The sequence below is a fragment of the Selenobaculum gibii genome (assembly GCF_030273445.1).
Classification (GTDB): Bacteria; Bacillota; Negativicutes; order ICN-92133; family ICN-92133; genus Selenobaculum; species Selenobaculum gibii.
Window position 1 is genome coordinate 712,844 of record NZ_CP120678.1, and the last position, 57,671, is coordinate 770,514.

Consider the following 57,671-nt stretch of genomic DNA (forward strand, 5'->3'; position numbering starts at 1 on the left):
TTGTAGCATTATTAGTTACTATTTTGCAGAAGAATTAGTAGGTTTTATTACTGCTCCTGCTGGAAAGCTGTATTACATGCAACCAGCAGAAGCTTTTTTTACTTATATGAAAGTTTCTATATTTGCTGGATTTTTAGTATCAGTTCCAATGATTGTTTATCAAGGTTGGGCTTTTTTAGTGCCGGCTTTAACTATACGTGAGAGGGCAATAGCAGGAGCCTTTATTCCAGCTATAGTATTTTTATTTTTTGTTGGAATTGCATTTTCCTATTTTTTAGTATTGCCGACGGGAATTCAATTTTTCTTAGGTTTTGCGACAAATGAATTACAACCATTATTATCTGTAGGCAATTATTTAGATTTTGTTATTATGTTTATCCTTCCCTTTGGTTTTGTATTTGAATTGCCACTTGTTCTAGTGATTTTAGCTAGATTAGGACTGGTAACTTCGAAAATGTTGATTGCTAAACGAAATATTGTAATTTTTGGGGCTTTTGTTGTTGGTGCAATTATTTCACCACCAGAAGTCTTTTCGCAAGTTATGATTGCGATTCCAATGATTGTATTATATGAGGTTGGAATTTTCATTATAAAATATATCATGAAAAAGTAGGTTTCACTAGGAGGAGAACTGGGTGGCTTTTAAGGATTTACGAGAGTTTATTGATGCGTTAGATGAACGCGGCTGGTTAAAAAGAATTTCCACAGAGGTGGATTGTGAATTAGAAATTACGGAAATTACAGATCGTGTATCAAAAATGAAAGGCGATAAAAATGTCGCATTGTTATTTGAGAATGTAAAAGGCTATGATATGCCTGTATTAATGAATGCTTTTGGTAGTATGGAACGTATGGCTTTGGCATTCGGTGTAGAAAAAGTGGATGATATTGCCCAGGAAATAAGAGAAATATTAAAATTACCTTATATTTCTTTGCAAAATAAATTAGATTTGGTACATATTATTCCAACGGCGAAGCGAGCAATTAATTTTCCTAAGTATGTGAAAAAGGGACCATGCAAAGAAGTTATTATTAAGGATCAGCCATCTATTGATAAATTCCCAATTTTAAAATGTTGGCCAGATGATGGTGGCCGCTTTATTACCTTACCTTTAGTTTTCACAAAGAATCCAAAAACAGGCAAACGCAACGTTGGAATGTATCGTTTGCAAAAATATGATGGACAAACGACGGGAATGCATTGGCATATACATAAAAACGGTGCGGAAAACTTTAGAGATCATAAGGAAATGGGATTAGATAGAATCGAAGTTGCAGTAGCCATTGGTACGGATCCAGTACTTACTTATGCTGCAACAGCACCATTGCCTCGTGATATTGATGAAATGGTTTTTGCTGGAATGCTACGAAAAAAATCTGTGGAAATGATTAAATGTGAAACGGTAGATGTGGAAGTACCAGCGCATAGTGAAATTGTATTAGAAGGCTATGTAATGCTTGATGAATTACGGCGTGAAGGACCGTTTGGTGATCATACTGGGTATTATTCATTAGCAGACATGTATCCTGTTTTTCATATTACTTGTATCACTCATCGTAAAGATGCGATTTATCCATCTACGATTGTGGGGAAGCCGCCGATGGAGGATTGCTATCTGGCAAAAGCGACGGAGAGAATTTTCTTACCATTTCTACAAATGCAAATACCAGAGATTATAGATATTAATTTACCGCTTGAAGGCGTATTTCACAATTGCGCGATGATTTCTATTAAGAAGACTTATCCGCAACAAGCGAAAAAAGTTATGCATGCAATTTGGGGAATGGGACAGATGATGTTTACGAAAATGATTATTATCGTTGATTCTCATGTTAATGTACAAGATACAAACGAAGTATGGTGGCGAGTCTTCAATAATATTGATGCGCGGCGTGATATTGTTATGGTAGATGGACCACTTGATGTATTAGATCATTCTTCACCAATGCCAAATTGGGGAACGAAAGTAGGAATTGATGCAACAAAATCATGGCCAAGTGAAGGACAAACACGTGAATGGCCAGATGAAATCGTAATGAGCCAAGACATTAAAGATTTAGTTGATCAAAAATGGAAGGATCTTGGACTTGAGTAAGTTATCTGCACATATCAACAATATCGCATTACATCATTCAATATTTGCTTTACCTTTTGCATATATGGGAGCATTCTTGGCAGCGAATGGTGTACCGTCTTGGGCAGAGTTTATTTGGATTACAGTCGCTATGGTTGGGGCGCGAAGTGCAGCATTAGCTTTAAATAACTTCATTGATTTAAAATATGATAAGATTCACCCAAGATTTACAAAGCGTCCAATGGTTACAGGAGAAGTGAAACCTTGGGAGGCAATTTCTCTCATCGTGATTAGTTTTGCAATTTTTATTGTGGCAACGTTGCATTTGGCACCGATTTGTGTAAAATTAGTGCCGCTTGCAGTCTTACCATTTGTCATTTATCCGTATATGAAAAGATATACATGGGCTTGCCATTTGGTTTTAGGATGGGCTTTATCTGTAGCACCGATAGGCGGTTGGGTGGCAATACGTGGTGATTTAAATTTGGCGATTATTTTACTAGGCTTAGCAGTAGGAATTTGGATTGCTGCTTTTGATGTAATTTATGGATGCCAAGATGTTGAGTTTGATAAAGCTCATCAATTAAATTCAATGGCGGTTAGATTTACGGTAGAAGGTGCGTTGAAAATTTCTCGCGTCATGCATTTTATCAGTATGTTATGTTTTGTTTTTGTTGGTGTATTATTGAATTTATCATTGATTTATTATGTTGGAGTAATGATTGCTATTTTTGTTCTTATCTATCAACATAAAATTGTTAGCCCAACGGATTTCTCTCGTGTTACCCAAGTGTATTTTATGCGCAATGGATTGGTGGGAATTTCCGTTTTTCTCTTCACTTTTGCAAGTTTAATGATGTGAGTTTATTAAATTAAAGGCAGGGATTCGTAGATGACAGCTAAAATTTTAGAAGGTAAAGTATTTGCAACACAAATAAAAGAAGAAGTAAAGTGTGACGTAGAGTCACTGAAAGCTGAATATGGTGTAACTCCAGGTCTGGCAGTAATTATCGTTGGTGAGAATCCTGCATCTAAAGTATACGTTGCCAATAAGCATCGTTCTTGTGGTGAAGTTGGGATTTATTCTGCGGTAATCGAAATGCCAGAAGATACAACCAAAGAGCAGTTACTAAAAAAAATAGATGAATTAAATAAAGATGAAAAAATTCATGGGATTTTGGTTCAATTACCATTACCGGCGCATATTAGCGCTGATGAAGCGGAAATTCTTGATTTTATTCATCCGGATAAAGATGTCGATGGATTTCATCCAATCAATGTTGGTAAATTATCTGTTGGACAAGAACATTTAGTTCCTTGTACACCGCTTGGCTGCATCAAAATGATGGAGTTGGCAGGGATTGAGATTAAAGGAAAAAATGCAGTTGTGATAGGTAGGAGCAATATTGTTGGTAAGCCGATGTTTAACCTACTGTTATCTCGTCATGCAACTGTTACAGTTTGTCATTCACGTACGAAAAATTTAGCAGAGATAACTCGTTTGGCAGATATTCTTGTTGTAGCGATTGGAAAGCCGAATTTTGTTACTGCGGATATGGTGAAACCAGGAGCAGTGGTTATCGATGTAGGTATAAACCGGATTGCGCCGAAAAAATTAGTCGGTGATGTTGATTTTGAAAGTGTAAAAGAGGTTGCTGGTGCGATTACACCTGTTCCAGGTGGAGTCGGACTGCTTACCATTGCCATGTTGATGCATAATACAGTAAAAGCTGCGCGCATTCAATTTAATAGATAAAGTAGATTTGATTCAGAGGGATTTTTACTCTGCCTGAATCCTAGTCGCCTTTATCTAGAAATTTAGCTACTTGTGTCTTGTGAGTCTTAAAGCAGAGTAGTCATCGGATAATTTAATAAGAAATGTGAGGAGAGGATTCTAGTCATGAAAAGTGATGTTGAAATTGCGCAAGAAGCGCAAATGAAACCAATTGTAGAGATTGCGAAGCAACTTGATATTCCAGAAGAAGAGTTGGAGTTATATGGACGTTATAAAACGAAAGTATCTTTGGAAACTTGGGAAAGAATTAAAGATCGTCCAGATGGTAAGTTGATTTTAGTGAGTGCAATCAATCCTACACCTGCTGGAGAAGGTAAAACGACGACAAGTGTTGGTTTAAGTGATGCACTTCGCAAAATTAATAAAAAAACAATCGTTGCTCTTCGTGAACCATCCCTTGGGCCTTGCTTTGGAATAAAAGGCGGTGCTGCTGGCGGTGGATATGCGCAAGTTGTACCAATGGAAGATATTAACTTGCATTTTACAGGTGATTTCCATGCAATTACTTCGGCTCATAATTTACTTGCTGCGGTGATTGATAATCATATTCAACAAGGAAATGAACTTGGACTTGATGTACGTCGCATTACATGGCGCCGTGTTGTGGATTTAAATGATCGTGCGCTACGCAACATTGTTTGTGGCATGGGTGGCAAAGCACATGGCGTACCGCGTGAAACAGGTTTTGACATTACTGTTGCTTCAGAAATGATGGCAATTTTATGTTTAGCAAAAGATTTGGATGATATGAAAAAACGTATCGGGAAAATTATTATTGGGTATACCTTTGATGGAAGACCAGTTCGTGCGGAAGAGCTTAATGTTACTGGTGCATTAACTTTATTATTTAAAGATGCAATAAAACCTAATCTTGTACAAACGCTCGAAGGAACACCAGCCTTTGTACACGGTGGCCCGTTTGCTAATATTGCACATGGTTGCAATAGTATTATGGCAACGAAGTTTGCTCTCAAATTAGCAGATGTAGTTGTAACGGAAGCAGGATTCGGTGCTGATCTTGGTGCTGAGAAATTCCTTGATATTAAATGTCGTTTTGCAAACATTCGTCCAGATGCAGTAGTTATTGTTGCTACAGTTCGTGCATTAAAGATGCATGGTGGAATGGACAAAAAAGAATTAGCAACTGTTGATATGAAAGCACTTGAGGCTGGTATTACAAATTTAACAAAACATATTGAGAATATGCAAAAATTTGGACTGCCTACAGTTGTTGCAATTAATGCGTTCCCAACGGATACAAAAGAAGAACTTGATTTTGTAGAAGCAAAATGCAATGAAATGGGTGTTGAAGTTGCATTGTCTGAAGTGTGGGCAAAAGGCGGAGACGGTGGCATTGATTTAGCAAATAAAGTAATGGCCGCAACTGAAAAAACAAATAACTTTAAATTTATGTATGATGTAAATGAGTCCATCGAAGCTAAAATTACAGCAGTTGCCAAAGAAATTTATGGTGCTGACGGTGTAGTATTTACTCCTCCTGCACAAAAAGCAATAAAAGAATTAACGGATTTAGGACTTTCAAATATGCCGGTATGTATGGCGAAAACACAATCTTCTTTAAGTGATGATCCTGCTAAATTTGGGCGCCCAACAAACTTTACTGTTACTGTGCGTGAAATTAAAGTTTCTGCAGGAGCTGGCTTTATCGTGGCATTAACAGGAAGTATTCTTACAATGCCAGGCTTGCCAAAACATCCGGCGGCAGAAAGAATGGACATTACAAACGACGGCAAGATTACCGGCTTATTTTAATGAGGAGGTAGGTAAATGACTCGAGTTTCCGTTGAATTAGTTCCTCGTGACAAGGCTTCGATTAAAGAAGAATTAGAACTTTTAAAAGAGAATTTTTCTGGTATTGATGTAATTAATATCCCTGAACTATTGCGTTATGATATTAGAAGCTGGGAAGGGGCAAAGATTGCGCAAAATTATTATGAAAATACAATGCCGCATATTCGCGCCATCGATATTGATTTAGATAAACCGCTGCCAATGACGGAGTTCCTCCTTGAAAATAAAATTAATGAAGTGCTTGTCATTACGGGCGATCCGCCACAAGATATGTCACGAAAAATCTATCCGACAGTGAGTACGGATGTAATTAGAAAGTTTCGCGATGAATTGCCACATATTAAAGTTTATGCTGGAATAGATCAGTATCGCAGCAGTATGCGTCAAGAAGAGTACAACATTAGGCGAAAAATTCAAGCTGGTGCGGCAGGCTTTTTTACGCAACCTTTTTTCGATTTGCGGTATATGGAAATGTATGCGGAAATGCTAGATGGTAGAGAAGTATATTGGGGCGTATCGCCAGTGATGTCGGAGCGTTCGGTAAATTATTGGGAGACAAAAAACAATGTAATTTTCCCAAAAAACTTCGTTCCAACATTGGAGTGGAACATTGATTTTGCACAAAAGACTTTTGATTTTGTGCGTAAAAATAATACAAATATTTATTTTATGCCGATTAAGACGAATTTGTTGCCCTATTTAACAGGCGCATTTAGTAAATAAAAAGAGTTCTTAATGGCTAAGTTGTTAGATTTTATTTAAAATATCGTTGGTATTATTTTTGGTTAATTTAATTATTGTAATCAGTGGATTTTCCAACTGAAATAGATTTGATTATGACTAAGTGATAAGGAGAGTGCATGGATGTATAAAATTCTTACAAAAAAAGAATTATCACAAGGTGTTCAATTGTTTGAAATTGAAGCGCCGTTAATTGCAAAAAAAGCACAACCGGGGCAGTTTGTCATTGTTCGTATTGATGAAGATGGAGAACGTATTCCATTAACAATTGCGGATTTTAATCGTGACAAAGGAACAATCACAATAATTTTCCAAGAAGTTGGCGGCTCAACAAAACAATTGGGCGATTTAAATGAAGGGGACAGTATTCTTGACTTTGTAGGTCCGCTCGGAAAAGCTACACATATTGAAAAAATAGGTAATGTAGTTTGCATTGGTGGTGGTATTGGAGTAGCACCTGTATATCCAATCGCAAGAGGAATGAAGCAAGCCGGAAATCATGTTGTTTCCATTATGGGCGCTAGAAATGAAAGCATCTTAATTCTTGAAGAGGAAATGAATGCAGTAAGTGATAAAGTTTATATCACAACAGATGATGGCTCAAAAGGGCATAAAGGATTTGTTACAGATCAATTGAAAATGTTAATTGATTCTGGTCTTGAGATTAGCTTGGTGATTGCAATTGGGCCTGTAGTCATGATGCGTAGCGTAGCAGAAACAACACGTCAATATGGAATAAAGACAATTGTTAGCTTGAATCCTATCATGGTAGATGGAACAGGCATGTGCGGTGGCTGTCGTGTTCAAGTTGGCAATGAAAGTAAGTTCGCCTGCGTAGATGGCCCTGAATTTGATGCACATCAAGTTGATTTTAATGGACTAATGTCGCGTCAACGTATGTATAAAACGCAAGAAGCTGCGCATGAATGCCAATGCGAAAAACAAGGAAAAGCTAAAGGAGGCGACGGTTGCCAATGTCACTCTCACTAAAAAAACATGCAATGCCGGAACAAGATGCGAAAGCTCGGGCAAAGAATTTTGATGAAGTTGCATTAGGATATGATGCTCAAACGGCAATAGAAGAAGCAAAACGTTGCCTTGGTTGTAAGGTTCCATTATGTCGCAAAGGCTGCCCAGTTCAAGTAAATATTCCTGAATTTATTGGACATATCAAAGAAGGTAAATTCGCGGATGCTGCAGCTGAAATAAAAATGGTGAATAGTTTACCAGCGATTTGTGGACGTGTTTGCCCACAAGAAGAACAATGTGAAAAACATTGTATTTTAGCCAAAAAAGGTGAATCCGTTGCAATTGGACGTTTAGAGCGTTTTGTTGCTGATTATAGTATGGAAAAAGGCGAGAAACTACAGACGATTGAGTATGCTGATGATGCGAAAAAAGTTGCGATTATTGGCTCTGGCCCTGCTGGACTTGCGGCTGCTGGAGATTTGGCAAAAATGGGTTATAAAGTAACGATTTTTGAAGCACTTCATACTGCTGGTGGTGTATTGTCTTACGGTATTCCTGAATTTAGATTACCAAAAGAAAAAATCGTAAAAGCGGAAATTGATATGTTGCGCCAACTTGGTGTAGAGATTGTTGTCAATGCAGTTGCAGGCAAATTATTTACAGTTGATGAATTATTAGAAGAAGAATTCGATGCAGTATTTATTGCAACTGGTGCGGGATTACCACATTTTATGGGGATTCCTGGAGAAAATTTAAATGGTGTATATGCTGCAAATGAATTTTTGACGCGGTGTAACTTAATGAAAGCCTACCAATTCCCGAATCACGCGACTCCAATTCATGTTGGTAAAAATGTTGCTGTTGTTGGCGGTGGTAATGTTGCAATGGATGCAGCTCGCACAGCATTACGCCTTGGTGCTGAACATGTTTATATAGTATATCGTCGCGGTGAAGCGGAACTTCCAGCACGCTTAGAAGAAGTACATCACGCAAAAGAAGAAGGAATCGATTTCAAATTACTGAACAATCCAGTCGCTGTTATTGGCAATGAACAAGGCTGGGTAACAGGATTAAAGTGCATTCGCATGGAACTTGGCGAACCTGACGCATCTGGGCGTCGTCGTCCGGTGGCAGTGGAAGGTTCTGAGTTTGAATTAGCTGTAGATACAGTAATTATTGCAATTGGTCAAGGTCCAAATCCATTAATTCAATCCACGACAACAGGGCTTGATACAAATAAACGTGGGAATATCCTTGCTGACGAAGAAACTTGTGCAACGAGTAAACCGGGCGTATTTGCTGGCGGTGATATCGTAACAGGTGCGGCAACAGTAATTCTTGCAATGGGTGCAGGGAAAAAAGCGGCAAAAGCTATTGATGAATATTTAAAAAATAAATAATTAAAGTTATGTTAGTAAAAGGAATGTTGCTAAATTTGATTTGGTCAACATTCCTTTTTTTTATAAAAAATAAAAATAATAGATAATCTTGTCAAATCAGAAAAAAAGGAGTATACTCTATTTTTGTAAAGGATAACAAATTTTATCTTAGAATTACATAGGAGAAATAGGTGTCGAAAGACTTAATAGGGAAGTCCGGTGAAAAACCGGTGCGGTCCCGCCGCTGTAACAGGGAGTAAGGCTACATGAATGTCACTGGGAGAAATCTTGGGAAGGCGTAGCTAAGCAATGATCTGGAGCCAGAAGAACTGCCTATTTAACAATCACCGTTAGACCTGCGAGCGATGGGGAGGAGATTTCTGAATTTTATTGACATGTTTTTATGTTAAGATTATTTTGAATTTGTAGTCTTCTGTCTATCATAGGCAGAGGACTTTTTTATTTTTTAGATTAGAATTTATATGATAATGAATGAAAGATTTGACAATTAAATATAAACGGGAAACAGGTGAATATTTATTGCTAATTTATTAAAGCAAGTGCAATAAATAAACTTTATGGGAAAGTTCGGTGAGAGTCAAACTCAATTCCAACGCTGTCGCGCAACTGTAAAAGTGAGCTATCGTATCGAAAACCTCTTGCAAAGGGATAGGATAGCAATGAACTTAAGTCAGAGCACCAACTGTTTCTAGCATCCAAGGAGTGTCTGCGCAGTACAGATCTGGGTTATAAAATGAGTCTGAATAAAGTATTTTATTCGGAAAATTTTCGCTGATGAAAATGCGTTGAAAGGAAGAAAGCATTTCTTTATTCTTCAACAGTTATTTTTTCGTTGAAAAGTGAATTTTTCATTTTGTAAATCCAGAAAAGTTAAAATTCAAGCATGGTGGCTTCATATAGGGATTCTAACAGGATTAAAAATGTGAAATTTTGTCTCGTAAAATGAAAAGAAAATTTTTATTGGCGATAGAAAGTTTCACATTTTTTATTCTAATTTATATAAATAAAAATTAATTTATCATTATTTTAATTTATAGCTAAGTTGATTGTTCTTGTATTAAGCATAAGGTAGAAGAGTTATCTTCGAGCAATAGGTGTAAAGAAAGGAAGGTTTTTGACTATAAAAGTCAACGATGTAACGTGAAGAAGATAAAATATATGATTGAGGAAATTGAAAACAATATAAAAAATAATGACAAAGAAGAAATGATTACCATTTCAGCTCGTCATTATGTTGCATTGCTAAAAGAGTTAAACAAACTGCGTTTTAAATATGCACAACGGGGTAAAAAAACGCAGAATAAGAAGTTAAGAAAATCAATCTAAAGCAAAGTTAATAAAAAATAAATAGTGAAGAAATAGGTGTCGAAAGACTTAATAGGGAAGTCCGGTGAAAAACCGGTGCGGTCCCGCCGCTGTAACAGGGAGCGAGGTTACATTTATGTCACTGGGAGAAATCTTGGGAAGGCGTAGCCAAGCGATGATCTGAAGCCAGAAGAACTGCCTATTAGACAATCACCGTTAGACCTGCGAGCGATGGGAAGGGGATTATGATGCTAGGAGTATTTCCTATGCAACCATATCAACTTCTGTCAAACGTGGCAGAAGTTTTTTTATTTATTGAATTTTATAAGTAAGGATGAGAATGAGTAAGATGAAAAGCAAAAGGTTATATCAAGGCAAAATAAAAAACACACATCGTTATCAAAAAATTGCGGCATGTGTGGTTTGTACGTTGGCTTTAGGTTTTGCTATGCCAAATGGAATCGTGTGGGCAGATGAAGCAAAGCAAGAGGCTGATCAGATGAATGAAGAAGTAACAGAAGCAAAAGAACCAGTAGTATTGGCAAGTACAGATAGTGAGCTAGATAGTTATACGTTAGATACGGTTACCGTTGAAGCAAAACGCCCTGACTGGGAATCAAAATTATCGCCAGGCACAGTGACGGTTATTCGCCCGGATGATTATAAGGGCGAGCAGAAAACACTGCCGGAACTTCTCAAAATGGTACCGGGGGTACATGTAAGAGAAGTAAATGGGAAAGGGCAATATACGACAGTCACGGTTCGTGGGTCAACCTCGGCGCAGGTTGGTGTCTTTGTCGATGGCGTATTATTCAATCTCGGTGGCGATGCGGCGGCGGATATCTCGACTATTCCTGTCCAAAATGTCGAACGAATTGAAGTATATCGTGGCTATGTACCGGCAAGGTTTGGTGGCACCTATATGGGAGGCGTAATCAATATCGTAACGAAACGCCCAACGAAAGCCAATATCGATGCATCCGTTGGTAAAAGTTCCTACGATGGGTTCCAAGGTGCTTTACAGATCGATGCTCCACTAGGTTCTGGCAGTATTATGTTTGGACTCAATCGCGACCAAAGTGATGGTGATTTTAAATATACGAATAAATCGGTAGATACTAGCCTTTATGACGGATATGTTAAAAAATTAAAAGATTATACGCATCAAACCGATGGGAACGGAAAAATACGATTAGATCGGATGGTTTCGACTTTACAAGCGAATGGATATGATACTCTAAATGCTTATTCTGGGCTGACCCAAGATAACCTTCGAATAACGCTTGCAACCGATCCTAATTTTTATGCAGCGTTAAATAAAGCGTCGGAACAATTGCGCCCAATTAATAATGCCCATGCAAATTATATCGGATATTTTAAAAGTTATATTGATAATATAAGGCTTTACCAGAAAGACATAGATTCAACGAGTACAACAGATCGTTGGCGTAAAACGAATGATTACAAAAATACGGATGCAATTTTAAAATGGCAGGATGATCATTGGCTGGCAAAATACACTTGGAAGAAAATTGACCGTCATTATCCTTTCCCGCTGAATGCGAATTATGGAAATATACCTAATATAGATTTGCCAGGATATCTTGACCCAATCTATAACTACCGTCATCAGGACATTACCAGCAAAGAAACGTTAATTGGACGGCGTGATACAGTTGGCAATTTAGAATGGGGGTGGAGTGTAAACTATCTCGACCAGACTAAACGCTATGCAGTAGACGATTGGCAGGAAAAAGAAAAGGTCGATACGACGGTGAATTGGCGTTCGCCAAACTATTACTGGAGCCAATATGACATGGATAAATTAGGCTTTAAAATTGATGGAACTTATAAAATCGGCGATAAGCATCTGTTCGAGTTTTTAATTGATACTTCAAAAGAAAAGATGGATATGGATGGTTGGCGGTTAAAACAATATCAACAAGCTACGATAAGTGTCTTTAAACGGTGGCGTACCTATTATGAACAGAAGCTGTTCAATGCCCAGATTCAAGATACGATTACTTTAAACGAGAAAGGTGATTTTTGGTTGACGCCAAGTATTCGCTATAATCGATCAAATATCTATGGGCTGAGCAATGGTTACGATCAAAACTCCGATCCGCAGAATATTAAATGGCTGCATCAGGCGGATGACCAGACGGATAGTAAAACAACTTGGCAGCTAGCGCTGAAAAAGCAGGTCAATGACAATTTAACACTTCGTGCAACGGGAGGTACATATTTTAGACTACTGAATATGTATGAAATCGCCGGTGATGGTGCAGGCATTTTACCCATGCCAAATATTGGAGGGAGTGATAGCATTTTTCCTCGCCCGGAAGAGGGGTCACAATGGGATTTTTCCGCCATTTGGGATGGACAAATTTTCGGCACGGAAAGCAGCAAAATTCAACTGACGTATTTTGGTCGTGATTCCAAGCGGATGCTGCAGCTAGGCACCTGGAATAATTTCTTTTTCGTTTATACCAATGCGGCATCGGCAAAAGTGAATGGCTTAGAGATTCAAGCGGATTTATCCTGGAAGAAATGGGACTTAAACTTGCAAGGAACTTATACGAAGCCGAAAGATGTTATCTATGATTTGAGTAAATTGCCGGGGGCTGGTTATTGGGGAAATAATGGTGTATTCCCTGGTTATCTGACTTATCAACCGGAATGGGAAGGAACGATGCGGCTGACTTATCGTCCGAGTACCCAGTGGGGGATTTTTGGTCAACTTCGGTATGTAGATAGAATGCGTACTTCTCTCTATAATGATGGAGCTGCTGGAGAACAGTCCTCGTTGACGACTTTGGATTTAGGTGTGAAGTATAAGCCGAATACGAATACACAAATTATCATCGGGGTCAATGATCTCCTTAATAAAGCGAATGATATGTATCAAACGAATCCATTTTATCCGAATTGGGAAGCGTCAAATATCCAGTATCCAATCCAAGGGCGTACTTACTACGCAACTTTGCAATACAATTTTTAACTAATTTTACTTGAAGGGAGGTGGTGCCGTTGAGCTAGGATAAGGTGTGTTAAAAGGAAAATAAAAGAACAAAAGGGAGAGGTTTATCATGAGTGAAAATTTATTTGCGTATACAGCGACAAATGCAGGATATTCTACAGGAACCGCCGGAGCAATTCACGGTGACAGAACTGCAGCTTCATCAACGGTGTTTACGGCAGTAAAGAATAAAATTGGGTCAGGTTTAAATGGTGATCCAGCATTCTTTAATTTTTTTGAAGGAAATAGCAGTCGGTTGGTTTTACGTCAATATACGTATAGCACTACGGACTTAAGAGCAAATCAAATTATTGCACCACAGGGCAATTGGCAAGCTCCTTTAGCTACGCCAACTTGGTCAGCGGTGGCAAATTTGCACGGTGTAGCAAATTATAGCAGTAGTTGGCTATATGCAACAGGATATGATTTATCAAAAATCGCGGTTGTGAACATGGGGACCGACTATAGTCAAGACTTTGAATATAGTTTCCCAACAAGTTTTACGAATTTTACGAATCCCTATGCGGATGGTGTTTTTCATGGTGAAGCTATGGTTGTAGTTGGTACTTCGCTGTATGCATTGTTTTATGTCAATAAAGGCAGTGGATACGGAACTTATTATGACAGCATTGTAGCAAAGTTTAACATTGATACCGATTTGGGGGAACTAACTTTTGATAGCTATGTCACAGCAGGAAAAAATTCCTTTACACTGGATTTATATAATAATAAGCTCTATGTTTGTTCATTGGGTGGTATGCAGAATGCAGGTAGCGGCAATGCGGAAACGAAGCTCAGTATTATTGATTTGAGTAACTTTACCCAAGCTGGAGTTACCCATGTGACGATTGACAATCCAACGACGAATGGTGATTTTCGTGATATTTCTATTGTGAATGATAACCATGTGTACTTATTCCTTGGTCACTATGATGTAAGTTTTGGTAATTTAGTTGGTGGTGTTTATCATACAACATTGGCTAATTTAACAACACCAAGCAATTGGACAAAGATTATTGATGTGAATTCTATGGGGTATCTATGGGGGATTCATGCGGATGGTTATCGCTTATGGTTTGTTAAAGGAACGCCAATTGATGTTTTTGATGGAACGCCAACTGCAACAGTTACAGCAAGCAAATCATTCAGTATTACCGACATGAGCGATTTTAATGGTGGTAATTTGAACTCAGCTTGCTTTATTGCACCGGATGTGGTTACCGGAGCAGGTAAACTGAAAGCTGCAGGCGTTTCTGCACCGTCAGCATCCAAATCCCTTGCTTCACATATTCGCTTAGCACGTGAAGCCCGTGAATTAGCAGAAAAGTGTAAAAAATAAAGAGCGTATGCGGTTGATATAGAGTGTTGAAGAGCATTAGGAAAAAGTTAGACCTAGGCTTTTTATTTTCTAGGTCTAACTTTATATTTAAATGAGAAAGCCAAGAGGAATAGTGATGAAAAAATGGTTTCTAGTGGGTGCTTTTATTTTGTTGTGTAACATGTTTTTTTCTGTATGTTTAGCAATGGAAGCAAATAAAGATTCAGCAATAGATTGGGAAATTAGTGTGAAGGAAAAACTTACACCAGAGGAGCTAGAAGCAATGCGCTGGACGGAGGTATTTCAAAATGAATTGGCGCAATATTTTTTCGAAGTGAAGTCGATTCAACCAGACAGCGCAGATAAAGATCAAATACATGTTACTGTAAAAGCAATCTATAAGGATAAAGCGGTGATTAACAATCTAAATGAATATTATCGAAAAGATTTGGAGGAGGAAGATATCATAGCTTGTAGTGAGATGCAGATGATTTTTCAGCTTCATAAAAGAATGTATGCAGTAAAAAATTTAAAATTGTATAGCTCCAAAAGAGTGCTTATTGTGGAGCAAACGAAAGATGTAAGTTTTGTTCCGGTGCCAGTGAAAACTTTTGCTGATACGATGTACGAATTTGTTCGAAAGTGTGTACAAAATTAATAGGTATATGTTAACGATGAAATATTTAGAAATTTATAATAAATAAAAATAAAAGGAGTATACTCTTATTTTGTAATAAGTTGACTAATGATACAAAAATATATAACGAAGAAATAGGTGTCGAAAGACTTAATAGGGAAGTCCGGTGGAAAACCGGTGCGGTCCCGCCGCTGTAATAGGGAGCGAGGCTACATTATGTCACTGGGAGAAATCTTGGGAAGGCGTAGCCAAGCGATGATCTGGAGCCAGAAGAACTGCCTATTTAACAATCACTGTTAGACCTGCGAACGATGGGAAGGGGATTATGAAGTATAGGTTTGTTTCCTATGCCCTCATACGACTTCTGTCAAACATGGCAGAGGTTTTTTTATTGAATTTTATAAATAGGGATGAGATTGAGGAAGATGGATAATAAATGGTTATATCAAATCAAAACGAAAAAAAAGCGCCGCTATCAAAATATAGCAGCGTGCGTAGTTTGTACGTTAGCTTTGGGAGTTGTTACACCAGCTGGGATGGTTTGGGCTGATGAAGCACAGCAGGATATTGAAAAAATATCAAATACAGAGAATGAACTGGACGAGTATACGTTAGATACTGTTACTGTTGAAGCAAAACGCCCAGATTGGGAATCAAAATTGTCGCCAGGCACAGTAACTGTGATTCGTCCTGACGATTACAAAGGTGAGCAGAAAACATTGCCGGAACTCTTGAAAAAAGTTCCGGGAGTACATGTACGTGAAGTAAATGGGAAAGGACAATATACAACTGTAACGGTTAGAGGTTCAACAGCAGCGCAGGTTGGGGTTTTTATAGATGGGGTTTTATCAAATTTAGGTGGAGATGCAGCTGTTGATATATCTACAATTCCTGTTGATAATGTTGAGCGGATAGAAGTTTATCGAGGCTATATACCAACTCGTTTTGCTGGAACTTTTATGGGTGGTGTTATCAATATAGTAACGAAGAAACCCACCAAGGCTAATATATCGGCAGAAGTTGGCAAATCCTCTTATGGTGGTACAAGGGCAGCTTTGGAAATAATGAATCCATTAGGTAGTGGTAGTTTGCTGATTGGAATTAATCATGATGGCAGTGATCAAAATTTTAAATATGAAAATTATGCAGCTGGAAGAAATATATCGGATGTTCAGTTAAGCATAAATTCGTTGCAAGAAGACGTTGATGATTTTAATCCGAAAATGATAGATATGTTAACAAGCGGAGGCAAACCGCTTATTTCTATGAGTGATTCAGATAAAGATTATTACAAAGCTAATTTTGATGCGTGGATAGAATTTATTAGAAGCACAGGCGATAAAAGCTTAAGTCATGCGATAGAAGATAATGCAAAAAATGTAGCACAAAAGTCTTCCATGAGTACTTTTAGACAAACGATGATTGACATGGGGATTAAAGATCAATATATTGCTGCTGGATATCCTGAAACTGGATGGACTAATTGGTGGGATTTTGCAGGTGAGGATTGGAACTACCATGGTAGTGAAACGGGGATTATAGATGATAATGTTAAGAATCAAATTATTGATACATATGTGCAAAATACAACACCTAAAATTATTGATGAATGGACAACTATTGTTGATCCGGATAAAAGTACGTCATTAGCAAGTTCGAAAGAAGAATTAGAAGCGGCTAAAAAGAAACTTAAGGCGTTGCAGGATAAAGAAAGATACCGCAGATATAACGATTATAAAAAAGATAGCGCTATGATCAAATGGCAGGATGATAATTTTGTGATTAAAGGAAGTTGGAACAAAATTCAAAGGCATTTACCTGATAGTTTATGGGGAGATAGTGTTAGCGATGCAGCCACGAATGCATTAGTAGATACAAAAGATATTTTTTATGCATCAAGTCGTAAACAGGAGCTTGAGAATAGTGAAATTCTTTTACAAAATAGGGCGCAATATAAAAAGTTGGAATGGGGCTGGATGATCGACTATCTTCATCAAGATAAAAAATATAGAACGGAACATATGTTAGATTATCCTAATAATTTTAGATGGAATAATATTCCGCTAAGAGAGTGGAGTCATTACCAATCTGATAAATATAATGTACAGCTTGATGGGAATTATCAAATTAATGATAATCAGATGTTAGAATATCAATTTAACTTTTCTCATGAAAAGTTAAACATTAAAGGTTCGTTACTGGATAAAGTTCTTGGTGATGATGTTATAGGAAATATATTAGGACAAACTCGCAATAGATATGAGCAAGATTTATTTAATATGCAGATTCAAGATGCGATTACATTGGATAAAGAAGGTACATGTATATTGACTCCAAGTATTCGCTATAATCAATCAAAAATTACAGGCTTTAGTGATGGAAAACGTTTCCCAGTGAATCAAAGTAATAAATTTCATTGGTTACATCAAGAAGACAGTCAGACGGATGGCAAAGCTACTTGGCAATTAGCGCTGAAAAAAGAATTTAATGATAGCTTTAGTCTTCGCATGACAGGTGGTACTTATTATAGACTGCTTAATATGTATGAAATTGCCGGTGATGGTGCCGGAATTTTGCCGGCGTCACGAGATGGAAGTAGTTCAAGTTTTCCATTGCCGGAAGAAGGGATGCAGTTCGATATTAGTGCTTTGTGGAACGGCAAAACCTTGGGGGCAGATAATAATACTACTTTAACTTATTTTTGGCGTGATTCAGATAATATGCTTCAATTAGTGCGTGCAGGTCTTGATTATTGGTCTTATTTTAATGATAGCCGAGCTAAAGTGCATGGTATTGAGTTAGAAAGCCAATTTAAGTGGAATAAATATTCTTTAGATTTACGCACGACTTACACTAAAGTAAATGCGCAGAAAAAAAATACAGCAGTTAATTATCCGTATACCGATATATGGATGACTTATCAGCCAGAATGGGAAAGCAGCTTGCGTTTAACTTATACACCGAATAATAAAATATCTATTTTTGGTGAATTACATTATACAGATGAATATTTTACTAGTACCAGTCGGGATTCTCGTGGTGGCAATTATGCTTATTTGTCGGGGAAACCGGTGAGCTCTTTAACTGTAATCAATACAGGCGTTAAATGGAAACCAGAGAAGGATTGGCAAATTAATATCGGTTGTAATGACATCTTTAATAAAGGACCTAAACAAAAAATCTATAGTCCTATTGCCTTTACTGAAGATGGGTATATCAATGCAGAGTTTCCCTTACAAGGAAGAACTTACTATGCAACCGTTAGATATGAATTTTAAATGAGAGGAGTGTTTTAGGGTTTATGAAAAAAATAATATCAAGCAAAAAGAAAAATCCTATAGCGAAAAAGAAGTATGCTAGACTTTTAGCAATGGTTTTAGGTGGATGCTTAATGACTGGGAATGTTTTTGCTGCAGATTTAGCGGCAGTTGCTTCTTCGGATTACACAAATAGTCAAGTAGGAAAAGTTACAGGATCAAGAGTAACTACGCATGTCGATGCGGATCCATCAGCAGGCGTTATTAAAGAGTTAAATGGGGATGCTGGGCTATATGCAATCAATGAAAATGGTGAAAGTAAACTAGTCTTGAGACAATATACTTACAGCACGACTGAATTAAAACCCAATCGTGTATTGGATGTAAATGGGGATTGGAATAACCCTGATCAGACTGGAGTGATAAAAGCAGTTGCTAATATGCATGCAGCCGCTTCTAATGGAAAATATTTATTTGCAACAGGATATGATTTAGGTCAAATTGGTGTAGCAGAAATTGCAGGAGGCTCTTTAAAAGATCAACCGAGTTTAACTGTTAATTTGAAGAATTGCATTAATGACAATTGTAGTGCTGGTTATGGCGCAAAGACTACGGTACATGGTGAAGGTATTGCAGTACGTGGGGATAAACTTTACTTAGTTGCAAGTGTTAATTTGGAAGGGGGCTATGACAATTATGACAATGGATATTTATTGCAATTTAATATTAAAGATAATGGCAGTTTAGAGTTTAATAGTTATACTAGAGTAGGTAAAAATGCAGATCAGGTTCGATTGAGTTTTTATAATGATTCAGTGTTTATCCCGTTTATTGGTGGGATGCAAAATTATGGGGCAGGTAATGCAGAGTCAAGAATTGATGTCGTCAAAATTTCTAATGGGCAGCTAAATACAACATCCCAGGCTATAAAAAAACCGGAAAATGTTAAGTGTGATTTTAGAAACCTGAAAATTTTGCCGAATGGGACAGCCTATGTAATGACTTATAATTTAGCTGCGACAGGTAGTGGAATGGATGCGCATGTTTATAAGACAACTGTATCTAATTTGATGTCAGAAAATCCAAAAAATTGGGAAGAAATTGTTAGTGGTCAGTATGAAGGCTGGTTTGGTAAGCTGGATGCGGAGTACTATACTAAACGGCTATGGCTGGAAGCCGGCGATAAATTACAGGTATATACTGATGGCAGTACGAAGCCGATTGTTTGGAATGCGAAAGATTTTTCTACCGATGAGCAATATTCTTTGTTTAACGCAGTTGAAATCATACCTACAGATACTGTAAACGGCGAGCTTGCTCAATTAAAATTCATGGCAGATGAAGGATTGACCCAATCGTCACAAACATTGAATAAAAGAGTAAATTTAAATGCAACAAGTAATAGTGGTGACTATAAAAGTAGCATTACAGGAACGGCATCCGATGTACAGTATAACGCAGTAACAAATGATAATAGCCATTATCATTTTGATGCGGATAAAACAATAAACTTGGGGCTCGAAAAATCAGGGGGGAATTTAGATAACAATATATTAGCAGATATCTATGCAAATGATGGCAACGATATTGTAATTGACGCTAGTGCGAATACATTGCAATTGCAAGCTAAAAACTATATCGGGACTCCGGTAGGGATTTTTGCGGGAAACGGTAAAAATGTAAGTATTGATGCCGGAAAATTAAATATTATTACGAGTGGATATCAAGGGGGAAATAGTTTAACAAATGCTATTTGGAATGATGCCGGTAAAGATAAAACGAGTACGATTGAAATCAATGCTCCGGTAAATATTTCTATGAGTGACGGTTTAGGTGGAAATGGAATTGCGATACAAAAAACGGATCGCTGGGGCGAGAAAAGTAATGAAGCAAATGATAGTTCAAAAGTTATCATTCATGGAGATGTAAGTATTTTAGGTGCAGATAATACGGTGTGGGGAATCCCAATAAACGGTGAAAACGTTTATTCAAGATTTAATAATGCAGGCATTTTAACGGCTGTTGACAAAAGTGAAGTCGTGATTGATGGGAATGTAGATTTCGCGGTATACGGAAATGGTGTTACGACAAATGCCAAAGATAGTAAGGTTAGTATCAATGGAGGAAAGATTGTAGCTCCGTCATCCACGCAATATGGATATTACGCATTATCATCTTATCTTGGTGCAATCAATATGAATACGGGGATAGATGGAAAAACAGTAGGGAGTAATACGGTAAAACTTGATGGTGATTTATTTGCACTAAATACCGGTACGATAAATCTTGCACTAATAAATAATAATTCTTATTTAAATGGAATCATTGATAATGGTGGCACAGCAAATCTATATTTGCAAAATGGTGCTACTTGGTATAATGCAAAACAGAATAATCGCTATGCAGATGATAATGAAGATATAGGTGCAGGACAGATTAGTCATGTAAGTCGTCTTACAGGTGGAAACACACCACAAAATCGAGGTGTGATTTATCAAAAAGACAGCAACCCGATTACGATCGATAGGTATAGCGGAAATACTTTGGCTTGGTATGATCATAATACATCATCGCCAGCTGAAATAATTGGTGGGGCTATTCATATAAAATCGGCAGATTTAGATTCTACGATGACTTTATGGACAGGAAATAATGGGATTAATACAGCAGATAGTGCTACAGATAGTGAAAAGGCAACTTTAAATACCGTATTGGATAATCTTGCAAAAAAACTGGTTTATGAAGGGTATAAAGGTAAGGTTGAAAATAATTTAAAAGGAACAGTTGGTATCGCGGAAGGAATGACATCTTCATCGGCGTTAAAAAGTGGGGATATCACATTTAGTCAAATAACAGGAGAAGGGAGTTATCAAAGTACAAGTAATCCACCAATACCTACAGAACAGATTACTACATCATTTACTACAACTTTGACCGGACTTAAGGATAATGATATCCAATATGTAAATGGCGGCGTGGTTCAAAAAAATGCGACGGGACAAGAGGGATATCGTCTTACGAAAGATAGTACGATTACCGTGAATGATCAGAATGTAACGGCGAGCAATATTGGCTATTATCCGGCAGTCGTTGGAATTTTAGGCAATGGAAATGACATTACCGTTGTTGCGGATGGGAAATCGCTGGATTTGGATTGTGTAAGCACAACGGGAACCAGTCAGGCAATTGGTGTATATGCGAATAAAAACGTAAATGTACAAGCCAATAATTTGAATATTAAAGCGACAGCTCCAGGAAAAACGGCTGCAGGGATTTTTGTCCAAAATGGCGGTCAAGCTGTAATCAATGGAAATGTTGATATGTCAGTCAAAAACTCTACTGATGGTGATGCGGATGGAATTTATCTTTATAACGGCGGCTCTAAGCTCACAATCAATGGTGACCTTAATATGAAAGGAAACGGTGAAGGCGATTTAGCCTATGGTGTTTTAGCTGCTGAAAAAGGTGGGTATGGAACAAAGGTATATCAAGCTAAAGGCATTTATATGTACGATAACAGTACTGACGGTGGGGAAGTAAAGATTACCGGAAAAGCTGATATTGCCGTTAAAGGTACCGGAATCGATATGCGAGGGAGCAAGAACAATAAAATAACGATTGACAGTGGAAGTATTATCACACCTGAAAGTACGACTGATGAATTTAAAGCGATTGGCATTGCAGCGGGTACATTCAATATGGGAATGACGGATCAAGGAATTGTAAATGGGAAGGATGTAACTGTCAAAGGGCAAATTTATGCTTTAGAAAAAGGGACGATTAACCTTGGATTAGGTAGTAGTAACTCCTTGTTTGCAGGCGTTGTTAGTAATACGAACGGTGGCGCTATTAATTTATTTTTAGAAAAGGGTGCTACATGGGAAAATACGCTTAATTCAAAATCAGCTACTTTTAATGGCAGTCATGTCAATACAGTATCGGGTGGAAAAACAAAACAAAATCAGGGTGTAATTTCTCAAAAAGACAGCAACCCGATTACAATCGATAAGTATAGCGGATATACTACTGTTTTATATGGGCATGACAAGACAACACCGACCAATATCATTGGTGGAATTTTGACGATAAATAGTGCGTTAGGCGATAGCTTTATCACATTGCGCACGGATAATGTAGGATTAAATACTGATTCTGATAAAGCGAATGATAAAAATCTGGTAAGTGAAACGTTAAATGCTTTAGCAAATAAATTGTACTATACTGCCCATACAAATGGAGAAAAAAATCTTAGCGGTATGGTAGAGATTGCTGAAGGGTTAACGGCTGCTTCCGCAAGTAAAAAATCTGGGTCTATAACGTATAAAACAGATGGTCAAGGACAATATGAATATACGCAAGCTGTAGATGCACCTAAAACTGATCCTATTACGAAAAGTATGACATTAACTGATGATTATGAAGCTATAGCCACAGTGGCAAACGCGTATGGTGATAAATATGTAAGTGCATTGTTTAATGGTAGTGAAAGTACATCAAAACAAAATCCAATGGTTATTGATATGGCAGGACATAATTTAACGTTGAAATCAGAAAGCCCTGACAAGATTGCAGCTGGTATGTTTGTTAGTGCCAATGATTATATCAATGTAAAAAACAATGATGCTACTAAAAAATTATCTATCAGTTCGACGATTAATGATACCCGCGGTGCAATGGGGATTCAGTTAGATGGGAATTCTCATTTAGCTATTTCAGGTGCGGTAGATATCGATGGCGTATCAACGAATGGGGATAGTGTAACAGGAATTCATATCCAGGGGCAAAATAGTGATATCAAGATTGATGGTCCATTAACGATGAAAAATATAACAGCAAAACGAGAACGAGGGAATGGGATCAATGCTGCGGGAATTCGAGTGACGGGGGACAATTCAACTGTTACGGTAAATGATATCGTTGATATTACTGGGATAAGAGGAAATGGTCTTAATACTGTTGGCGCAGATTCATCAATTTCCGTTAAGGGTGGAACGATTACTGCGGCAGAGGATGCTGATAAATCAAAACTGTTTTATGCAATTCGCGTAGATAAAGGTACTGTTAGCGTGAATATGAACGGTCAAAATGCCGGAAATACAACGACTAAAATAAATGGTGATGTCTTTGTCAACAAAGAATACGGTAAAAGAGTAGTAGAATACAGTGGTGGAGAACTTGTTGATTTTACGAAGAACGGTAATCTAAATTTAGCACTTACTGATAACCAATCTTTTTGGACAGGTGTTGCAGGGTATTCTATTGATAAAAGTGATTATGGTACTGGCGGATTTACTGCACATGATGCAGGAGATTTCAACTTATACCTTCAAAATGGCGCTACATGGACAAATCAGCAACAATCAAGTGTTAAACAACAAACAAACAATGAGGCTACTTTCAGTGGTAGTAAGGTAACAAAGTTAACGGGCGGTACTGATAAAGATCATGCAGGTTTGATATTCCAAAAAGATAATCGTGATATTACGGTTGACAATTATAGCGGTAATATGAAAGTCTTTTATGAACATGAGTTGAGTACGCCGACAACGATGATTGGTGGGAACATAAAAATTAATCATGCAGCAACGGATAGTGGAATTATTTTTAGTACCGATAATGCAGGAGTAACGAATGAAAATAGTAACGCAGTATTAAATGCATTGGCGAATAAGCTATATTATAACGCATATATAAGCGGAGAAAGAAATCTTATTGGTCAAGCTGAAATCACGGAAGGGCTTACTTCATCGGCAAAAGCACTCAAGTTAGTTGATATGACATTTAACGAAACGACGGGGCAAGGGGAATATAAAGTACCTGTGATTCCTGATAATCAGACTGAAACAGAATTTACGAGGGCGATTACCGGAAATAAAGAAACAAATAGCGAATATGTGGATAGTGGTGTTTTAAAAGAAAACGGAACGTATAGTTTTACTAAAGATACAACAATCAATGCGGAGAAAAACCTCATTGCTGCCGGAGCTTGGATGCCTAAGATTAGTTCGGCAATATCCGGAAGTACTGAAGCTACATCAGTGCTACTTGACATGAATAATAAAGATTTAATAATTAATGCAACTACTGATACACATACGACGGGGATAACGGCAATTGGCGATGGAAAAGTAGAAATTGATCATGCCGGTAAAATAACAATAAATACCGAAAGTACGGGTGGTGGGCAGACTGCTGCATTATATACCAATGGCGGTGGTCATATAGTCATACATAATGGGGGAGAAAACCTAGAAGATAAAGTATTGACGGTAAGAGCAAATACTACAAGTATCGCGAACGGTGCAGTAATTAAATCTATGAATGGAGTCGGCGGCAAAGAATCAAGTATTATTATTGATGGGCTTGTAGATGTAGTGGCAGACGGTAATGGTGATGCGAAAAATGGAAAAGGGGCAAATGAAGGCATCAGTGCAGTTGCATCGACGATTGAAATTGGTGGAGGTAGTATCAAAGCCGTTAACGGTGCTTGGTGTGCAATTCGTGCTTATGGAGAATTTGTTTCGAATAATTACGGCACTGTAAACATCAATGTAGCGAAAGATGAACAGGGAAATATCATTGGAGCAGGCAAGAACAAGACTACGATTGAAGGTGCGATTGTAACAAATGGTGGAATGGGAACGAAAGGTAGAGTGAGCATTGGATTAAGTACGCCAGACTCCTATTGGAAAGGTGATTACACAGATGTAACGGGATATGGTGTAACACAGGGACAGTTGGGGAATGTGAATTTGTTTATGACCAATGGTGCAAACTGGACAGGATATACGAAAGGAACGATGAATGTTGATATGTCTAGCGGAGCAACTTGGGAAGGATATAACGTTGGTGATAACTTCAATTTAAGTCTAAGCGATCAAGCTATTTGGAAAAATAATAATAAGACAGAAAATCCTAGCAAAGTCCAATATTTAACTGGTGCTAAAGACAAAAATAAGATTGGCTATATTCAAATGACACAAGATGCTACGGCTAATTTGGTAATAGATAATTATAGTGGAAATACCTTAGCTTGGTATGATCATAATACAGCATCTCCGACAGAGCTAATTGGTGGTTCGATTACTGTAAAATCGGCAGCACCTGATTCGACAATGACGTTGTGGACAGGAAACAACGGTGTTAATACAGCAACGAGTGCAACCGATGCAGAAAAAGAAACGCTGAATACAGTATTAGATAATTTGGCAAAGAAATTAATTTATACGGGCTATATAGGCAAAGCAGAAGAAAATTTGAAAGGGTATGTCGGTATTGCAGAAGGCATGACTTCATCTTCGGCGATAAAGAATAGTGAAATTAAATTCAGTAAAACAACCGGTGAGGGAAGTTATGAACATCAAATTACGCCACCGACTCCGCCTATTCCACCGGTAATACCAAGTGAATTTAATACGCCAATTGGGAAGGATAACGCTAATGATGAGTACAAGGATGTAATGGATGATACCGGAAGGACATATACGTTTACGAAAGATACTAAAGTCGATGTTGACGATACTAAACAAGTGGCTGACGGTGTTACTGCAGCAGTATATAGTAATAATAAAGACACTATAATTAATGCTGAAGGTAAAAATATTGTATTAGATGCGAATGGAACAGCAAATAAATCTTATGGTATAGCTGCTACGGCTGAAAATAGCAATATAAATGTAAATGCGAGCAACGTGACAATTCATACATCCGGTAGCAATGAAAGTAGTGGGATCTATAGCGACCAGGGAAATGTAAGTATCATAAATAATATTTCAGTTCATGCGAAAAATGGGAATGGAATTTTAGCAAAGGATAATGGGAAAGTTACAATTAATGGTGATGCTGATATTACTGTAGATGAAAATAATGCACAAGCAGTTTGGGCTTCTGCCGGCACGGTTGAAATAAAAGGTGATACCACGATTAATGCAGTTAATAAAACAGCACTGCTAGCCGAGGCAGGTGGTCAAATAAAACTTGATACAACGAATAAACGTGTGAATATCACAGGCGACATTGAAAATCATGGTGGAAGTATAGCGATTGTTCCAGGGGAAGATTCTGTAATTAAAGGCGCGATAAGAAATACAAGTGGTAATGTAGAAATTAGTTTAGGCAAGGGATCGGTCTTAGAAGGTGGCATTGAAACCGGATCTACTCAGAAAACTTTTTCGATGATGCGTAATGTATCAGCAGAGCCAATAACTAAACTTTCTTTAGTAGATGGTGCAATATGGAGGTTTAATGCAGATAAAGATGCTAATGTAAGTGACCTTGTTGGAGGAAGTAAAGGTCATGAAGGAATCATTGAACAAAAGTCTGCTCATGAGATTACTGCTCATACCTTTAGTGGTAATATGAATGTAAAATATGCTAGTACATATGCTGATGGAAATTTAATGATTAATGATAATCAGGGTAATTTTGTAATTAATGGACTAAAAGCAGGTTCGAGTAATAACAGTATTACGATTTCTACTGATAATAATAATGTAAATGCATTGGATAATACTTCATGGGAAAAAACGTTAAACAGCTTGGCTAACAAAGTGCAATATAATGGCGTAATTAATGAAGATGGACGAGTAAGTAATTTGACTGGTATGGCAACTGTTAATGAAAGCATTACTGCACCATCAGCAAAAGCAGAGATATTATTTAAAAATGGGACTGATAGCAATATAATAGATAAAATTACGTTTAATAATGGTTCAAGTGGAACTATCACTTATGGTGATTATGAAACTGCGGTGATGAGTGGAGTAAAATCTGCGATGACATCAGCTGCTATGGGATGGCGCACTGAAAATAACAATCTCATGAAACGTATGGGGGATTTACGGTTATCATCCGGAGATGTTGGAGCATGGGCACGTATTTATAGAGGAAAATCTAGTAGTGATAAAAATAAAACCGATTATAAAGCAAATTATAATACTGTTCAAGTTGGCTACGATAAAGAAGTCGATGGAAATTGGCGTGTTGGTACTGCGATAAGCATTATGGAAGGTGACAGCAGCTATCAATATGGAGGTAGCGGTGATGACAAGTCTAAGAGTATTGCACTTTATGGAACATGGAATGGAGAAAAAGGACATTATGCCGATTTGATCTTGAAAGGAACGAAACTGACTAATGATTATACGGTATTCAATGCTGATGGACATCAGGTAGAAGGAGATTATGATACTTGGGGAACCTCTATTAGTGCAGAGTACGGTCGTCGAATTAAGCAAGATAATGGTTTTTATTATGAACCACAGTTAGAATTTACGTATGGGCATCTTAATGGAAGTGATTATGATGCGACGAGTGACTTCATGGATGTCAATGGCAAGTATAAGACGATGAATGTAAATCAAAGTAGTATGAATAGTTTGATAGGACGTATTGGGATAGCATTTGGTAGAGAAATGGAGAAAAACAGTGTTTACGCACAATTATCATATAGTCATGAATTCTGTGGTGATATGAATACGTATTATGATGCTGATAATATGCCAAAAAGTACAAAGCAAGATTTTAAAGACAGCTGGGTAACATTCATGTTAGGCGGAACTTCTCAACTCAATGATAAACTTTATGCCTATGGTAATTTCGAGAAATCAATAGGTGGCGACATAAAAACTGACTGGCGTATTGATGCTGGTTTACGTTGGAGTTTCTAATTTGCAATAAATATAGACAGGGGCTATATTTAGCCTCTGTCAAAATAAAATTTAGGAGTGATATTCATGGTAGAAGCAGTACAAGAAGAAATCAAAAAAACGAGTGACCAAATGAATGAGAAAGCAGAAAACTTTCAAAAATTTTTAGAAAAAAATGAAATTCATGTGTTCAATGTAGAAGTGATGAACGATGAATTGAAGAGTGTTGTTTTCAGATCGCGCATAGAAGTGAATAGTCAGATGTTACCAATGGGTATTATTATTGACGAAAGTATTTTTACGCTTATTCGAACACAAATATTTACCGGTATTGATGAGAAAAAACAAGGGGAAATAGTTGAGTTTATAAATGAAATCAATAGAGACTTTAAAATTTTTAAATACTATATAGGCACAGATTATAATTTATATCTTGATGTTTGCCTCCCATTTGTTGAGGAAACATTTGATAGTAATATGGTTCATCTGATGCTAGATATGATAGTAAAACATTTAAAGGATGCTTATCCTAAGATTATGCAGAAAATTTGGGCAGAATAATAATAGTTTACATAAAAAATAGAATTTATAATGTATATTAAGGAGCGTTTTAAAATGAAAAAAATATTTTTAGCGGTTATGGTTTCTGTAGTTTGTTTATTTGGACTTGCAAATGGTGGGATTTCTAAAGCAGAAGCAGCGGAAAGTCTTGGATATGTTAACTTGCAGGCGGTTTTTGCTGCATATCCTAATATAAATAAAGCAGAGATGACGCTACAGCAAGAACAGCAAAAATCGCAGCAAGAATATCATTCTAGGGCGGCAACGTTAAATGATGCGGAAAAGATGGCATTAGAAAAAGAATTGAACCAAGCTTTGGCGAAAAAACAATTGGAAGTCATGGAACCGATTCAAACGAAGATAAATCAAGCAATTGCTAAAGCGGCACAAGCAAAAGGAATCCATCAAGTTGTTAAAGCAGAAGAAATGCTGTATGGTGGTACAGACTTGACGAAAGACGTTATTGAGATGATTAAGTAAAAATAAGAATATAATTATAATAGGTTAAATAAAATGGGTCTCCAGCCATAGAGATATTCTCTATGGCTGGAGACTTTTTCTATGTGAAAAAATTCGTAGAAAAATGTTGACTATATGACCACTATATAGTTTATAATGACAATCGTTGTTTAAAATAGCATATTTGCACAAGGGGTGCCGCAAGGCTTAATAGGGAAATCGGTAGAATCCGATACGGTCCCGCCGCTGTAAGGGGAGCAACTTCTATAATGTCACTGGAGAATTTCTGGGAAGGCAGAAGAAGCGATGAACCTAAGTCAGAAGAACTGCCCATTGTAAGATCACCGTTAGACCTGCGACAGACAGGAAGGGGATATTGCGCTATATACTTAGTATATAGCGCAATATTTTGCCCTTTCCCAATCATGGGAAAGGGTTTTTTATTTTGTTTCAGAGGAAGCTGTAGGACCATGAAAGATTGGCTATAGATTATCCTTTGTATAGATGATGAAAGATAAAAGGGGAAGAGTAAATGTTAAGAAGTGAAAGAAATTTGTACAAGAAGATTTTTCTTACGATGTTAATGGGGACAAGTTTTGTGCTTAGTGGTGCGGTAGGACATGCGGAGGAAGCTGGGGATGTTGCGGTTAAGGAAGAAAAACCAGCAGCAGAAATGAAAACAGCAACGCTTGATGAGTTTACATTAGATGAAGTAATCGTTACGGCGCAACGTATTGAAACAAAAGATTTAGACACACCGGCAACGACGACGGTAATTACCGCACAAAAGTTAAAAGATAGTGGTGCAGCGACTGTTTTTGAAGCAATTGAGCGCATTCCTGGGATTAATAGCTATTCATATGGAAATGGTGGCGGTGATTATGGCGCAATGTATTCGCGTATTAATATCCGTGGGATGGATAAGGGTACGCTTATTTTAGTGAATGGCAGTCCTGTAAACTTAATGAATTATAATAGTATGATGAGCTCTATTCCAGTAGAAGCAGTAGATCGAGTTGAAATTGTAAAAGGTTCAAATGCCGTTTTATATGGTGCAGAAGCTATGGGCGGCGTCATTAATATTATTACGAAAAAATCTGGTACAGTTGGCGGAAGTGTAACAGCGCAAACGGGCAATTATAATAAAAACTACTCCGTGGGCGTAAATGCGGATGATGTTAGTATTTTTTATAAACGCGAATTCTATAATTCTATCGATGATTATAATCCACTATTTGCTACAACAACGAAAAAGACTTCAAAAGATAAAGGGACGAGAGACTCTATCTTTATGAATTATAATATTAATGATAAATTAACAATGACTTACGCATATTCAGATACAGATAGTACTTATAAACAGTTTTCCTATGATAATGCTACAAAAGATTGGACGAAGCTTACTAAAGAAAATTTATATTATGATAATAGACAAAATGTAAATTTGAGCTATGATGACACGGAGAATCAATTAAAATCTACGATTACTTATAATAAGAATAAGCTAAGAGGCTATAAAGGTGCTACAACGAATACGGATTTAAGCAGCATTGATTTTAATACGCAAAAAGCATGGGATATTAATGATGGAAAAGATACCTTGGTAGGCGGCATTAATGTACATCGCGAAAGCTATACGCAAAACAAGGGTGCTCATACAGGTGACTTTGATAGAGACAGTTATGCATTATACCTTTCTTATACCAATCAAATCAATGATAGATTTTCAACGACGATTGGTGCAAGAGAGCATTTTGTGAAGGGAAATGAGTATGATGATGCACAAAATATCTTTTTACCACAAATACAAACGCTTTATAAAATCAACGATAATACTTCCTGGTATGTGAATATTGGTAAATCGTTTGAGCTTCCGGCATCGAATTCACCTTTTTATGGATCGGCTGCTGTATCTACAGCAATTCCATTAAAGCCACAAGAGGGATGGAATTATGAAACTGGTTTAAAAGTGATTCATGATACGGAGTCTTTTAAGCTAGCAGTTTTCAAAATGGATGTAAAAAATAAATTTAAATGGGTAAAAGAAAACACAGTAATTCCAGGTGGTGATGAAAATACAAGCATTCAAATTAATCGTGATAAATTTAGAAATACGGGTGTAGAAATGGAATATACGAAAAAGTTGAATGATAATTTGCAACTTAATCTAGGTGCTTATTATGGAAATCCGGAAGCAAAAGATGGTGATGGTGATTGGATGCAAGATGAAGCCAGATTACAATTTTCTGCGGGAGCTACCTATAAAAAAGATAAATTGACGCTTGATATGGAGTGGTTTGTGACAGCAAAACGCGAAATGGCATATTATAATTACGCAGGTAATACGAAATACCAAGATCATAGAGTTCCTGACAAAATTGATTTGAATTTAACGATGCAATATGCTATTAATCCTGAGGATACAATTACCTTGGGCGGATATAATTTACTAAATCGTGAAAACCCGATAAATAATTCGGAAAATTGGTCTACTCCTCGTAATTATAGATTAGCTTATACACATAGGTTCTAATTTTATATAAAATGGCAGATATTAAATGATATCTGCCATTTTAGTATCAGTTTTGGCTATAGAAGAGGTATTGTGAGGATGTGAAAATTGAGAAAACAAAAATATAGTATATGTTTTACTGCTTTTTTAGTCATAATTATTTTTTGTATGACTGCATGTGGAAAGAGTGAAAAAATAGCTGTTACTAATAATTTAGATACTGCCTATGAAGCTGTTGATTCTCAGGGCAGTGTAATAAAAATGTTTGAAAAACCCAAAAAAATCATGACAACACATTTCTATTTAGATGCAATTGTTTTAGGGATTGTTCCTCCTGAGAGAATGATTGCTATTTTTAAAACTGCTTCTGATCCAGCTGTATCTTATATGGTAAAAAAAGCTGAAAAAATTCAAAATAATACCAGTGAAATATCTTTGGAAACAGTCGTTGCTTTAAGCCCGGATTTAATTATTACGCGGGAAGGGGCAGGGGAAGAAATGATACAAAGCTATCGTGATTTGGAAACCCCTGTTTTTGTGGTATAAAGGCTTACGAATGATTTTTTGATTGCACTGATTGGGGTTATGCTGTACAATATTCTAAGTAATTTTGTCTTGTGGAAGGTAATGGATGATGAATTTTGTTGCAATAGATTTTGAAACGGCGAATCAATATCGTAATAGTGCATGCAGTGTTGCTGTTGTTGAAGTGAAAAATGGAGAAATATATGATTCTTACTATGCATTGATTCGTCCACCGATTATGCAGTTTAATCGAATTAATATAGATATTCATGGGATTACACCGGCTGATGTGAGAGATAAACCTAATTTTTCAACAATATGGAGCGATTTGAAGCCATGTTTGGAAGGCAGGAATGTCATTGCCCATAATGCGAGCTTCGATATGAGTGTGTTAAAAAGTTGTTTGACTTATTATCAGCTTACGATGCCAAATTTTTCGCATTTTTGTACAGTCAGTATGGCAAAAAAGGTTTGGCCGGAATTAGAAAATCATAAACTAGGGACTTTAGGCGATTATTTTCATATTGATTTTCAGCATCATAATGCATTAGATGATGCTAGGACCTGTGCTTGTGTTGCACTTCTTGCTGCGAAAAAATTACAGGTAACAAGTTTTCGGGAACTTATTACTAAGTTAGGGCTGCCGAATAAAAAGTTTTGTTGACACCCATAGGGCAATCTAATAGAGGATAACTTAGATAAGGGGGAAGCGAAATGATATTGGTAAGTGCGTGTTTATTAGGTCATAATACAAAGTATAATGGTGGGTCAAATGATCATCCTCTGCTGATAAAATATAATGAGTTAGGAAAATTTGTTGCAGTCTGTCCAGAGTGCTTAGGAAAACTGCCAATTCCGCATCCACCTTCGGAAATTATTGGCGGCAGTGGAAAAGATGTTTGGACAGAAAAAGCGAAAGTGATTAGCAATCAGCATCATGTGGTAACGGCAAATTTTATTCATGGAGCAGAAAGAGTTTTAGAAATTGCCAAGCAATATAAGATAAAAGCGGCGATCTTAAAAGAGCGTAGTCCATCTTGTGGGGTACATCAAATTTATGATGGAACTTTTTCTGATAAAAGAGTTTCTGGTGAAGGGGTTGCGACAGCGTTACTTAGAAAAAATGAGATTGCTGTTTATTCAGAAGAAGAGATAACCGAAAAGTTATTGCAAAAGTTGCTAGATGAAAATCATGCTTAAATAGGCTGATTTCTTGACAAGTGTGTTATGAAAGCAGTATAGTAATAACATATATAAAAAACGATGAAGAGGAGAGTACATTACTGTCGATTGTTTAAGAGAGGAAACTCATGGCTGGAAAGTTTCTCAATCGTGATAATGGAAAGTAGCCTTGGAGTTGCTGGGCTGAAATAATAGTAGGTTCAGTCGCGAGTGCGGCGTTATTGCAGGATGAGTTTTACAGGATGCCTGTAAAAAAAGTAAGGTGGTACCACGAAAGTATGCTCTTTCGTCCTTTGAGGACGGAAGAGCTTTTTATTTTTGCAAAATCTTGGAGGTTTAATATTATGGAAGAAAAAAATATTCCGACTGTATATGATCCACAGTCCTTTGAAAAGAAATGGTATAAATTTTGGGAAGAAAATCAGTTGTTTCATGCGGAAGTAGAACGTGATAAGAAACCGTTTAGCATTGTTATTCCACCACCAAATGTTACGGGTCAGCTGCATATGGGACATGCACTTGATAACACTTTGCAAGATATTCAAATTCGTTGGCGCAGAATGCAAGGTTACAATACGCTTTGGATGCCGGGATCAGATCATGCAGGGATTGCTACGCAGATTAAAGTTGAAGAAATGCTCCGTAACGAACAAGGGCTATCGCGCCATGATATTGGTCGTGAAAAATTCATTGAGCATGTTTGGGAGTGGAAACATCAATATGGCAGTAAGATTACAAAGCAATTGCGCAGTCTTGGTGCATCTTGTGATTGGCAGCGTGAACGTTTTACGATGGATGAAGGATGCTCTGAGGCAGTACGTGAAGTTTTTGTTTCTTTATATGAAAAAGGTTTGATTTATCAAGGACATCGAATTACAAATTGGTGTCCGCGTTGTAGTACGGCTTTAAGTGATATTGAAGTTGAGCATGAGGATAAGCCGGGGCATCTTTATCATTTACGCTATCAAGTTGAAGGTTCAGATGAGTTTGTTGAAATTGCGACGACCCGTCCGGAAACAATGCTTGGGGATACTGGTGTAGCGGTACATCCAGAGGATGAACGCTATACGCATCTTATCGGAAAAAAATTGATTTTACCAATCGTTGGGCGTAAGATTCCTGTGTTTGCTGATGAATATGTAGATCCGAAATTTGGTACAGGCGTAGTAAAGGTTACACCAGCTCATGATCCGAATGACTTTGAAATGGGGCAGCGTCATGGGTTAGAACAAATCGTTGTGTTAAATGATGATGCGACTATGGCAGATAATACAGGAAAATATAAAGGCATGGATCGTTATGAATGCCGAAAAGTATTGCTTGAAGATTTAAAAGCTTTAGGTAATTTGGTGAGCATTGAAGAACACAATCATGCTGTTGGTCATTGCCAACGTTGTCATACAGTAGTTGAACCAATGATTTCTAAACAATGGTTTGTCAAAATGGAATCGTTAGCAAAACCTGCAATGGAAGCCGTAACGAGTGGAAAAATTCAATTTGTACCTGAACGTTTTACGAAAATTTATTTAAATTGGCTAGAGAGTATTCGTGATTGGTGTATTTCTCGTCAATTATGGTGGGGGCATCGAATTCCGGCTTGGTACTGCGATGAATGTGGTGAAACGTTTGTTTCTCGCGAAGATCTTTCGGTATGTTCGAAATGCGGTAAAGCCCTTCGCCAAGATGAGGACGTGCTTGATACTTGGTTTAGTTCTGCTTTATGGCCATTTTCTACAATGGGGTGGCCGAAAGATACAGAAGAACTAAAGCAATTCTATCCTACAAGTGTACTTGTTACAGGCTATGATATTATTTTCTTCTGGGTTGCGAGAATGATCATGATGGGCTTGGAATTTAAACAAGAAATTCCATTTAAACATGTATTCATTCATGGGTTAGTTCGTGATTCTCAAGGTCGTAAAATGAGTAAATCTCTTGGTAATGGGATTGATCCAGTAGAAGTAATTGAGAAATATGGCGCAGATACGTTAAGATTTATGTTGATTACAGGAAATACACCTGGAAATGATATGCGTTTTTATTGGGAACGCGTAGAAGCAACGCGTAATTTTGCGAATAAATTGTGGAATGCATCTCGCTTTGTCTTAATGAACTTAGAGGGTTTTGATGCTGCGTTTAGACCAAAACAAGAAGATTATACTTTAGCTGATCGTTGGATACTAAGTCGTTATGCAAAAACAGTTGCTGATGTCACAAACAATTTGGAACGGTTTGAATTAGGAGAAGCAGGACGCGCTTTATACGATTTTATTTGGAATGAATTCTGCGATTGGTATATCGAAATGGCAAAAGCACGTCTGTATAATAAAGACGCAGTTACAGCTCGTCAAACAGCGCAATATGTACTTTGTTATGTGCTTGAAAATACACTGAAATTATTGCATCCGTTTATGCCATATATTACAGAAGAAATTTGGCAACATATTCCGCATGAAGGAATTAGCATTATGGTGGCGAAATATCCATGTGGCGAAGAAGAAAAGATTGATGAATTAGCGGAAACTTCAATGAATGCAATTATGGATACGATAAAATCAATTCGCAATATGCGTGCAGAAGTGAATGTAGCACCTGGAAAAAAGAGCGAAGTGATTTTGACTTTTGCAACGGATGAATTAAAAGAAGTGTTTATTCAAAATGAGGGGTATTTAAAAGTGTTAGCTGGTGCTGAGCCGGTTGCTATCCTTGAGGCTGATGCACAAAAACCGGAAAATGCAATGACCGCAGTAGTAAATGGTGTGGAAGTTTATCTACCATTAAAGGGCCTGATTGATGTAGAAAAAGAAACGGCTAGGTTGAATAAAGAACTTGCTACGCTTGATAAAGAATTAGCTAGAGTAAGTGGAAAATTATCTAATGCTGGATTTGTGGCAAAAGCACCAGCAGAAGTGATTGCCAAAGAAAAAGAAAAGCAAAAAGGTTTTGAAGAAAAACGTATTGCAATTAATGAACGCTTGACTTATTTAGCAAGCTTATAAAAGGACTGAAAAAAGTGAATTATCAAGAAGCTTTAGCGTATTTAGATAGTTTGAATACTTTCGGGATTAAATTAGGTTTAGTAAGAATCACGCGTTTATTGAAACTATTAGAGAATCCGCAGAATAAGTATAAAACGATTCACGTCACCGGTACGAATGGAAAAGGTTCTACAACGGCAATGCTTACTTCTATTTTAACGAATGCGAAAATTAAGACGGGGATGTATACATCTCCGCATCTTGTTTCGTATACTGAACGCATGCAAATAGATGGAAGCTATATCAGTGAAAATGAATTTGCTGATTGCATTAGGATTGTGAAAGAAAAAGTTGAAGAAATGATTGCAGAAGGAGAAGAAAATCCAACGCAGTTTGAAGTCATTACAGCGGCGGCTTTCTTTTACTTTGCCAAAATGCAGGTAGAATATGCAGTGATTGAAGTTGGATTAGGAGGACTTTTAGATTCAACGAATGTGATTATTCCAGAAGTATCTGTAATTACAAATGTTACTTTAGAACATGCGGAGCGGTGTGGTGGAACTTTAGAAGGTGTAGCAGAGCATAAAGCTGGAATTATCAAAGATGGAGTTCCTGTGGTAACTGCTGCAAAGGGAATTGCACTAGAAATCATTCAAGAAAAAGCAAGGGAAAAAAATGCGGATGTATTTGTTGCAGGCGAAGATTTTACGAGTGAGTTTAAAAGTTTTGCAACGAATAAGCAATGCCTTACTTTTAACTCTGGAATGGTAGGTGTATCGTCTACGTATTGTTTGGGTGTACTCGGCGAACATCAAATTGAAAATAGTTCGATTGCAATTATGACAGCTTTAATTTTAGCGACAAATGAAAAGCGAATTACGAGCGAAGGGATGCAAAAGTCTTTATCAGAGGTAAGTTGGGCTGGACGTTTTGAAGTTATGCAGCAAGAGAATGAACAAATTATGATTATTGATGGCGCGCATAACAACGCAGGGGCAGAAGTTTTAAGAAGAAATTTAGATAAATATTTTCCTCATGCAGAAATAGTGTTTCTATTAGGTATTCTTGAAGATAAAGATGTTAGCGGGATTATTCATCATCTTATTCATGAAGAGAATGTAGTCGTTGTGACAAAGCCGGATTCAAATCGTGCGGCTGCACCAAAGAAAGTTGCGGAGATGATTTTTGCCAAACAGGTAGAAGCAATTGAAGATATTGACGACGCTTTAAAAAGAGCAAAAGAGCTTGCCGCAAATGGAAAGATATTGTGCGTAGCAGGATCGTTGTATTTAATTGGTGTGGTTAGATCTCTTTTAATACAACAAGAATAATTTTTGTTTTTCTTCCTATGTGAATTTGGATTCTTTTCAATTTGCATAGGAAGAAAAATTATCTAAATAAAATCATAAATAGGTGAGTTTGTGCAAAATATAAGTGTTGAAAATAAAAAAGAAATGTATCTTGATTGGATGATACAAAAATCTATTTTAGCATTAGGGTTCTTTTTGGTATTATCCCCAATGCTGACTACAATTTTTTTGCTTATCGGTTCAAGTGCGTGGCTTATCAAACTTTTTTTGATAAAAGAGTGTAATTTTAAGCGCACTATTTTTGATATTCCTATTGCGTGCTTTGCTGGGTTTGGAGCGATTTCTGTTTTTGCATCGTTAGATACAGGGTTTAGTTTTTATAATTTTTATAATTTAATGGGACAATATGTATTAGTGTATTATTTATTTGTTCAAAATATTTCTACGATGAAGCAGATAAAACAATTAATTATAGCTATGTTAATCGCTGGTATAGGAGCAGTTGGTTATGGATTTTATCAATATATACATGGAATAGACATTACGAGTATGTTATGGGTGGATGGAGATCAATTCCCAGAGTTAAAAACGAGAGTGTTTTCAACGATGCAGAATCCTAATATTTTTGCGGGGTATCTGCTTGTTATGCTATCCATGTTTTTTGGTGTGTTTACAAAAGTGAGCTCACAAAAAATTAAGAGCAGTATGGCTATTTTATTTATTTTATTTTTTGCTTGTCTTACACTGACTTATTGTCGTGGAGCTATTTTAAGTTTGGCACTTGTACTGGCTTTTTACGGTATCATAAAAAACAAAAGGTTATTTTTCATGATGATAGTTGCGGGTTTAATAGTAGCCGTCTTTGATACAAGCATTACTGAACGAATTATGTCTGCTTTTAATGCAGACGACAGTTCCTCGCAAATGCGGATGGCGATGTGGGAAAGTACGGTCGCGATGATTATTGAGCATCCGATTTTTGGTGTTGGTTGGGGTTCCTACTTTATGGTGTATCCATATTATGATTTTTTTATTAATAATCCCGATGTTTTAATTGTTCACGCGCATAATATGTACCTTAATATTGCGGCTGAAATAGGATTACTTGGTTTTATGGCTTTTTGCTCTGTTTTATTTGGTGCAATGCATATGGCTTTTTCTAAACCGCAAATAAGGGAAAGTCAATTATTAAATGGCCTTATGCTGGGCTTTGGGTTAGCTTTAGCCTGTATTGCAGTGAATGGATTTACAGATTATGTTTTATTTAATATTGAATTATCAATGCTATTTTGGATAATTAATGCGTTTATTGTGATTATTCAGCGTGAACGACTGGATTAATATTTTTTATTTATTGCAGGTTTTTATTTTAGAATTTAAAATAGTAGTGGAGATAGAATCGATTATTGTAAGGAGGCTTGGCAGTTGAGACAGAAAGTTGTAATTTCAAAGGCTACAATTGACCGCCTGCCATTGTATTTTAGAACGTTAAGGGTAACGAAAGAAGAAGGACGAGAAATTATTTCTTCTGAGGAGCTCGGAAGACGATTAGGAATTACGCCGGAACAGATACGGAAAGATTTGGCTTCTTTTGGACAGTTCGGAAAAAAAGGTGTGGGATATTATGTGCATGAATTAATGCGCAATATTGGTGAAATACTAGGATTAGATAACAATTGGAATATTGCTGTCGTTGGTATTGGACATCTAGGTGCAGCATTAGCTAATTATCAAAATTTTATTACTTTGGGATTTAACCTAATGGCGTTGTTTGATGCAGATGAAGATGTTGTAGGAACAATTGTAAATAAGGTAAAAGTCGATCATATCAACGATGTCAACCAAGTAGTAAAAGAACGCAATATTCATATTGGGGTAATTGCTGTTCCAGCACCATTTGCACAAGAGGTAGCAGATAAGCTAGTGACTGCTGGCGTGACTGGGATATGGAATTTTGCACCGAGAAAAATTGTTGTTCCAGAACATATTTGTATAGTGAATGAAGATTTATCTGTGGGTCTTAGTAATCTCTCTTATCATATAACAAGAAAATTACTGTAAATGAAGGATTTTTGATAAATTTTTTGCAGGATTTTGTAGGATGATAGAGAAATAATATTATTACAGTTAGTTTGAACAAAATTTCACAAGATAATCGGGAATTTAAGAGAAATACCGTCAAGAATAAGCTATATCTATCTTGACGGTATTGTTGCTTAGTGGTATGCTTGTGTTTGGAATTATAACTAACTGATATTGCTGGATTAGTATTTTTTATGCTAGTGGTAGCAAAATCTCATATGCGTACGATTTAAAGAGGTGAATCTATAGCTTTATTTCTTAAAATGTAGCAGGAGAATCAGATTTTTATAAGTAATGAAATGGCCAATTTTTTTTGTTGACCTACCAAGGAGGAAATTTTTCGATGATTGATATTCGCGATCGCGTGCGTAACCAAGCACTTCAAGCAAAGATCGTTAGTGCAGAAGAAGCGGCAGCTTTTATTAAGCCTGACATGAACATTGGTGTTAGTGGTTTTACGCCTGCAGGATATCCAAAAGCAGTTCCTTTAGCTTTAGCTAAAAGAATGGAAACAGAACCTTTTAGTGTTAACTTATGGACAGGTGCATCCGTTGGGAAAGAATTAGACGGTGCATTGGCAAAAGTCGGCGGTATTAAAAGACGTATGCCTTATCAATCCAACAAGGATTTACGTGCTGGTATTAACGGCGGCAAAATTGAATATTGTGATCTTCACTTGAGTGAATCAGCACAGTTTGCTCGTTATGGTTTTATGGGTGGTAAAATTGACGTAGCTATCGTTGAAGTTTGTGCAATTACCGAAGAAGGACATCTTATTCCTACCACTTCAATGGGGAATACTGCTTCTTATGTTCAAAGTGCTGATGTAGTTATTGTTGAAGTAAATACAACTCAACCATTAGAATTGGAAGGTATGCATGATGTATATGTTCCACTTGATCCACCACATCGTTTACCAATTCCAGTTGTAAAAGTAAACGACCGCATTGGTACTACATATATTCCGTGTGGTGTGGATAAAATAAAATACATTGTTCCTTGTGACATTCCAGATGACGTTCGTCCATTTGCGCCATTAGATGAAAATTCACATAGAATGTCTGAACATATTTTAAAATTCTTCAAAGACGAAATTAAAGCTGGTCGTATGCCGAAAAACTTATTACCTCTTCAATCTGGTGTAGGTAATGTGGCCAATGCGGTAATCAGTGGTTTTGTTGATTCTGATTTTACTGATCTTGAAGTTTATACAGAAGTAATCCAAGATGGTATGTTTGACTTAGCGGATGCGGGGAAATTAAAATTTGCTTCCGGTACATCTTTCTCTCCATCTCCAGACGGATTGAGACGCTTCTATGAAAATATAAAAGACTATCGTCAAAAAATGATGCTTAGACCACAAGAAATTGCTAATAGTCCAGAAGTGGCTCGTCGCATTGGAATCATTGCGATGAATACGGCAATTGAATTTGATATATATGGTAACGTAAATTCTACACATATCATGGGTTCTAAAATGATGAATGGTATTGGTGGTTCCGGAGATTTTGCACGTAATGCTTACTTGACTTGCTTCTTTAGCACATCAACAGCAAAAGACGGTGCTATTTCTGCAATCGTTCCTATGTGCTCTCATGTTGATCATACTGAACATGATACAGATATTTTCGTTACTGAAATCGGTCTTGCTGACGTTCGTGGATTAAGTCCTAGAGAACGTGCACGCAAAATTATCAACAATTGTGCTCATCCTGACTACCGTCCAATGTTGCTTGATTATTTAGAGAGAGCTGAAAAAGCCACAAAACAAGCACATACGCCACATATTATCAATGAAGCGTTATCTTGGCACAGTAGATTTATGGAAACAGGTACAATGAAGAAATAAAGCAAGGAGGAATTATTAATAATGAGCAATGAAAATTTAAAAGCTAAACTGGCTGAATATGATGCCAAAGTAGAAAAAGCGACTGCAAAATTCCCAGAACGTGCAAACTTACCGGAGCAACGTTTATACACTCCACTTGATGTAGAAGGTACTGACTATACAAGTGAAATCGGGTTCCCTGGATCCTATCCTTTCACACGTGGTGTACAACCTACAATGTATCGTGGCCGTTTCTGGACAATGCGTATGTATGCTGGTTTCTCAACTGCTGAAGAATCCAACAAACGTTACCGTTACTTAATCGAATCAGGTGCTACAGGACTTTCTTGTGCATTTGACTTACCAACACAAATTGGTTATGATTCCGATGATGAAATCTCTACAGGTGAAGTTGGTAAAGTAGGGGTTGCGATCGACTCCTTAGCTGATATGGAAATCCTTTTCGATCAAATCGACTTAGGAAAAGTTTCCACTTCTATGACAATCAATGCACCAGCTTCAGTATTACTTGCAATGTATATTGCGGTAGCTGAAAAACAAGGTGTATCTGCTGATAAATTAAAAGGTACAATCCAAAATGATATTCTTAAAGAATATGCAGCACGTGGAACTTATATTTTCCCACCAAAACCTTCCATGCGTTTAATTACAAATATTTTTGAATACTGCTCTAAAAATGTTCCTAACTGGAATACAATTTCTATTTCCGGTTACCACATTCGTGAAGCTGGTTCAACTGCATCTCAAGAAATCGCATTTACAATTGCTGATGGTATTGCATATGCAGAAGCTGCAATCAAAGCTGGCTTAGACGTTGATGCATTTGCAGGTCGTTTATCCTTCTTCTGGAATGCACATAACAATGTATTAGAAGAAGTTGCAAAATTCCGTGCTTCCCGTCGCGTATGGGCAAAAGTGATGAAAGAACGTTTTGGTGCGAAAAATCCAAAATCTTGGATGCTTCGTGTGCATACACAAACAGCTGGTTCTATGTTAACTGCACAACAACCAAACAATAATATCGTTCGTGTTGCTCTTCAAACAGCTGCTGCTGTTATGGGTGGTACGCAATCTCTTCATACAAATTCCCGTGATGAAGCATTAGCTCTTCCTACAGAAGATTCCGTAATGGTTGCACTTCGTACACAACAAATCGTTGCTTATGAAAGTGGTCTTGCTGACGTTATCGATCCATTAGCAGGTTCTTACTATGTAGAAGCTTTAACCAACAAAATTGAAAAAGAAGCTTGGGAATACATCAACAAAATCGATGAAATTGGTGGCGCTGTTGAAGCAATTGAAAAAGGTTATATCCAAAAAGAAATTCAAGACAGTGCTTACAAATGGCAAATGGATGTTGAATCCGGTGCAAAAGTTATCGTTGGTGTTAATAAATTCCAAGTGGAAGAAAAACCAGTTGAAGGCTTACTTCGCGTAGATGCTTCTGTTGGTGAAAAGCAAAAAGCTAAATTAACAAAAATGAAAGCTGAACGTGATAATGCGGCAGTACAAGCTGCTCTTGCTGATCTTGAAAAAGCTTGTCAAGATGAACATGAAAATCTTATGCCATATATCTTAGCAGCTGTTAAAACATATGCTACACTTGGTGAAATTTGTGGAGTTATGCGTAAAGTATTCGGTGAATATGAAGCGCATGTAAACCTATAATAGCGAGAGTTGGAGGGATAAATACAATGGAAAAACGTATTAGAGTATTAGTAGCAAAACCAGGTCTTGACGGCCATGACCGTGGAGCTAAAGTTGTAGCCCGCGCTCTTCGCGACGCTGGTTTCGAAGTAGTATATACAGGTCTTCGTCAAACACCTGAACAAATAGCAGAAGCAGCACTTCAAGAGGACGTAAATGTAGTTGCAATGAGCATTCTTTCAGGAGCTCATCCTCATTTATTCCCTAAAGTTGTTAATTTAGTAAAAGAAAAAGGCATGGAAGACGTACTAGTTATCGGTGGTGGCGTTATTCCTGATGCTGATATTCCAGCACTTAAAGAAGCTGGAGTTGCTGAAGTATTCACTCCAGGAACTCCAACAAGTGCAATTGTTGACTTTATCAAAGCTAATGTAAAATAAATTGCAGTGGATGATGTGCCTCATTTTATATGAGGCACATATACCATAAGGTGGTGCGATTCAATGGATATAGCTAAGGAAGTAATCAAGGGTTCTCGGCTCGCGTTATCACGAGCAATTACTGCAGTGGAAAATGAATACGACAATGCAGTAAGTATTATGCAGGAGTTATATCCGCATACAGGCAGAGCTTTAGTCATTGGTATTACAGGTCCGCCAGGTGCCGGCAAAAGTACATTGACTGATAAACTTGCAAAAGCATGTCGTCGTCAAGGAAAAACTGTCGGGATTATCGCTGTAGATCCAACCAGTCCGTTTTCGGGTGGCGCGATTTTAGGCGATCGTATCCGTATGAATGAATTAACTTTAGATCAAGGTGTGTTTATTCGTAGTATGGGTACACGTGGAAGCCTTGGTGGCTTATCACGCAAAACTGCTGATGCAGTAAAAATTATGGATGCTTCGGGAAAAGATGTAATCTTTATTGAAACTGTTGGTGTTGGACAGTCTGAAGTAGATATTGTAAGTGCAGCTGATACAACGTTAGTTGTTTTAGTACCGGGTTTAGGCGACGATATTCAAGCCATTAAAGCTGGTATTTTAGAGATTGGTGATGTATTTGCAATTAATAAAGCAGACCGTGAAGGTGCAGATCGTTTAAACATTGAAATCAACATGATGCTTGACTTAGATTCGGATAAAAAACCAGATTGGCGTCCGCCAATAAAACAAACCGTAGCTAGCCAAGATAAAGGAATTGAGGAACTTTTAGCAACGATTTATGAGCATTTTGAACATCTAAAATCAACGGGGAAACTAACCGAGCGTCGTAGAGAACGTACGAAAAATGAGCTTTTATCAATGTTAAAAGCGGATATAGGTCGTTATGTATTACACAAAATTGCTGAAAATGGTCAATTTGATCAATTAATCGGTGAGGTAGAAAGTCGAAAAAATGACCCTTACACTATTGTAGCAAATTTATTAAAAGATATGTTAAAATAGAACTAGGAACATGACTTTTGTCGTGTAATATGTAGATGAAGGAGGATATATATATGTTTGAAGTTAACAGAGTTGATCATATTGGTATTGCAGTAACTAATTTAGAAGAAGCAAAAAAATTCTATACTGAAATGCTTGGCATGAAAGCCACTGGTGAAGAAGTAGTTGAAGAACAAAAAGTAAAAGTTTGCTTTATCCCTACTGGTGATAGCGAATTAGAACTTTTAGAATCAACTTCCCCAGATGGTCCTATTGCAAAATACATTGAAAAAAATGGTGGCAGAAACGGTATTCAACACGTTGCTTTACGTGTTGATAATATCGAACAAGCGATTGCCGATTTAATGGCAAAAGGTGTTCGCATGATTGATGAAAAACCTCGTTATGGTGCTGGCGGATCTAGCATTGCGTTTGTTCATCCAAAAGCTACTGGCGGCGTTTTAGTAGAATTATGCCAACGCAAATAGTTTACAAACAGCAGATTTTGTAGGAGGTACAAAATGTCTACAGTTCAAGAAAAAATTGAGCTTATGAAAGCTAAACAAGAAAAGATTAAACTTGGTGGCGGCGAAGCTCGTATTGCAAAACAACATGAAAAAGGTAAATTGACAGCACGTGAACGTATTGAATTATTTTTTGATGAAGGTACTTTCGTTGAATTAGATCAATTCGTTACACATCGTTGCACAAACTTTGGCATGGAGAAAAAATCTCTTCCTGGTGAAGGTGTTGTTACAGGTTACGGTACAGTAAATGGCCGTCTTGTATATGCATTTGCACAGGATTTCACTGTTGAGGGTGGATCTCTTGGTGAAATGCATGCAGCAAAAATTTGTAAAGTGTTAGACTTGTCACTTAAAATGGGTGCTCCAGTTATTGGTATCAATGATTCCGGCGGAGCCCGTATTCAAGAAGCCGTTGATGCATTAGGCGGTTACGGTAAAATCTTCTTGAAAAATACATTAGCTTCTGGTGTTGTTCCACAAATTTCTGTAATTATGGGACCTTGCGCTGGTGGTGCAGTATATTCTCCAGCTTTAACTGATTTTATCTACATGGTTAAAAATACAAGTCAAATGTTTATCACTGGTCCAGCAGTTATTAAATCTGTTACGGCAGAAGAAGTTACAGCTGAACAACTTGGTGGTGCAATGACTCATAACTCTACTTCTGGTGTAGCTCATTTTGCTGCTGAAAATGAAGAAGACTGTATCGAACAAATTCGTTACTTATTAAGCTTCTTACCAAGCAATAACCTTGAAGATGCTCCAATTGTAGAAACAAATGACGATCCATCCCGCATGGATGAAAGCTTAAATACATTGCTTCCTGATAACCCTAACATGCCTTATGACATGAAAGATGTTATTACTTCACTTGTTGATAATGGTGAGTTCTACGAAGTACATGAACATTATGCGAAAAACATCATTACATGTTTTGCTCGTTTTGGTGGTAAATCCGTTGGTATTATCGCTAACCAACCAGCTGTAATGGCAGGTTGCTTAGACGTTAATGCTTCCGATAAATCAGCACGTTTTATTCGTTTCTGTGATGCGTTTAATATTCCTATCGTAAATCTTGTTGACGTACCAGGCTTCTTGCCAGGGACAGACCAAGAATACGGCGGTATTATTCGTCACGGTGCAAAAATGCTTTATGCTTATTCCGAAGCTACCGTACCAAAAATTACAGTAATTACTCGTAAAGCGTATGGCGGTTCTTATTTAGCAATGTGTTCACAAGATTTAGGTGCTGACCAAGTATTTGCTTGGCCTACTGCTGAAATTGCGGTTATGGGACCTGCTGGTGCTGCAAACATTATTTTCCGTAAAGATCCTGATGTTGCAGCAAAAACTGCTGAATACATTGAAGAATTTGCAACTCCTTATAAAGCTGCTGAACGCGGTTTTGTTGATATGGTTATTGAGCCTATGGAGACTAGACCTCGTATTATCACTGCTTTAAATATGTTGGCTAGTAAACGTGAAGCACGTCCTGCTAAAAAACATGGTAACATTCCACTATAAGGAGAAGTTGACTAATGAAAATTGATGCTAAAAATATTAGTCCTGAAGTTGTCGCTGCTATTTCCGCAGCGGTAAATATGATGGTTGGTAATAAAGTTGTCGCTATTAGCATAAAACGTAGCGATGCTTGGGTTATGGCTGGCCGTCAAAAATTAATGAACTAAGTGTCATTAATGAAAGTTTCTCGTACTGGAGGAATATCAATGCGTAATTTTAAAGTTAGAGTTGAAGGTACAGAGTTTGAACTTGAGGTGGAAGAGGAAAAATCCGTTCCGTTAGTGATTCTTCATGGAGATCATCATGCTTGGGTTGAAGCCGGACACAAAAATTTAATGAATTCGCATTAAAATTAAGATTTTATCGTTGTGGAGGAATAAAAAAGTGAAAAAGTTTAATATTAAAGTTAATGGTAACGCATACGAAGTTGAAATCGAAGAAGTAAAAGCTGCTCCAGCTGTGAAAGTTGCTGCAAAACCTGCTGCTGCACCTGCAAAACCTGCTGCAAAACCTGCTGCTGCACCTGCACCTGCTGTTGTTGGTGCTGGCGATACAGCTATCAATGCACCAATGCCTGGTAAAATTGTAAAATTAGTGGCTGAAGCTGGTAAAGCTGTAAAAAAAGGCGATGTAGTTTTAATTCTTGAAGCTATGAAAATGCAAAATGAAATCTCCGCTCCAGTTGATGGTACTTTAAAATCTATTAATGTAGCTGCTGGTCAATCTGTAAAACCAGGTGAAGTTTTAGCTGTTATCGGTTAATTCGCTTGAATTTGAAAGAAGCCTGCACATGTGTTGTGTAGGCTTCTTTAATAGAATAAGAAAAATTTTTGGAGGAGCCTGTTCATTACAGGCTCCTTTTTAGTATTTTGATAGTAAATTTTTAGAAGTTTTGTATATAATAAAGAGTAGATGCAGATTAGGGGGCGTATAAATCATTTTCATTAATGTAGGCAGGGAAATGATTTATTCTTGTCGGAAAAGTTTCATTTTATTGTATCTTTTTCTACTTATATTCTCTATTGAAATATTTCTGTGTATTTAGAGATAAATTAAAATATATGTATATAACCACGTAGTTAATCCTGTTTAAGAATGGAGAAAATTCTGATGAGGAGTTTTGAGTTAGTATAGCTAAAGTGATTATTTTAAATTATAAAATGAAATTTATTAATGAATGAATTGTGATTTTGAAGAAAGAGGTGTATTTTTTGAGCGAAAAAAGAAAAAATTCAACTAAGTTTAAAAATGTGAAACGGGTGCTGGTATATCCACTTAAAAAGTTTGTACAAACGAATTCTCTAAGTGGAAACTTACTACTATTAGCGTTAGTTATGGGGTTAGTGTGGGCTAACTCTGACTATCAACATCAATATCATATATTATGGCATGAAACATACGCAGGAATAACCCTAGGAGAATATTCTTTAAATATGAATCTTCATCATTGGATAAATGATGGATTGATGACAATATTCTTTTTCTTAGTAGGTCTTGAAATTAAACGTGAGTTATTAGTTGGAGAATTGTCTGTAGCACGTAAGGCACTTTTTCCAGTAGCTGCTGCTTTTGGTGGCATGATGGCCCCAGCAATTGTATTTTTACTTTTTCAAAGTGCTGGTTCCGAAACCATCCGTGGTTGGGCGATTCCTACCGCTACGGATATTGCGTTTGCAATAGGAATATTATCTTTATTAGGGAATAGAGTTCCTATTGCATTAAAAGTTTTTTTGACTGCCTTGGCAATTGTTGATGATATAGGTGCTATTTTACTTATTGGAATATTTTATTCAGCTGCTCCAAGCTGGGGGTATTTATCACTTGCGATAATTATAGTAGCTATTATGTTTTGTTTAAACCGTGCAGGTGTTAGAAATTTACTTTTTTATCAAATTTTATCGGTTATATTATGGTTTGTCGTTCTGTCTTCTGGTGTACATGCAACTTTAGCCGGTGTCGTGGCGGCATTTACGATACCAGTACAAGGAAAAATTTCAAAAAAATCGGCAGCGAAAAAGAGTTCGAAGTTAGCTGACCAATTAAACGATTTAAGTACTTCCTCAAAAGAGGTTCTGGGTGATGCTATGTATCATTCAGTTTTATCTCAAATGTCAAACTTATACAAACAGGCGGGGACACCTTTGCAAAGAATGGAGCACAGGATTCATTCTTTAGTTTCCTATTTTATTTTACCTTTATTTGCTTTAGCTAATAGTGGTATCACGATAGATCCAAAAATGATAGGTGGCGTGTTGGATGCTTTATCTTTAGGAATTATTTTTGGACTGTGTATCGGAAAGCCAATAGGTATTGTGACTATATGTTGGGTATTAGAAAAGTTGAATTTTGCTGAGAGACCAGATAATATATCTTGGCAGCAATTATGGGCAAGCGGATGCTTTGCTGGAATAGGTTTTACAATGTCTATTTTTATAGCTGGACTAGCTTTTGACAACGCTTTTTTCTTAAATCAATCTAAATTATCAATTATAATTGCATCGTTCTTTTCGACAATTTTAGGAACAGTTTTATTATTGAGTTCAAAAGATAAAGTGGAGAGTTGATAAGGAAAACAAAAGATAGATTTAGAAAAATTAAAATAAATTGATGAATGATAAAAACGATTTAAAACAATCGATGGATAAGAGAATCACTCCTGCTATTATGTTAATTCTATACATAATAGCAGGAGTGATTCTTTTATTTTTATATATTTCTGGTACTTGTCGACAATGGATTCAGATGAAGTCTAATAAATATAAACTGGTCACTATAATTTAAATGGAGGCAAAGATGAAAAATAATAAAAAAGAATTATTTTTCAAAACCATATCTAAGTTCTTTCTTTATTAATGCTCCTTAATGAGATTGTTCCTATTTTAAGTCCTGTTCTTGGTGGGCAATTGCTAAAAGTTACGGATTGGTCAGGAATATTTGTTGTTTTAAGTGCGATGAGTATATTCATTTTTATCCTTGTTTGGGTTGGAGTCAAAGCGTGTATAGGAATCACAACTACGACAAGCTTTTCTTTAGCTATACAAACACAACGAGATGCCGCAGGGAGCGCAGCTGGTTTACTTGGAGTTGTTGCATCTCCATTGATTGGGCTTGGTGGTGAAATGAATGCTATGCCGATGGGAATTATTCTGCTTGGTATAAATTTTATTGCATTAGATGAACAGATTAAACATTGGATAAAATAGTATTTTATTATAATGATGTGGAGAATTAGGAAAATGAAATAGATAAATGTCAGAGAAAGTTTTCCTCTGCATTTATCTATTTGCATTTTGTATTTTGTATACATTTTTTAAATTTATGACGAATTATTTATTTTAAGATATAATAAAAACATTACTATGCAACAGGGGGAAAGTAATGGAAAACACAACACTTTTAGCAGGAATTATATTTATCGTCATGTATATGTTTATTGTCTCAGAGAAAGTTCATCGTACTATTGTATCCATGCTTGGTGCGATATTGATGATTTTAACTGGTGTAATTTCGCAGGAAGCAGCTTTACATCATATTGATTTTAATACGCTTGGATTATTGATTGGTATGATGATTATCGTTGCGATTACTGGGCAGACAGGACTTTTTAATTATATCGCAATTTGGTCAGCGAAAAAGGCGGAAGCGAATCCAATGCGAATCCTAATTTACTTAGCAGTGATTACTGCACTTTTTTCCGCGTTTTTAGATAACGTAACAACCGTGTTACTTATGGTTCCCGTCACTATTGGAATTACGAATAAATTACATGTAAATCCCATTCCTTATTTAATTGTGCAAATTATTGCATCAAATATTGGCGGAACCGCTACTTTGATTGGGGATCCTCCTAATATTATGATTGGGAGTGCGGTAAAGGAATTAACCTTTATTTCATTTATTAATAACTTAGCATTGATATCAGCCATTAATTTAGGAGTTGTTTTGGTGATTTTAACTTTTTTGTATCGCAAACAATTGCGCACAACAGATGAATTAAAGGCTGATTTAATGTCATTGAATGAAAAAGCTGAATTAAAAAATAAGTTGTTATTAAAAAAATGCTTGTCGGTTTTATCACTGACAATTTTAGGATTCTTTTTCCATCAGTTGGTTCATGTAGAATCTTCAACAGTCGCTTTAACAGGGGCATTTTTACTTTTATTAATTGCAAGTCGTGATCATAGTTTTATTGAACATGCAATGGAAAAGGTAGAGTGGACGACAATATTTTTTTTCGTGGGTTTATTTGTTGCAGTTGGCGGATTGATTGAGGTTGGTATTATCAAACAAATTGCTGTATATGGCATAGAAATTACAGGGGGAGACGTAGCAAAGACGTCAATGTTGGTTTTATGGTTAAGTGCAATTGTATCGTCCTTTCTTGATAATATTCCATTTGTTGCAACAATGATTCCGTTAATTCAAGATATGGGGAATATGGGTGTAAGTAATTTGGAACCATTGTGGTGGAGTTTGGCTCTTGGTGCATGTCTTGGTGGTAACGGAACAATTGTTGGAGCAAGTGCGAATTTGATTGTTGCGGGAATGGCTGCAGAGGCGGGACATAATATTTCATTTATGCGATATTTGAAGATAGGATTTCCAATCATGACTTTAACGATTCTTTTATCGACTTTATATATTTATATGCGTTATTTAATATAATCCTAAAAAAGAGTGTGCAAATCAATTTTGCACACTCTTTTTTAGAATTATATTAGAAAATATTTAAAATTACGTAGAGAAGAGGCTATTTTTCCTATTTATTTATTTTTTTGGTGATGATATTATAAGAAAATAATTTATCTGATAACTAAGGCTAAGACTCCTGCCTTCGATAAGAGGGAGTTATGCCATGGGTACAGGCGATTGGTTAAATTATTAGATAAAGTAAAAATGAGTTTTTATTGGTTTCAAAGGGGAGGGGTTATTTTGTTTGCGAAAACATTAAAGGGAAAGTTAATATCAACTACATTGTTGTTATTTTTTATTGTATTGTTTATTAGTACTTTGATTATTGGAAATGTAGTAAAAGATCAAATGGAGTCTGTCTTGTTGGATAAATCTATGGAAACAGCACAAGAGATTGCTTCAAATCTTGATAATATGCTGTTGAACACTACTATTCAAAGTGATGAGTTACAAAAATTTCTTGATGAAAAGGTAAGACAAGAAAACATTGTATATGCGGCAATTATTGATAAAAATGCAAAAGCTATTGCGCATAGTGATCATCAAAAAATTGGTAAAGTTTATGATGATGAATATACAATAGATGGTGCAGTTAAAGGAAATACAAAAACAAGTAGATTTTACGCTGATGTTCAACAAGTTTGGACTTATGATATTATGGTACCAATTTATCAAAATGGAGTACAAATTGGTGCTTTAGATATTGGAATACCTGAAAGAGGCGTTAGTGAAATTATTAATGAAATTATTATGATTCAGAGTATCTTAATTATTGTCTCTTTCATTGTTATAACGATTTTATTATTTGCTATTTTTAATAAATTGTTTATTCCTTTAAATGAAATTGTATTAATTATTAATAAGATTGGAAAATTGAACCTTATAAAAGATGAAAAGATAGATACTTTTGCAAATCAAAATGATGAAATCGGCAGCATTGCAAAATCTTTAGAGAATATGCGTGTGAGTGTTGCAGAACTAGTGAAGGATATAATAGAAAACTCGAATAATCTTAGCAATTCAGTTGAAGATTTATCTAATACGGTATATGATGTGTCTGGAAAGGTAAATGTAATTACAACTTCAGTGCATGATATAGCAAATCAAATGCAGGAATCTAGTGCTGCTACAGAAGAAATTACAGCATCCATTGAAGAGGTTGAAGCTAATATTAGCATGCTTTCTAATAAAGCATCTGCCGGTAGTGATATGGCGGAAGAATGTAAGGAACGTGCAATTAAAGCACAGGAAAATAGTCAAATTGCTATTAATGAATCTCAAGATATTATTTCTAATAAGACTGAAAATATGGAAAAAGCAATTGAAGCAGGGAAAATTGTAGATAGTATAAAAGTAATGGCGGATACGATTGCAAGTATTGCCCAGCAAACGAATTTACTTGCACTAAATGCTGCAATTGAAGCTGCAAGAGCAGGCGAACAGGGAAGAGGCTTTGCAGTTGTTGCTGAAGAGGTACGGAAACTTGCAGAGCAATCGTCTAAATCGGTACTTAGTATTCAAGAAACGATTGAAAGAGTACAACATGCATTTAAAAGTAGTATTGATACAGGAAATGGAATATTAGAATTTCTGAATATTAATGTTCATAAGCAGTTTGATGCTTATGGCGAAACAGGTAAGCTTTATGCTGATGATGCTGAATTTGTAAGTAAAATGTCAGAAGAAATTGCTATGATGTCAGAAGATATTACGAATACTGTTAGCGAGGTTAGTAAGGCAATTCAAGTGATGACGGAAAATACACAAATTTCAAATAGTCATACGAAAACAATTAATGAAAATATGAATGAAACAACAGTTGCACTAGAGAAAGTATCTAATACGGCATCTAAACAATTAGATTTGGCTAAAAAGTTAAATGATATGGTAAGAAAATTTAAAGTATAAGCATATTATAATTGGCAAGTCACATTATAAAATTCTTTCAGTAAAATTTTATTCGATGATTAGGATTCAGATGGAGTAAAAACTTCATCTGAATCAAGTCTACTTTATTTTATAAAAGTGTTCCAAGGCTCGGATTATCATCGGATAAATTTTTATAATGTGACTTGTTTTTATTATCTATAAAATTTTTGTAAAAAGAAGCGGTTTCCAAACTTTTGCGACTTTTTTTAATTGGATAAAGATGATATAATGATACAAGTTATTGGAATCTAGAGGTGATTAAAAAAATAAAAGCTATTTTTCGCTTGAATAAAAGCGAGATTTTTTATTTAACAGAAATTTTTTAGTCGGAGTTTTATAGTCTAGTTTTAACTTTCCTTTGATTTTGTAATGTTAAATAGTAATTAGAAATAAAGTTTTGCAGTAAAACAAGCTGAATAGAGGAGGCTTTGAAAGTGAAGGGGAAATCTTACTTAGCGATGTTTCTTTTTATGGCAGTAGGTGCTGTATGTGGGGGATTATTTGGCGATTTCTTAATCACAATTCCACAACTTGCTGAGATGGTAACTCCATTGAGCAGGCAATATACAGTATTTGATTTTGCACCTGCTACGATGAACTTATATATAATTAAATTATCTTTAAGTTTTTGTTTCCAGCCTAGCTTTTTTAGTCTTATAGGTGCTGGATTGGGCATTTATTTATATAAAAGATTTTAATGAGAAAAAAGTAAAGTAGGAGGTTTCTAAATGATTTTGGCATCTTCATCACCACGCAGGCAAGAACTATTGCAGCAGATTGGTATTAAGTTTGAAGTTATACCTAGTGATTGCGAAGAAATTATGGATGCAGATATTTCCCCAGAGGACTTAGTTATGGGAAACGCATTGAAAAAAGCACGTGATGTAGCGTGTAAATCCTTTTATCGTGATGTTGTTCTAGGGGCAGATACTGTTGTGGCGATTGATAAAAAAATTTTTGGTAAGCCTGCCAGCGAGGAAGAAGCAAAAGAAATGTTATTAACTATCGCTGGACGTTCTCATGATGTTTATACTGGAATTTCTTTAGTTATAAATAACAAAGAGTATTGTGATTACTCCAAAACAACTGTAAAATTTACAAAGATGTCAGAGAAAGAGATTCTTGATTATATTGCAACTGGGGAACCTTTAGATAAAGCCGGTGCGTATGGAATTCAGGGAAAAGCTGCTCAGTATGTTGAAGAAATTCGAGGTTGTTATTTTAATATTGTTGGATTGCCGTTGGCTCTTTTGAAGAGAATGGTCAATGAGGCAGGGATAGAGCTAAAATGAAAGAACTTATGGTAAGAGACTTACCAGATATGGAACGACCTCGAGAAAAATTGTTATTAAAAGGGGCGCAGTCGCTTAGCGATGCTGAATTACTGGCTATTTTACTACGTACAGGGACAAAAGAAGATTCAGTTATTCGGGTTGCTGAAAAATTATTATCTGTTTATAAAAATGAATCATTAGGTGAGTTTGCAAATTTATCAGTCAATGATTTTTCTAAAATCAAAGGGATTGGTAAAGTAAAGGCAATCACTGTGCTCGCAGCTTTAGAACTTGGGAAGAGGTTAGCTGAAGCGCCATCGATAGAGCGCAAAAAGATTACGTCACCTCAAGATGTTGTTAATTATTTTATGCCGAGATTTCGTTATGAAAAGAAAGAACATTTTATTGTGGTTCTTTTAGATACGAAAAATCATATTTTAGCAACACCTGTTATTTCAGTAGGATGTTTAAACTCATCTATTGTACACCCTCGGGAAGTTTTTCGGGAGGCGATTGTTCATTTTGCAGCGGCGATGATTTTAGTACATAATCATCCAAGCGGTGATCCTACGCCGAGTAAAGAGGATATTCATGTTACTCATAAATTGATAGAAGCAGGCGGATTAATGGATATAAAGGTGATTGATCATATAATTATTGGAGATAACTGTTATATCAGCCTAAAAGAAGAGAGAGTTATAGATTGATACTAGGGTTAATTTTATTGGTTAAATAGTGAAGGGAGCTAATTTGATTATGTGGGATTTGTTTGGTAGTTTTTCAAAGGATATGGGTATCGATCTAGGTACAGCGAATACATTAGTTCATATTAAGGGAAAAGGAATTGTTCTTAGAGAACCATCCGTGGTGGCTATTCAACGTGATACAGGAGAGGTTTTAGCAGTAGGTGAAGAAGCAAAGCAAATGATTGGACGTACTCCTGGAAATATTATTGCAGTGAGACCGTTAAAAGATGGTGTTATTGCAGATTTTGATGTTACGCAAGCAATGCTAAAGTATTTCATTAATAAGTCTATGGATACTAGATCTTTGGTTCGGCCACGTGTTGTAGTAGGTGTTCCTTCTGGGGTGACAGAAGTGGAGAAACGTGCGGTTATTGATGCGACAATGCAAGCTGGAGCGCGTGAAGCTTACTTGATTGAGGAACCAATGGCAGCTGCAATTGGGGCAGGGCTTCCCGTACATGAACCTACTGGAAATATGGTTGTAGATATTGGTGGTGGAACTACGGAAATTGCAGTGATTTCTTTGGGCGGGATTGTAACAAGCCGCTCCATTCGCATTGGCGGTGATGAAATGGATGCGTCTATTGTCCGCTATATTAAGAAACAGTATAATTTAATGATTGGTGAAAGAACTGCGGAGGAAATTAAAATTAATGTTGGAACAGCGATTGTGCCAATGACGGAAGTTAATATGGATATTCGTGGTCGTGATTTGGTAAGCGGATTGCCAAAAACATTAAATATTAAATCTAGTGAAATTCAATTTGCTCTTAGTGAACCAGTACAAAAAATTATTGATGCGGTAAAAAGTACATTGGAAAAAACTCCTCCGGAACTTGCTGCTGATATTATGGATAGAGGCATTATGATGACAGGTGGCGGCGCTTTACTTCGTAAATTAGATCTTTTACTTAGTAAAGAGACAGGGATGCCTGTCCATGTATCAGAGGAAGCTTTATCTTGTGTTGGGGAAGGAACAGGCAGATCACTAGAAAGTATTGAGCTTTTAAAACGTATTGTGATGATGTCTAAAAAATTAAGATGAGTAGAGCAAGAAAAGATTCATATTCTAATAAAAAGATAATTGTTTTATTGACGGTTTTTGTTATTGTCTTTTTATTGATCTTTTCTTCTGCCACAGGAAAGTATCAATTTTTGGCGAGTGAAAAATTAGTAAATACAGTGCTTGCACCATTTCAAAATGTGATGATGCGCATTTCGACATCTCTACATGGAGCAGGTGCTTCGATATGGGAAATTGCTACTGTATATAAACAAAATAAAATGCTAATGTCAGAAAATGAACAGTTAAGGTCTAAGCAAATTGATGCGGATGAAATTTTGGCGGAAAATTATCGTTTACGCAATATGCTTGCTTATAAACAAGCAACACCACAATTTGATTTGTTACCAGCCAAAATAATTGCACGTGACTCCAGCACATGGACGAAGAGTGTAACAATTAACTGTGGGTCTGCAGATGGTATTGCAAAAGATATGACTGTTATTACAGAGCGTGGATTAGTTGGCAATATCGCAAGTGTGACGAGTAATTCTGCTATTGTACAGTTAATTTTGGATCCTCGCAGTGCTGTTGGAGGTCTGGTACAACGTCCGGAGTCAAGAGTTGCAGGAATTATTGAAGGTAATAATAATCAAGCCATGGCGAAAATGATAAATATTCCGCGTGATGCGGATATCCAACCTTCAGATGTGATTGTTACTTCCGGCTTTGGTGGAGTGTATCCTAAAGGGGTTTGTATTGGGACTGTAGAGCAAGTCATCAATGAAGAGGGTGGTCTGCTTAAATATGCTGTACTATCAACGGCTGTTGATTTTAATAAGTTAGAAGAGGTTTTTGTTATTACAAAAGCACGTGAAATTGTGCCGCTGCCTAGTACAGTTATGTTGACCAATCAACAACCTGTGGCTGGAGGGGCAAAATGAAACGATTTTTAACTTGGTCAGGAATTATAATAACAGCGTTAATTTTACAATCTACATTTTTTGCAGTTTTTGCTTATAATGGAATAAAGCCGGATTTGTTATTAATTATTGTTATTAGTTCTGCTTTGTTATATGGAAAAGATCATGGAGTTGTAACAGGTTTTTTTGCTGGGTTATTGCAAGATTTATCTACGGGAACTTTTTTTGGTGTGAATACATTTTCAAAGATGTTATTAGGATATGGTTTTGGCATAGCGGAAGAGCATGTTTTTAAAGAAAATGCGTTATTACCAGTGGTAGCAATTTTAATGGGTTCATTTGTAAACACTTTAATGACGATGATTTTTATGCTATTATTAGGTCATAAGGTTGAATTATCTAATGCTATAATTTCAGTTTTGTGTCCAGTTTTAATTTATAATTTGATAATGGCTTTTCCTATTTATAAATTAGTAAATAAAATTGGTACATGGTTAAAAGCATAATTTTTGTTATAAAGAATGCTGCAATTTTGCTAAATAAAGATAAAGA

General features: G+C 36.6%; 43 protein-coding genes, 5 riboswitches and 1 other annotated feature (1 of these 49 cut by a window edge). All 43 genes read left to right on the forward strand.

The genetic code is table 11. From position 1 onward, the window contains the following. Window positions 1-613, forward strand: the 3' portion of a protein-coding gene (tatC, locus tag P3F81_RS03340; RefSeq protein ID WP_309320620.1) for a twin-arginine translocase subunit TatC. Its footprint begins 137 nt before the window's first position; 613 of the gene's 750 nt are visible here — the last part of the coding sequence; its start codon lies off the left edge, out of view; it ends in the stop codon at window positions 611-613. 22 nt (window positions 614-635) lie between these two features. Then, window positions 636-2,096, forward strand: coding sequence for a menaquinone biosynthesis decarboxylase (locus P3F81_RS03345; protein WP_147667682.1), 1,461 nt, complete (start codon window positions 636-638; stop codon window positions 2,094-2,096). Continuing rightward, on the forward strand, window positions 2,089-2,937 hold the full coding sequence (locus tag P3F81_RS03350) for a UbiA-like polyprenyltransferase (RefSeq protein ID WP_147667683.1): 849 nt from the start codon (window positions 2,089-2,091) through the stop codon (window positions 2,935-2,937). The genes P3F81_RS03345 and P3F81_RS03350 overlap by 8 nt, the downstream gene beginning before the upstream one ends. A 30-nt stretch (window positions 2,938-2,967) precedes the next feature. After that, on the forward strand, window positions 2,968-3,831 hold the full coding sequence (gene folD / locus P3F81_RS03355) for a bifunctional methylenetetrahydrofolate dehydrogenase/methenyltetrahydrofolate cyclohydrolase FolD (RefSeq protein ID WP_147667684.1): 864 nt from the start codon (window positions 2,968-2,970) through the stop codon (window positions 3,829-3,831). Between the two features lie 144 nt (window positions 3,832-3,975). Then, the gene (locus P3F81_RS03360; protein ID WP_147667685.1) at window positions 3,976-5,643 is read left to right on the forward strand and encodes a formate--tetrahydrofolate ligase; all 1,668 of its coding nucleotides are present in this window, start codon (window positions 3,976-3,978) and stop codon (window positions 5,641-5,643) included. A 15-nt stretch (window positions 5,644-5,658) separates the two neighbouring features. After that, a complete protein-coding gene (locus P3F81_RS03365; protein ID WP_147667686.1) occupies window positions 5,659-6,405 on the forward strand; it encodes a methylenetetrahydrofolate reductase in 747 nt (248 codons plus the stop codon). A 141-nt stretch (window positions 6,406-6,546) separates the two neighbouring features. After that, window positions 6,547-7,413: a sulfide/dihydroorotate dehydrogenase-like FAD/NAD-binding protein gene (locus tag P3F81_RS03370; RefSeq protein ID WP_147667687.1), complete on the forward strand. Its 867-nt coding sequence runs from the start codon at window positions 6,547-6,549 to the stop codon at window positions 7,411-7,413. Further along, on the forward strand, window positions 7,398-8,792 hold the full coding sequence (gene gltA, locus P3F81_RS03375; RefSeq protein WP_147668194.1) for an NADPH-dependent glutamate synthase: 1,395 nt from the start codon (window positions 7,398-7,400) through the stop codon (window positions 8,790-8,792). The genes P3F81_RS03370 and gltA overlap by 16 nt, the downstream gene beginning before the upstream one ends. Window positions 8,793-8,943: 151 nt before the next feature. Continuing rightward, a riboswitch (cobalamin riboswitch) is annotated at window positions 8,944-9,122 on the forward strand. A gap of 158 nt (window positions 9,123-9,280) precedes the next feature. After that, a riboswitch (cobalamin riboswitch) is annotated at window positions 9,281-9,493 on the forward strand. 457 nt (window positions 9,494-9,950) lie between these two features. Then, window positions 9,951-10,118, forward strand: a complete 168-nt coding sequence (locus P3F81_RS03380) for a hypothetical protein (RefSeq protein WP_309320621.1) — start codon at window positions 9,951-9,953, stop codon at window positions 10,116-10,118. Window positions 10,119-10,135: 17 nt separating this feature from the next. Next, window positions 10,136-10,314, forward strand: a riboswitch (cobalamin riboswitch). Between the two features lie 282 nt (window positions 10,315-10,596). After that, entirely contained in the window at window positions 10,597-13,098 is a 2,502-nt protein-coding gene (locus tag P3F81_RS03385; protein ID WP_434064766.1) for a TonB-dependent receptor, read from the forward strand. 88 nt (window positions 13,099-13,186) lie between these two features. Then, window positions 13,187-14,455 (forward strand): hypothetical protein, encoded by a 1,269-nt coding sequence (locus tag P3F81_RS03390; protein ID WP_147667688.1) that lies wholly within the window; start codon window positions 13,187-13,189, stop codon window positions 14,453-14,455. 115 nt (window positions 14,456-14,570) lie between these two features. Beyond that, entirely contained in the window at window positions 14,571-15,092 is a 522-nt protein-coding gene (locus tag P3F81_RS03395; RefSeq protein ID WP_147667689.1) for a hypothetical protein, read from the forward strand. Between the two features lie 98 nt (window positions 15,093-15,190). Next, a riboswitch (cobalamin riboswitch) is annotated at window positions 15,191-15,368 on the forward strand. Between the two features lie 128 nt (window positions 15,369-15,496). Further along, entirely contained in the window at window positions 15,497-18,349 is a 2,853-nt protein-coding gene (locus P3F81_RS03400) for a TonB-dependent receptor (protein WP_309320623.1), read from the forward strand. Between the two features lie 23 nt (window positions 18,350-18,372). After that, window positions 18,373-27,996: an autotransporter outer membrane beta-barrel domain-containing protein gene (locus tag P3F81_RS03405; RefSeq protein ID WP_147667691.1), complete on the forward strand. Its 9,624-nt coding sequence runs from the start codon at window positions 18,373-18,375 to the stop codon at window positions 27,994-27,996. Window positions 27,997-28,062: 66 nt separating this feature from the next. Then, complete coding sequence (locus tag P3F81_RS03410; RefSeq protein ID WP_147667692.1) at window positions 28,063-28,536, forward strand: YbjN domain-containing protein; 474 nt, start codon at window positions 28,063-28,065, stop codon at window positions 28,534-28,536. Window positions 28,537-28,590: 54 nt separating this feature from the next. Then, window positions 28,591-29,016 (forward strand): OmpH family outer membrane protein, encoded by a 426-nt coding sequence (locus tag P3F81_RS03415; RefSeq protein WP_309320624.1) that lies wholly within the window; start codon window positions 28,591-28,593, stop codon window positions 29,014-29,016. Window positions 29,017-29,171: 155 nt separating this feature from the next. Then, window positions 29,172-29,343, forward strand: a riboswitch (cobalamin riboswitch). 184 nt (window positions 29,344-29,527) lie between these two features. Beyond that, complete coding sequence (locus P3F81_RS03420) at window positions 29,528-31,528, forward strand: TonB-dependent receptor plug domain-containing protein (RefSeq protein ID WP_147667694.1); 2,001 nt, start codon at window positions 29,528-29,530, stop codon at window positions 31,526-31,528. An 87-nt stretch (window positions 31,529-31,615) separates the two neighbouring features. Continuing rightward, window positions 31,616-32,053: an ABC transporter substrate-binding protein gene (locus P3F81_RS03425; RefSeq protein WP_147667695.1), complete on the forward strand. Its 438-nt coding sequence runs from the start codon at window positions 31,616-31,618 to the stop codon at window positions 32,051-32,053. 85 nt (window positions 32,054-32,138) lie between these two features. After that, window positions 32,139-32,696 carry a 3'-5' exonuclease gene (locus P3F81_RS03430; RefSeq protein ID WP_309320625.1) on the forward strand — a complete coding sequence of 186 codons (558 nt, stop codon included), beginning with the start codon at window positions 32,139-32,141 and terminating at the stop codon, window positions 32,694-32,696. Window positions 32,697-32,746: 50 nt separating this feature from the next. Further along, a complete protein-coding gene (locus tag P3F81_RS03435) occupies window positions 32,747-33,232 on the forward strand; it encodes a 2-thiouracil desulfurase family protein (RefSeq protein WP_147667696.1) in 486 nt (161 codons plus the stop codon). A 54-nt stretch (window positions 33,233-33,286) separates the two neighbouring features. After that, window positions 33,287-33,511: a binding site (T-box leader), on the forward strand. A gap of 47 nt (window positions 33,512-33,558) precedes the next feature. Beyond that, window positions 33,559-36,213, forward strand: coding sequence for a valine--tRNA ligase (locus P3F81_RS03440; protein ID WP_147667697.1), 2,655 nt, complete (start codon window positions 33,559-33,561; stop codon window positions 36,211-36,213). A gap of 14 nt (window positions 36,214-36,227) precedes the next feature. Next, window positions 36,228-37,523, forward strand: coding sequence for a bifunctional folylpolyglutamate synthase/dihydrofolate synthase (locus tag P3F81_RS03445; RefSeq protein ID WP_147667698.1), 1,296 nt, complete (start codon window positions 36,228-36,230; stop codon window positions 37,521-37,523). Window positions 37,524-37,613: 90 nt separating this feature from the next. After that, the gene (locus P3F81_RS03450) at window positions 37,614-38,843 is read left to right on the forward strand and encodes an O-antigen ligase family protein (RefSeq protein WP_309320626.1); all 1,230 of its coding nucleotides are present in this window, start codon (window positions 37,614-37,616) and stop codon (window positions 38,841-38,843) included. Between the two features lie 84 nt (window positions 38,844-38,927). Further along, a complete protein-coding gene (locus P3F81_RS03455; RefSeq protein ID WP_147667699.1) occupies window positions 38,928-39,563 on the forward strand; it encodes a redox-sensing transcriptional repressor Rex in 636 nt (211 codons plus the stop codon). A gap of 364 nt (window positions 39,564-39,927) precedes the next feature. Continuing rightward, window positions 39,928-41,433 carry a succinyl-CoA:acetate CoA-transferase ScpC gene (gene scpC, locus P3F81_RS03460; protein ID WP_147667700.1) on the forward strand — a complete coding sequence of 502 codons (1,506 nt, stop codon included), beginning with the start codon at window positions 39,928-39,930 and terminating at the stop codon, window positions 41,431-41,433. A gap of 21 nt (window positions 41,434-41,454) precedes the next feature. Then, complete coding sequence (locus P3F81_RS03465; protein ID WP_147667701.1) at window positions 41,455-43,101, forward strand: acyl-CoA mutase large subunit family protein; 1,647 nt, start codon at window positions 41,455-41,457, stop codon at window positions 43,099-43,101. A gap of 26 nt (window positions 43,102-43,127) precedes the next feature. Then, a complete protein-coding gene (locus tag P3F81_RS03470) occupies window positions 43,128-43,520 on the forward strand; it encodes a cobalamin B12-binding domain-containing protein (protein WP_147667702.1) in 393 nt (130 codons plus the stop codon). Window positions 43,521-43,583: 63 nt separating this feature from the next. After that, window positions 43,584-44,525 carry a methylmalonyl Co-A mutase-associated GTPase MeaB gene (meaB, locus tag P3F81_RS03475; protein WP_147667703.1) on the forward strand — a complete coding sequence of 314 codons (942 nt, stop codon included), beginning with the start codon at window positions 43,584-43,586 and terminating at the stop codon, window positions 44,523-44,525. A gap of 53 nt (window positions 44,526-44,578) precedes the next feature. Next, the gene (mce, locus tag P3F81_RS03480) at window positions 44,579-44,992 is read left to right on the forward strand and encodes a methylmalonyl-CoA epimerase (protein ID WP_147667704.1); all 414 of its coding nucleotides are present in this window, start codon (window positions 44,579-44,581) and stop codon (window positions 44,990-44,992) included. A 33-nt stretch (window positions 44,993-45,025) separates the two neighbouring features. After that, the gene (gene mmdA / locus P3F81_RS03485; protein ID WP_147667705.1) at window positions 45,026-46,555 is read left to right on the forward strand and encodes a methylmalonyl-CoA decarboxylase subunit alpha; all 1,530 of its coding nucleotides are present in this window, start codon (window positions 45,026-45,028) and stop codon (window positions 46,553-46,555) included. Between the two features lie 14 nt (window positions 46,556-46,569). Continuing rightward, window positions 46,570-46,719 carry a hypothetical protein gene (locus tag P3F81_RS03490; protein ID WP_177505192.1) on the forward strand — a complete coding sequence of 50 codons (150 nt, stop codon included), beginning with the start codon at window positions 46,570-46,572 and terminating at the stop codon, window positions 46,717-46,719. A gap of 39 nt (window positions 46,720-46,758) precedes the next feature. Then, window positions 46,759-46,902: a hypothetical protein gene (locus P3F81_RS03495; RefSeq protein ID WP_177505191.1), complete on the forward strand. Its 144-nt coding sequence runs from the start codon at window positions 46,759-46,761 to the stop codon at window positions 46,900-46,902. 34 nt (window positions 46,903-46,936) lie between these two features. Further along, window positions 46,937-47,314 (forward strand): biotin/lipoyl-containing protein, encoded by a 378-nt coding sequence (locus P3F81_RS03500; RefSeq protein ID WP_147667706.1) that lies wholly within the window; start codon window positions 46,937-46,939, stop codon window positions 47,312-47,314. A gap of 449 nt (window positions 47,315-47,763) precedes the next feature. Then, complete coding sequence (gene nhaA / locus P3F81_RS03505; RefSeq protein WP_309320627.1) at window positions 47,764-49,116, forward strand: Na+/H+ antiporter NhaA; 1,353 nt, start codon at window positions 47,764-47,766, stop codon at window positions 49,114-49,116. A gap of 339 nt (window positions 49,117-49,455) precedes the next feature. Continuing rightward, window positions 49,456-49,755: a hypothetical protein gene (locus tag P3F81_RS03510; RefSeq protein WP_147667708.1), complete on the forward strand. Its 300-nt coding sequence runs from the start codon at window positions 49,456-49,458 to the stop codon at window positions 49,753-49,755. Between the two features lie 175 nt (window positions 49,756-49,930). Then, complete coding sequence (locus P3F81_RS03515; protein WP_147667709.1) at window positions 49,931-51,217, forward strand: ArsB/NhaD family transporter; 1,287 nt, start codon at window positions 49,931-49,933, stop codon at window positions 51,215-51,217. A gap of 267 nt (window positions 51,218-51,484) precedes the next feature. Beyond that, the gene (locus P3F81_RS03520) at window positions 51,485-53,152 is read left to right on the forward strand and encodes a methyl-accepting chemotaxis protein (protein ID WP_309320628.1); all 1,668 of its coding nucleotides are present in this window, start codon (window positions 51,485-51,487) and stop codon (window positions 53,150-53,152) included. Window positions 53,153-53,607: 455 nt separating this feature from the next. Beyond that, a complete protein-coding gene (locus P3F81_RS03525) occupies window positions 53,608-53,871 on the forward strand; it encodes a DUF4321 domain-containing protein (protein ID WP_147667711.1) in 264 nt (87 codons plus the stop codon). A gap of 30 nt (window positions 53,872-53,901) precedes the next feature. After that, entirely contained in the window at window positions 53,902-54,465 is a 564-nt protein-coding gene (locus tag P3F81_RS03530) for a Maf family protein (RefSeq protein ID WP_147667712.1), read from the forward strand. Continuing rightward, complete coding sequence (gene radC, locus P3F81_RS03535; RefSeq protein ID WP_309320629.1) at window positions 54,462-55,154, forward strand: RadC family protein; 693 nt, start codon at window positions 54,462-54,464, stop codon at window positions 55,152-55,154. The genes P3F81_RS03530 and radC overlap by 4 nt, the downstream gene beginning before the upstream one ends. A gap of 49 nt (window positions 55,155-55,203) precedes the next feature. Next, window positions 55,204-56,238 (forward strand): rod shape-determining protein, encoded by a 1,035-nt coding sequence (locus P3F81_RS03540; RefSeq protein ID WP_147667713.1) that lies wholly within the window; start codon window positions 55,204-55,206, stop codon window positions 56,236-56,238. Then, window positions 56,235-57,140: a rod shape-determining protein MreC gene (gene mreC, locus P3F81_RS03545; RefSeq protein WP_147667714.1), complete on the forward strand. Its 906-nt coding sequence runs from the start codon at window positions 56,235-56,237 to the stop codon at window positions 57,138-57,140. Before P3F81_RS03540 ends, mreC begins: the two co-directional genes overlap by 4 nt. Next, entirely contained in the window at window positions 57,137-57,625 is a 489-nt protein-coding gene (mreD, locus tag P3F81_RS03550; protein ID WP_147667715.1) for a rod shape-determining protein MreD, read from the forward strand. The genes mreC and mreD overlap by 4 nt, the downstream gene beginning before the upstream one ends. Window positions 57,626-57,671: the final 46 nt, after the last annotated feature.

Excerpts from the sequence above, each read along its gene's own strand:
- folD (WP_147667684.1), top strand. The coding sequence starts at position 2,968 with ATGACAGCTAAAATTTTAGAAGGTAAAGTATTTGCAACACAAATAAAA.
- P3F81_RS03360 (WP_147667685.1), top strand. The coding sequence starts at position 3,976 with ATGAAAAGTGATGTTGAAATTGCGCAAGAAGCGCAAATGAAACCAATT.
- P3F81_RS03365 (WP_147667686.1), top strand. The coding sequence starts at position 5,659 with ATGACTCGAGTTTCCGTTGAATTAGTTCCTCGTGACAAGGCTTCGATT.
- P3F81_RS03370 (WP_147667687.1), top strand. The coding sequence starts at position 6,547 with ATGTATAAAATTCTTACAAAAAAAGAATTATCACAAGGTGTTCAATTG.
- gltA (WP_147668194.1), top strand. The coding sequence starts at position 7,398 with ATGTCACTCTCACTAAAAAAACATGCAATGCCGGAACAAGATGCGAAA.
- P3F81_RS03380 (WP_309320621.1), top strand. The coding sequence starts at position 9,951 with ATGATTGAGGAAATTGAAAACAATATAAAAAATAATGACAAAGAAGAA.
- P3F81_RS03385 (WP_434064766.1), top strand. The coding sequence starts at position 10,597 with ATGAATGAAGAAGTAACAGAAGCAAAAGAACCAGTAGTATTGGCAAGT.
- P3F81_RS03390 (WP_147667688.1), top strand. The coding sequence starts at position 13,187 with ATGAGTGAAAATTTATTTGCGTATACAGCGACAAATGCAGGATATTCT.
- P3F81_RS03395 (WP_147667689.1), top strand. The coding sequence starts at position 14,571 with ATGAAAAAATGGTTTCTAGTGGGTGCTTTTATTTTGTTGTGTAACATG.
- P3F81_RS03400 (WP_309320623.1), top strand. The coding sequence starts at position 15,497 with ATGGATAATAAATGGTTATATCAAATCAAAACGAAAAAAAAGCGCCGC.
- P3F81_RS03405 (WP_147667691.1), top strand. The coding sequence starts at position 18,373 with ATGAAAAAAATAATATCAAGCAAAAAGAAAAATCCTATAGCGAAAAAG.
- P3F81_RS03410 (WP_147667692.1), top strand. The coding sequence starts at position 28,063 with ATGGTAGAAGCAGTACAAGAAGAAATCAAAAAAACGAGTGACCAAATG.
- P3F81_RS03415 (WP_309320624.1), top strand. The coding sequence starts at position 28,591 with ATGAAAAAAATATTTTTAGCGGTTATGGTTTCTGTAGTTTGTTTATTT.
- P3F81_RS03420 (WP_147667694.1), top strand. The coding sequence starts at position 29,528 with ATGTTAAGAAGTGAAAGAAATTTGTACAAGAAGATTTTTCTTACGATG.
- P3F81_RS03430 (WP_309320625.1), top strand. The coding sequence starts at position 32,139 with ATGATGAATTTTGTTGCAATAGATTTTGAAACGGCGAATCAATATCGT.
- P3F81_RS03435 (WP_147667696.1), top strand. The coding sequence starts at position 32,747 with ATGATATTGGTAAGTGCGTGTTTATTAGGTCATAATACAAAGTATAAT.
- P3F81_RS03440 (WP_147667697.1), top strand. The coding sequence starts at position 33,559 with ATGGAAGAAAAAAATATTCCGACTGTATATGATCCACAGTCCTTTGAA.
- scpC (WP_147667700.1), top strand. The coding sequence starts at position 39,928 with ATGATTGATATTCGCGATCGCGTGCGTAACCAAGCACTTCAAGCAAAG.
- P3F81_RS03465 (WP_147667701.1), top strand. The coding sequence starts at position 41,455 with ATGAGCAATGAAAATTTAAAAGCTAAACTGGCTGAATATGATGCCAAA.
- P3F81_RS03470 (WP_147667702.1), top strand. The coding sequence starts at position 43,128 with ATGGAAAAACGTATTAGAGTATTAGTAGCAAAACCAGGTCTTGACGGC.
- meaB (WP_147667703.1), top strand. The coding sequence starts at position 43,584 with ATGGATATAGCTAAGGAAGTAATCAAGGGTTCTCGGCTCGCGTTATCA.
- mce (WP_147667704.1), top strand. The coding sequence starts at position 44,579 with ATGTTTGAAGTTAACAGAGTTGATCATATTGGTATTGCAGTAACTAAT.
- mmdA (WP_147667705.1), top strand. The coding sequence starts at position 45,026 with ATGTCTACAGTTCAAGAAAAAATTGAGCTTATGAAAGCTAAACAAGAA.
- P3F81_RS03490 (WP_177505192.1), top strand. The coding sequence starts at position 46,570 with ATGAAAATTGATGCTAAAAATATTAGTCCTGAAGTTGTCGCTGCTATT.
- P3F81_RS03495 (WP_177505191.1), top strand. The coding sequence starts at position 46,759 with ATGCGTAATTTTAAAGTTAGAGTTGAAGGTACAGAGTTTGAACTTGAG.
- P3F81_RS03515 (WP_147667709.1), top strand. The coding sequence starts at position 49,931 with ATGGAAAACACAACACTTTTAGCAGGAATTATATTTATCGTCATGTAT.
- P3F81_RS03530 (WP_147667712.1), top strand. The coding sequence starts at position 53,902 with ATGATTTTGGCATCTTCATCACCACGCAGGCAAGAACTATTGCAGCAG.
- radC (WP_309320629.1), top strand. The coding sequence starts at position 54,462 with ATGAAAGAACTTATGGTAAGAGACTTACCAGATATGGAACGACCTCGA.
- P3F81_RS03540 (WP_147667713.1), top strand. The coding sequence starts at position 55,204 with ATGTGGGATTTGTTTGGTAGTTTTTCAAAGGATATGGGTATCGATCTA.
- mreC (WP_147667714.1), top strand. The coding sequence starts at position 56,235 with ATGAGTAGAGCAAGAAAAGATTCATATTCTAATAAAAAGATAATTGTT.
- mreD (WP_147667715.1), top strand. The coding sequence starts at position 57,137 with ATGAAACGATTTTTAACTTGGTCAGGAATTATAATAACAGCGTTAATT.